The 57,671-nt window shown below is 54.5% G+C and carries 48 protein-coding genes (1 of these 48 running past the window's edge); 21 read left to right on the forward strand and 27 right to left on the reverse strand.

From position 1 onward, the window contains the following. Positions 1-78 precede the first annotated feature (78 nt). From rarA to lrp, 4 genes are all read right to left on the reverse strand, one after another. A complete protein-coding gene (gene rarA, locus VSR74_RS05315; protein ID WP_347793746.1) occupies positions 79-1,422 on the reverse strand; it encodes a replication-associated recombination protein RarA in 1,344 nt (447 codons plus the stop codon). 9 nt (positions 1,423-1,431) lie between these two features. Further along, positions 1,432-2,043, reverse strand: coding sequence for an outer membrane lipoprotein chaperone LolA (gene lolA / locus VSR74_RS05320; RefSeq protein WP_347793747.1), 612 nt, complete (start codon positions 2,041-2,043; stop codon positions 1,432-1,434). 121 nt (positions 2,044-2,164) lie between these two features. Beyond that, on the reverse strand, positions 2,165-6,184 hold the full coding sequence (ftsK, locus tag VSR74_RS05325; protein WP_347793748.1) for a DNA translocase FtsK: 4,020 nt from the start codon (positions 6,182-6,184) through the stop codon (positions 2,165-2,167). A gap of 120 nt (positions 6,185-6,304) precedes the next feature. Then, entirely contained in the window at positions 6,305-6,799 is a 495-nt protein-coding gene (lrp, locus tag VSR74_RS05330; protein WP_000228469.1) for a leucine-responsive transcriptional regulator Lrp, read from the reverse strand. Between the two features lie 549 nt (positions 6,800-7,348). Between lrp and trxB the strand changes: the two genes are divergently transcribed. The 5 genes from trxB (at position 7,349) to infA (ending at position 13,154) form a co-directional block, all read left to right on the forward strand. Next, positions 7,349-8,317, forward strand: a complete 969-nt coding sequence (gene trxB / locus VSR74_RS05335) for a thioredoxin-disulfide reductase (RefSeq protein WP_347793749.1) — start codon at positions 7,349-7,351, stop codon at positions 8,315-8,317. Between the two features lie 115 nt (positions 8,318-8,432). After that, on the forward strand, positions 8,433-10,199 hold the full coding sequence (cydD, locus tag VSR74_RS05340) for a heme ABC transporter permease/ATP-binding protein CydD (protein ID WP_347793750.1): 1,767 nt from the start codon (positions 8,433-8,435) through the stop codon (positions 10,197-10,199). Beyond that, positions 10,200-11,921 (forward strand): heme ABC transporter ATP-binding protein/permease CydC, encoded by a 1,722-nt coding sequence (gene cydC / locus VSR74_RS05345; RefSeq protein WP_347793751.1) that lies wholly within the window; start codon positions 10,200-10,202, stop codon positions 11,919-11,921. 38 nt (positions 11,922-11,959) lie between these two features. Continuing rightward, positions 11,960-12,664 carry a leucyl/phenylalanyl-tRNA--protein transferase gene (aat, locus tag VSR74_RS05350; RefSeq protein ID WP_347793752.1) on the forward strand — a complete coding sequence of 235 codons (705 nt, stop codon included), beginning with the start codon at positions 11,960-11,962 and terminating at the stop codon, positions 12,662-12,664. Positions 12,665-12,935: 271 nt separating this feature from the next. After that, entirely contained in the window at positions 12,936-13,154 is a 219-nt protein-coding gene (infA, locus tag VSR74_RS05355) for a translation initiation factor IF-1 (protein WP_002211347.1), read from the forward strand. Positions 13,155-13,243: 89 nt separating this feature from the next. Here infA and cas6f read toward each other — a convergent pair whose 3' ends face one another. The 8 genes from cas6f to clpS form a co-directional block, all read right to left on the reverse strand. Then, the gene (cas6f, locus tag VSR74_RS05360) at positions 13,244-13,798 is read right to left on the reverse strand and encodes a type I-F CRISPR-associated endoribonuclease Cas6/Csy4 (RefSeq protein ID WP_347793753.1); all 555 of its coding nucleotides are present in this window, start codon (positions 13,796-13,798) and stop codon (positions 13,244-13,246) included. A gap of 10 nt (positions 13,799-13,808) precedes the next feature. Then, positions 13,809-14,810: a type I-F CRISPR-associated protein Csy3 gene (gene csy3, locus VSR74_RS05365; RefSeq protein WP_347793754.1), complete on the reverse strand. Its 1,002-nt coding sequence runs from the start codon at positions 14,808-14,810 to the stop codon at positions 13,809-13,811. Positions 14,811-14,820: 10 nt separating this feature from the next. After that, positions 14,821-15,744 (reverse strand): type I-F CRISPR-associated protein Csy2, encoded by a 924-nt coding sequence (gene csy2 / locus VSR74_RS05370; RefSeq protein ID WP_347793755.1) that lies wholly within the window; start codon positions 15,742-15,744, stop codon positions 14,821-14,823. Continuing rightward, positions 15,741-17,051, reverse strand: a complete 1,311-nt coding sequence (gene csy1, locus VSR74_RS05375; protein WP_347793756.1) for a type I-F CRISPR-associated protein Csy1 — start codon at positions 17,049-17,051, stop codon at positions 15,741-15,743. The genes csy2 and csy1 overlap by 4 nt, the downstream gene beginning before the upstream one ends. A gap of 24 nt (positions 17,052-17,075) precedes the next feature. Next, entirely contained in the window at positions 17,076-20,315 is a 3,240-nt protein-coding gene (cas3f, locus tag VSR74_RS05380) for a type I-F CRISPR-associated helicase Cas3f (RefSeq protein ID WP_347793757.1), read from the reverse strand. Then, on the reverse strand, positions 20,312-21,295 hold the full coding sequence (gene cas1f, locus VSR74_RS05385) for a type I-F CRISPR-associated endonuclease Cas1f (RefSeq protein WP_347793758.1): 984 nt from the start codon (positions 21,293-21,295) through the stop codon (positions 20,312-20,314). Before cas1f ends, cas3f begins: the two co-directional genes overlap by 4 nt. Positions 21,296-22,301: 1,006 nt before the next feature. Then, the gene (gene clpA, locus VSR74_RS05390) at positions 22,302-24,581 is read right to left on the reverse strand and encodes an ATP-dependent Clp protease ATP-binding subunit ClpA (RefSeq protein ID WP_347793759.1); all 2,280 of its coding nucleotides are present in this window, start codon (positions 24,579-24,581) and stop codon (positions 22,302-22,304) included. A 30-nt stretch (positions 24,582-24,611) separates the two neighbouring features. Beyond that, entirely contained in the window at positions 24,612-24,932 is a 321-nt protein-coding gene (gene clpS / locus VSR74_RS05395; protein ID WP_347793760.1) for an ATP-dependent Clp protease adapter ClpS, read from the reverse strand. 309 nt (positions 24,933-25,241) lie between these two features. On the opposite strand from clpS, the gene cspD reads away from it, so the two are divergent. Further along, positions 25,242-25,466, forward strand: a complete 225-nt coding sequence (gene cspD, locus VSR74_RS05400; protein ID WP_347793761.1) for a cold shock-like protein CspD — start codon at positions 25,242-25,244, stop codon at positions 25,464-25,466. 65 nt (positions 25,467-25,531) lie between these two features. On the opposite strand, the gene macB is transcribed toward cspD, so the two are convergent. Continuing rightward, positions 25,532-27,472, reverse strand: coding sequence for a macrolide ABC transporter ATP-binding protein/permease MacB (gene macB, locus VSR74_RS05405; protein ID WP_347793762.1), 1,941 nt, complete (start codon positions 27,470-27,472; stop codon positions 25,532-25,534). Beyond that, a complete protein-coding gene (macA, locus tag VSR74_RS05410; RefSeq protein ID WP_347793763.1) occupies positions 27,469-28,584 on the reverse strand; it encodes a macrolide transporter subunit MacA in 1,116 nt (371 codons plus the stop codon). Before macA ends, macB begins: the two co-directional genes overlap by 4 nt. Positions 28,585-28,746: 162 nt before the next feature. Between macA and VSR74_RS05415 the strand changes: the two genes are divergently transcribed. Further along, on the forward strand, positions 28,747-29,697 hold the full coding sequence (locus tag VSR74_RS05415) for a VirK/YbjX family protein (protein WP_347793764.1): 951 nt from the start codon (positions 28,747-28,749) through the stop codon (positions 29,695-29,697). On the opposite strand, the gene VSR74_RS05420 is transcribed toward VSR74_RS05415, so the two are convergent. Continuing rightward, entirely contained in the window at positions 29,694-31,352 is a 1,659-nt protein-coding gene (locus VSR74_RS05420) for an ATP-dependent endonuclease (RefSeq protein WP_347793765.1), read from the reverse strand. The genes VSR74_RS05415 and VSR74_RS05420 overlap by 4 nt on opposite strands. Before the next feature lie 473 nt (positions 31,353-31,825). Here VSR74_RS05420 and aqpZ point away from each other — a divergent pair, with 473 nt between their 5' ends. From aqpZ to hcr, 4 genes are all read left to right on the forward strand, one after another. After that, positions 31,826-32,521, forward strand: a complete 696-nt coding sequence (gene aqpZ / locus VSR74_RS05425) for an aquaporin Z (protein ID WP_347793766.1) — start codon at positions 31,826-31,828, stop codon at positions 32,519-32,521. 122 nt (positions 32,522-32,643) lie between these two features. Next, the gene (locus VSR74_RS05430; protein ID WP_347793767.1) at positions 32,644-33,543 is read left to right on the forward strand and encodes a LysO family transporter; all 900 of its coding nucleotides are present in this window, start codon (positions 32,644-32,646) and stop codon (positions 33,541-33,543) included. Positions 33,544-33,689: 146 nt separating this feature from the next. Next, positions 33,690-35,342, forward strand: a complete 1,653-nt coding sequence (hcp, locus tag VSR74_RS05435; protein ID WP_347793768.1) for a hydroxylamine reductase — start codon at positions 33,690-33,692, stop codon at positions 35,340-35,342. Between the two features lie 10 nt (positions 35,343-35,352). Next, positions 35,353-36,321 (forward strand): NADH oxidoreductase, encoded by a 969-nt coding sequence (hcr, locus tag VSR74_RS05440; RefSeq protein ID WP_347793769.1) that lies wholly within the window; start codon positions 35,353-35,355, stop codon positions 36,319-36,321. Positions 36,322-36,370: 49 nt separating this feature from the next. Here hcr and VSR74_RS05445 read toward each other — a convergent pair whose 3' ends face one another. Beyond that, positions 36,371-36,805, reverse strand: coding sequence for a DoxX family protein (locus VSR74_RS05445; protein ID WP_347793770.1), 435 nt, complete (start codon positions 36,803-36,805; stop codon positions 36,371-36,373). A gap of 143 nt (positions 36,806-36,948) precedes the next feature. Between VSR74_RS05445 and poxB the strand changes: the two genes are divergently transcribed. The 4 genes from poxB to VSR74_RS05465 all read left to right on the forward strand — a co-directional run bounded on the left by poxB (position 36,949) and on the right by VSR74_RS05465 (position 42,259). After that, complete coding sequence (gene poxB, locus VSR74_RS05450; protein WP_347793771.1) at positions 36,949-38,667, forward strand: ubiquinone-dependent pyruvate dehydrogenase; 1,719 nt, start codon at positions 36,949-36,951, stop codon at positions 38,665-38,667. A 36-nt stretch (positions 38,668-38,703) separates the two neighbouring features. Then, positions 38,704-39,705: a low-specificity L-threonine aldolase gene (gene ltaE, locus VSR74_RS05455; RefSeq protein ID WP_347793772.1), complete on the forward strand. Its 1,002-nt coding sequence runs from the start codon at positions 38,704-38,706 to the stop codon at positions 39,703-39,705. A gap of 10 nt (positions 39,706-39,715) precedes the next feature. After that, complete coding sequence (locus tag VSR74_RS05460) at positions 39,716-41,158, forward strand: SDR family oxidoreductase (protein ID WP_347793773.1); 1,443 nt, start codon at positions 39,716-39,718, stop codon at positions 41,156-41,158. An 87-nt stretch (positions 41,159-41,245) separates the two neighbouring features. Then, positions 41,246-42,259, forward strand: a complete 1,014-nt coding sequence (locus VSR74_RS05465; RefSeq protein ID WP_347793774.1) for an NAD-dependent epimerase/dehydratase family protein — start codon at positions 41,246-41,248, stop codon at positions 42,257-42,259. 69 nt (positions 42,260-42,328) lie between these two features. Here the strand turns inward: VSR74_RS05465 and VSR74_RS05470 are convergent, their stop codons facing one another. Both VSR74_RS05470 and VSR74_RS05475 read right to left on the reverse strand, forming a co-directional pair. After that, a complete protein-coding gene (locus tag VSR74_RS05470; RefSeq protein ID WP_347793775.1) occupies positions 42,329-43,159 on the reverse strand; it encodes an N-acetylmuramoyl-L-alanine amidase in 831 nt (276 codons plus the stop codon). Then, positions 43,156-43,479 (reverse strand): heavy metal-binding domain-containing protein, encoded by a 324-nt coding sequence (locus VSR74_RS05475; protein ID WP_015965136.1) that lies wholly within the window; start codon positions 43,477-43,479, stop codon positions 43,156-43,158. Before VSR74_RS05475 ends, VSR74_RS05470 begins: the two co-directional genes overlap by 4 nt. Positions 43,480-43,660: 181 nt before the next feature. Here VSR74_RS05475 and VSR74_RS05480 point away from each other — a divergent pair, with 181 nt between their 5' ends. The 6 genes from VSR74_RS05480 (at position 43,661) to artJ (ending at position 48,322) form a co-directional block, all read left to right on the forward strand. Further along, positions 43,661-44,176: a lipoprotein gene (locus tag VSR74_RS05480; RefSeq protein WP_347793776.1), complete on the forward strand. Its 516-nt coding sequence runs from the start codon at positions 43,661-43,663 to the stop codon at positions 44,174-44,176. 362 nt (positions 44,177-44,538) lie between these two features. Beyond that, entirely contained in the window at positions 44,539-45,267 is a 729-nt protein-coding gene (gene artP, locus VSR74_RS05485; RefSeq protein WP_347793777.1) for an arginine ABC transporter ATP-binding protein ArtP, read from the forward strand. 20 nt (positions 45,268-45,287) lie between these two features. Continuing rightward, positions 45,288-46,019, forward strand: a complete 732-nt coding sequence (gene artI, locus VSR74_RS05490) for an arginine ABC transporter substrate-binding protein ArtI (protein WP_347793778.1) — start codon at positions 45,288-45,290, stop codon at positions 46,017-46,019. 6 nt (positions 46,020-46,025) lie between these two features. Next, positions 46,026-46,742 (forward strand): arginine ABC transporter permease ArtQ, encoded by a 717-nt coding sequence (gene artQ, locus VSR74_RS05495; RefSeq protein WP_347793779.1) that lies wholly within the window; start codon positions 46,026-46,028, stop codon positions 46,740-46,742. Next, a complete protein-coding gene (gene artM / locus VSR74_RS05500) occupies positions 46,742-47,410 on the forward strand; it encodes an arginine ABC transporter permease ArtM (RefSeq protein WP_347793780.1) in 669 nt (222 codons plus the stop codon). The genes artQ and artM overlap by 1 nt, the downstream gene beginning before the upstream one ends. 180 nt (positions 47,411-47,590) lie before the next feature. After that, the gene (gene artJ, locus VSR74_RS05505; protein WP_347793781.1) at positions 47,591-48,322 is read left to right on the forward strand and encodes an arginine ABC transporter substrate-binding protein ArtJ; all 732 of its coding nucleotides are present in this window, start codon (positions 47,591-47,593) and stop codon (positions 48,320-48,322) included. A gap of 39 nt (positions 48,323-48,361) precedes the next feature. Here artJ and VSR74_RS05510 read toward each other — a convergent pair whose 3' ends face one another. From VSR74_RS05510 to potH, 9 genes are all read right to left on the reverse strand, one after another. Next, positions 48,362-49,840, reverse strand: a complete 1,479-nt coding sequence (locus tag VSR74_RS05510; protein ID WP_347793782.1) for a sensor histidine kinase — start codon at positions 49,838-49,840, stop codon at positions 48,362-48,364. Then, on the reverse strand, positions 49,837-50,544 hold the full coding sequence (locus tag VSR74_RS05515) for a response regulator transcription factor (RefSeq protein WP_347793783.1): 708 nt from the start codon (positions 50,542-50,544) through the stop codon (positions 49,837-49,839). Before VSR74_RS05515 ends, VSR74_RS05510 begins: the two co-directional genes overlap by 4 nt. Before the next feature lie 154 nt (positions 50,545-50,698). Next, on the reverse strand, positions 50,699-52,186 hold the full coding sequence (locus VSR74_RS05520; protein ID WP_347793784.1) for a sulfatase: 1,488 nt from the start codon (positions 52,184-52,186) through the stop codon (positions 50,699-50,701). Between the two features lie 9 nt (positions 52,187-52,195). Then, a complete protein-coding gene (locus tag VSR74_RS05525) occupies positions 52,196-52,519 on the reverse strand; it encodes a PTS sugar transporter subunit IIB (RefSeq protein WP_347793785.1) in 324 nt (107 codons plus the stop codon). Positions 52,520-52,546: 27 nt separating this feature from the next. Continuing rightward, positions 52,547-53,890 carry a PTS sugar transporter subunit IIC gene (locus tag VSR74_RS05530; RefSeq protein WP_347793786.1) on the reverse strand — a complete coding sequence of 448 codons (1,344 nt, stop codon included), beginning with the start codon at positions 53,888-53,890 and terminating at the stop codon, positions 52,547-52,549. A 282-nt stretch (positions 53,891-54,172) separates the two neighbouring features. Continuing rightward, complete coding sequence (gene rlmC / locus VSR74_RS05535) at positions 54,173-55,300, reverse strand: 23S rRNA (uracil(747)-C(5))-methyltransferase RlmC (RefSeq protein WP_347793787.1); 1,128 nt, start codon at positions 55,298-55,300, stop codon at positions 54,173-54,175. Between the two features lie 42 nt (positions 55,301-55,342). Beyond that, entirely contained in the window at positions 55,343-55,879 is a 537-nt protein-coding gene (locus VSR74_RS05540) for a YbjO family protein (RefSeq protein WP_347794358.1), read from the reverse strand. Between the two features lie 10 nt (positions 55,880-55,889). Next, positions 55,890-56,735 (reverse strand): putrescine ABC transporter permease PotI, encoded by an 846-nt coding sequence (gene potI, locus VSR74_RS05545; RefSeq protein WP_347793788.1) that lies wholly within the window; start codon positions 56,733-56,735, stop codon positions 55,890-55,892. Beyond that, a protein-coding gene (gene potH / locus VSR74_RS05550) for a putrescine ABC transporter permease PotH (RefSeq protein ID WP_347793789.1) crosses the window boundary here: on the reverse strand, positions 56,732-57,671 show its 3' portion. Its footprint extends 14 nt past the window's final position; only the last 940 of its 954 coding nucleotides appear in the window; its start codon lies beyond the right edge, outside the window; the stop codon is at positions 56,732-56,734. The genes potI and potH overlap by 4 nt, the downstream gene beginning before the upstream one ends.

Raw genomic sequence — 57,671 nt, forward strand, 5'->3', positions numbered from 1 at the left:
TTATCGAATTATAAAAGGGAATGCAACCGCAGCCTGCGGTTGCAAAGATACATTGCCAACATTACCGCAACGCCTGCGCTAGCGGTAGCGTTTTGTGCGGCTATTTTGATCCTGTTCAGCGAGCCAGGCGAGCTTTTCGCCAATCTTGCCTTCGAGGCCACGGTTAGTTGGACGATAATAGCGCGTTTGTGCCATTTCAGCCGGGAAATACTCCTCACCCGCGGCATACGCATTCGGTTCATCATGGGCGTAGCGATACTCTTGCCCATAGCCCATCTCTTTCATCAACTTAGTTGGCGCATTACGCAGATGAACCGGGACGTCGTAGTCCGGACGCTCACGCGCATCGGCCATTGCCGCTTTAAAGGCGGTATAGACAGCATTGCTTTTTGGCGCACAGGCCAGGTACACAATCGCCTGCGCAATCGCGCGCTCACCTTCCGCCGGGCCGACGCGAGTGAAGCAATCCCATGCGGAGATAGCGACCTGCATGGCGCGCGGATCGGCATTACCCACATCTTCAGAGGCAATAGCCAGACAGCGCCGGGCGACATAAAGCGGATCGCCGCCCGCAGAGATGATCCGCGCATACCAGTAAAGCGCCGCATCCGGTGCGCTACCGCGTACCGATTTATGCAGCGCGGAAATCAAATCGTAAAAGCGATCGCCTTTATTATCAAAACGCGCGCTGCGCTCACCGGCGATTTCAGTCAACAGTTCAGACTTCAGGGTACGCTTGCCGGAGTCGTCCACCTCAGCCATATCGGCCATCATCTCAAGCGTATTCAGGGCTCGCCGCGCATCGCCGTTAACCAGTTCAGCAATCGCCCGGCGTGTGTCATCAGGCAAAACGATATCCTGACCACCGTAGCCGCGGGTTTTATCTTCCATCGCCTGACTCAGCACCTGCTCAATATCCTCGGTCGTGAGCGATTTCAGCAGATAAACTCGCGCCCGTGAAAGCAGTGCGGAATTGAGTTCAAACGACGGGTTTTCGGTCGTGGCGCCGATAAAGGTGATAGTGCCGTCTTCAATATGCGGCAGGAAAGCATCCTGCTGGCTTTTGTTGAAACGGTGTACTTCATCCACGAACAGAATGGTGCGGCGACCGGCATTACGGTTCTGCCTGGCGCGTTCGATCGCTTCGCGGATCTCTTTTACCCCGGAAGTGACGGCAGAAATGCGTTCCACATCGGCGCTGGCGTAACGAGCAATCACTTCAGCGAGCGTGGTTTTGCCCGTCCCCGGCGGCCCCCATAAAATCATGGAGTGCAAGTGCCCCGCTTCGATGGCGCGCGGCAGCGGCTTGCCTGCGGCCAGCAGATGTTGCTGGCCGATATACTGCGCTAAATTTTCTGGCCGCATGCGAGCGGCCAGAGGTTGAAAGGTATTATCTGAAAAGTCGAGCGACATGTTGCTCACGACTTACCTCTACTTACGTTGATCATCCACCGTCACCCCGGCAGGCGGCGTAAAGGTAAACTTAGACGCATCTACCGCGCCATTTTGCTGCGATTTCAACTGATAGCTACTGCGCTGGTCGTCCTGCTCAATCGCACTGAACTGATGGATGGTGCCGTCACGGCCAACGTTGATGGTGAACTGTTTCAGGTTGCCGTTGCTGCCTTTCGGGGTCAGCATGAAGTCATCACCGCTTTGCTTAATGTTGTACTGCGCCCAATCGCTGGACTGGTTACGGGCAATCAGCATAAACGGCGTATTGCCTGTCGCATCGCTCAGACGTGTCGCAGTCGCCTGCTCAACAAACGGGTTATAGAACCACAGGGTTTTACCGTCAGACACCAGGATGCTTTCATCCGGCTGCGTCATGTGCCAGTTAAACAGGTTCGGGCGTTTCACCCACAGATCGCCCTGACCTTCCTGTACCGCATTGCCGCTACCGTCAGTCACTTTCTGGGTGAAGCTGGCATGGAAGCTACTTACTTTGTCCAGACGACTCTTCAGGTCGCCGGCAGCATCTGCCCAGACGCTACTGACAACAAAGCTGGAAAGTAATGCACACGTGATTGCTGCCTTTTTCATCGTTAATCCTTAATAGCATCATGCTCCCGACGGGGAGTCTTCTGCCGCTCACTTTAGGCCTAAGCCCGGCGAGGCGACAGAAGAAAATACTGAATTTTGACTAATTTACCTGGTTTTACGATCACTCAAACGGTGGTGGCGCAAGCACTTCGCGGTTGCCGTTGTGCCCCTGCTCACTCACGATCCCCTGAGCTTCCATCTGTTCGATGATGCGCGCCGCACGGTTATAACCAATACGGAACTGGCGCTGCACGCCGGAGATCGACGCTTTACGTTTTTGTGTCACAAAGTTCACAGCCTGATCGAATAACGGATCGAGTTCTTCGCCGCCGTCCAGGCCGCCACCGCCACCTTCGCTTTCGCTGTCGGAGGTAATGCCGTCGATATACTGCGGACGACCTCGCGCTTTCCAGTCCTGTACCACGGCATGAACTTCTTCATCGCGAACAAACGCGCCATGCACACGCACTGGCGTGCTGGAGTTCGGGCCGGAGTAGAGCATATCCCCCATTCCCAGCAGCGATTCAGCACCGCCTTGATCAAGAATGGTACGGGAGTCAATTTTACTCGACACGGTAAACGCGATACGCGTCGGAATGTTTGCTTTAATCAGACCGGTGATGACATCGACTGATGGACGCTGCGTCGCCAGAACCAGGTGGATACCTGCAGCACGCGCTTTCTGCGCCAGACGCGCGATCAGCTCTTCCACTTTTTTACCGACCGTCATCATCAGGTCAGCAAATTCGTCTACCAGCACAACGATATACGGCAGTTTTTCCAGCACCGGATGCGTGGCATCCATGCTGTCGCCCGGTTTCCAGTATGGGTCAGGAATCGGGCGCCCCATGCGTTTCGCTTCGGCGATTTTCTCGTTGTAGCCTGCCAGGTTACGCACACCCAGCGCTGACATCAGCTTGTAGCGACGCTCCATCTCGTTGACGCTCCAGCGCAGGGCATTGGCGGCGTCTTTCATGTCGGTGACCACTTCCGTTAACAGATGCGGAATCCCTTCATAAACGGAAAGCTCCAGCATTTTCGGGTCAATCATGATGAAACGCACATCTTCAGGCTGCGCTTTGTAGAGCATGCTGAGGATCATGGCGTTAACCCCGACAGACTTACCGGAGCCAGTGGTACCGGCAACCAGCAGGTGCGGCATTTTCGCCAGGTCAGCGACCACCGGATCGCCGGCAATATCTTTACCCAGCACCACGGAAAGCGGTGACGGGTTATCGCGGAATTTAACGCAATCAAGCACTTCCCGCAGGTAGACGGTTTGACGTTTTTTGTTCGGCAGTTCCAGGCCCACATAAGGTTTACCCGGAATAACTTCCACCACACGCACAGCGACGGTCGAGAGCGAGCGGGCAAGGTCGCGCGACAGGTTAGAGATACGCGCCGCTTTTACCCCCGGAGCCAGATTCAGCTCAAAGCGGGTGATAACCGGCCCTGGGGAGTAGTTCACCACATCCGCTTTGATGCGGAAATCAGCCAGACGGGCTTCAACCAGACGCGCCATTTGCTCCAGCGCGAAGGTATCAACCGGCTCGACTTCCGTCGGCGGCGGCGTCAACAGATCTAATGACGGCAGCGGTGTCGTCGGCTTGAGCGCCGGACGATCGTCTCCGTTACGCATCAGCAGTGGGTGAATCAGGCTCTCTTTCGGCTGCGCAGCCGCTTGCTGCGGCTGATACGCTTGTTGATGCTGAGGCGCCTGTTGCACCGGCGGCTGCTGGTATTGTGGCTGTTGTACCTGCGGCTGATATGCCTGTTGATGCTGCGGTGCCTGTTGCACCGGCGGCTGCTGGTATTGCGGCTGCTGTACCTGCGGCTGATATGCCTGTTGATGCTGCGGCGGCTGTTGCACCGGCGGCTGCTGGTATTGCGGCTGCTGTACCTGCGGCTGATATGCCTGTTGATGCTGCGGCGGCTGTTGCACCGGCGGCTGCTGGTATTGCGGCTGCGGCTCCGGCGTTACGCTCGGCGTGAACAGCGGGGCTTTCGGGGTGTCATCAACCAGCGCTTTGGTGGGCGAAAAATCGAAGTCATCCAGCGAGAATGGATGCGCGCCTTCGGGCTGCTCGCTGGCATAACGCGATTGCTGGCTGGCGGCGAACTGGCGCGCCAGCTCCGCTTCCGCAGCATCATCCGCGTCGTCTTCATCGTTTCCGATATCCGCATCAACGCCATATCGCTGCTGTTGGGTCGCAGCAAACTGGCGCGCTAACGCATCCTGTTGCAGTGCATCGGCTTCGTCGTCGGTCAGGTTATCGATATGGCCATCGTGTTGATCGCGTTCGGCGTCACGAGCCCGTTCTTCAGCCATACGCTGGGATGGCAACTTAATGCCATAAGAGGCCAGTTCACGGCGGGTAGGTACGCGCACACGGTTAGGCGGCGGCAGTTTAGGGCCGATGCCCTCTTTCACCTGCGGACGCGGGCCATCAACCGGGCTAAAGAGCGGCGCGGTGGCAGCCACTGTCCCCGCAGCAGCCGCAACGGTAGACGATGCCTCTTTTACACTTGCGGCAATCGGCGCTACGGCAGGCGTCGGATCGGCGGCTGGCGTGACTGCCGGGGTGATATGCTGTTCCACCGGAGCCAGAGGCTCAGGAATCGGTTGATACCAGGCTGCCAGTTGTTCACGCTCACGCGCGCGTTTTTCTTCCACTTCTTCAAAATAGTAAAGTGGCGGACGCTGATGCGGTTTCGGCTCTTCTTCCGCTATCGGCTCGGCATGAACAGGCTCTGAGTAAGGTTGCTGATGAGCGATTTCCGCCGGGTATGGCTGTTGAAGCGGTTCTTCGAATGCCGGCTCCTGCACATATTGCTGCGGCTGTTGATACGGCTGTTCAGGCTGATACTGCTGCGGTTGTTGATAGGCCGGTTCAGGCTGTTGCGGCTGCGTATAAGCCGGTTCCGGCTCATACGCCTGATACTGCTGCGGTTGTGCCGGTGGCCAGCCTTCTGGTGCAGGCGCAATGGTCGGTTCAACCGGATTCGCGGCGGAAACGGTTTGCCACTCAACCCCCGGTTGTGCAACGCCATCGACCGCGGTCGGCGCTGTCGTTACCGGGTCAGCAGGCGCCGCCCAGGCCTGGGTTGCCGTTGTTGCGGCAGCAGCAGCGGCAACAGGTTCAGCTACAGAATGGCCGTTCAGCAGCGGATCGTATTCATCGAACTCGCTACGTACCGCGCTGGAGCCAGAAAAGAGTACGTCATCGGCATCAGGGCGTAACGCCGTACTGCCTGAAAACAGCACATCATCAGGATCGGCCTGAACGCCACGGGCGCTGTACTGTACAGCGTCTTCCGGGTCATCCATGCGCCTGCCCGAGAAAAGCGCAGCATCGGTCTTGCGCCCCATCGGGTTAGAGAATTTTTCTGCAATGCGCTGGCGACGCGCCAGAGCGCCACGCAGAATGCGCGCGCGACGTGATTCACGCGATGCAACAGGGGCATCGTCTTCATATTCATCGTCATCTTCGTACTCTTCTTCGTCCACCCAGGTGTCATCCCGGCGTGTGCGATTGCTGGCGAAGGTGAGAATATTGAGGATCCAGCTACCCAGTTTTTCGGCAATGCTGACCCAGGACCAGCCCGTGAACAGAGTTAAACCCGCGGCCCAAATGCACAACAGTGCAATAGTACCGCCACTGCTGTGCAGCATCGGTTGAAGTGCCGTACTCAGGAGGCTACCAATGACGCCGCCGGAGGCAAAGTACCAGATATCATCTGCGTTGATCGCCGCCAGACCACAGGCAGTGAGGATCATCGCTAATACGCCAATCAGGCGCAGCGAGACGGCAAAATAGTCGATGTATTCGTCGCTGGCGCGATGTCGCCAGGCAAACCAGCAGCCGCCGACAATAATCACCGGAATGGTGTAAGCCATCACGCCGAAAATGAAGAACAGCGTATCAGCCAGCCACGCGCCGGATGCACCGCACAGATTATGGATAGGTTCATGCCAGGCTGTTTGCGACCAACTGGGATCGGAAGGATTGAAGCTCAGTAGTGCCGCCATCAACCAGATGGCAAAAAGGGAACATAAGAGAAGCAACGCCTCAAAGAGTCGGCGTCCACTGCTCAGTTTTGTCAGTTTGACTTCTTTGTCTTCTGTGTATTCCTGGCTCAAGAAAGGCTCTCCAGGTGCCAAATGCTAAAACGGACAACAGCGCCGGGTCTCCCCGGCACTGTTGCTGTATGGATTAACAGGAGTGTAATCAAACTGAGCTGATTTTGCACCTGTTCCGTATTAGCGAGTCTTAATTACCAGACGATTACTCTGCTTAACTTCTTCCATAACAACATAGGTACGGGTGTCGTTTACGCCTGGCAGGCGCAGCAGGGTTTCGCCCAGGAGTTTACGGTATGCCGACATATCCGGTACGCGGGTTTTCAACAAATAGTCGAAATCACCGGAAACCAGATGACACTCTTGAATTTCTTCAAGTTTTTGTACAGCGGCGTTAAATTGCTCAAACACATCCGGCGCGCCACGATTCAGAGTAATCTCAACAAAGACCAGCAGTGAAGCATCCAGATAATGCGGGTTCAACAGTGCAGTATAGCCCTGAATGAAGCCCTGTCGCTCCAGTCGACGCACACGCTCAAGGCACGGCGTCGGAGAAAGCCCTACTCGTTTTGAAAGCTCGACGTTGGAAATACGCCCATCTTTTTGCAGTTCGTTCAGAATATTACGATCGATGCGGTCGAGATCTTTGCCGGGGCGTTTCTTACTATCTACCATTATTATTGTCTCTCTGTATTCCTTCCCTACTCCTGTCTTGACTCTGTGCACTTCACTGTTCAGAGCCTGAACCCGTTGCCCATGCGTCGTTTATTCATCTACGCCGCATAACCCAGGGGTACGTGTATGAGAAGCCCGGTGCCGCAAGGCGACCGCAGACATCACGTATGATGTCTGTCCACACCATACGTAGATTTCAGCAAACCGGGTAAAAATGGTGTTTCAGTGCATGAAAATTCGTAACACTGCCAACACTGCTTTTCTTCTTCCTTGAATGTTTTCGCAAAAGCACAGGGGATTGTCAAAGCAAAACATCTTTTTTTAGTACAACATGCCGGATATTCATCATCACTACCGTCATATTCATAGTAAATCGTCTTATAATTGCGCGCTTCACAACAGGAATAGTTATATTCGCGGGTGATAAAATCCCCTATTCATCGGCGGTTGCTATTGCACATATCGTTAACAAAATCGTTCTGCCCTTTTTTTACGACAACAAATTCCCTACAATCCTGCCCAATGTCTGCCAACAATTATGGGGATCTCATGGGCACGGCCAAACACAGTAAACTGCTTATCCTTGGTTCTGGACCTGCGGGATACACCGCAGCGGTCTACGCCGCACGCGCAAACCTGCATCCGGTTCTGATTACCGGCATGGAAAAAGGCGGTCAACTGACCACCACCACTGAAGTGGAAAACTGGCCTGGCGATCCAAACGACCTGACCGGGCCGCTGCTGATGGAACGTATGCACGAGCATGCGACAAAATTTGAGACCGAAATTGTTTTCGATCACATCACCCGCGTCGATTTACAGAATCGTCCCTTCCGCCTCATCGGCGACAGCGGCGAATACACCTGCGATGCATTAATCATCGCAACAGGCGCATCCGCACGTTACCTGGGGCTGCCTTCAGAAGAGGCGTTTAAAGGCCGCGGCGTTTCAGCTTGCGCGACCTGTGACGGTTTCTTCTATCGCAACCAGAAAGTCGCGGTCATCGGCGGCGGTAACACGGCGGTTGAAGAAGCGCTTTATCTGTCTAACATTGCGGCTGAAGTGCATCTTATCCACCGTCGTGACAGCTTCCGCGCGGAAAAAATCCTTATCAAACGCCTGATGGATAAAGTGGAAAGTGGCAACATCGTGCTGCACACCCATCGCACGCTGGAAGAAGTGACTGGCGATCAAATGGGCGTCAGTGGTCTGCGTCTGCGTGACACGCAGAACAGCGATAACGTTGAATCACTGGACGTCGCGGGCCTGTTCGTGGCTATCGGCCACAGCCCGAATACCGCTATTTTCGAAGGTCAGTTAGCACTTGAAAACGGCTATATCAAAGTGCAGTCAGGTATTCACGGTAACGCCACGCAAACCAGCATCCCTGGCGTGTTCGCCGCAGGCGACGTGATGGATCACATCTACCGTCAGGCGATCACCTCTGCGGGTACCGGCTGTATGGCTGCGCTGGATGCCGAGCGTTATCTCGACGGTTTGGCTGACGCATGTAAATAATCTTTACAAGTCAGTAACAAAGGTAAATAAGGCGACTATAAGTCGCCTTTATTTTTGCCGCGATGTAACATTGCCGTGCCTAAAAATTCTCATTACAGCACCTGCGAAGCACGCAATGAATAAAAGCCGTCAACAAGAACTCACCCGCTGGTTAAAACAGCAAAGTTTGATCTCCCGTCGCTGGTTGATGATCTCCCGCCTGCTGGGCTTTGTCAGCGGTGTGTTAATCATCGCGCAAGCCTGGCTTCTGGCCCGCATCCTGCACCATATGATCATGGAAAATATCCCGCGCGAGGCATTACTGCTGCCCTTTGTGCTGCTGGTGCTGGTCTTTATTCTGCGCGCATGGGTGGTGTGGTTACGCGAACGCGTGGGTTTCCACGCGGGTCAGCATATTCGTTTTGAGATACGCAAACAGGTGCTCGACCGCCTGCAACAAGCCGGCCCGGCCTGGATCCAGGGTAAGCCCGCGGGGAGTTGGGCGACGCTGATCCTTGAACAGATTGACGATATGCATGACTACTATGCGCGTTACCTGCCGCAGATGGCGCTGGCCGTTTGCGTACCGCTGCTGATTGTGATCGCCATCTTCCCGTCCAACTGGGCGGCGGCGTTGATTCTGCTCTTTACCGCTCCACTCATTCCGCTGTTTATGGCGCTGGTGGGCATGGGCGCCGCGGACGCCAACCGCCGCAACTTCCTGGCGCTGGCACGTCTGAGCGGCCATTTCCTTGACCGCCTGCGCGGTATGGAAACGCTGCGTATTTTTGGCCGCGGCGCAGCCGAAACAGAAAGTATTCGTGAAGCTTCAGAGGATTTCCGCCAGCGCACCATGGAAGTGCTACGCATGGCGTTCCTCTCCTCTGGCGTTTTAGAGTTCTTTACCTCCCTCTCCATCGCCCTTGTCGCCGTCTATTTTGGCTTCTCCTACCTTGGTGAACTCAATTTTGGCAGCTACGGCATGGCCGTGACGCTCTCCTCCGGTTTTCTGGCGCTGATCCTCGCGCCGGAATTTTTCCAGCCGCTGCGTGATTTAGGTACTTTTTATCATGCCAAAGCGCAAGCCGTTGGCGCAGCGGACAGTTTAAAAACATTTATGGAGACCCCGCTGGCGCACCCGGAACAGGGTGAGCGGGAAATCAACGATAAAGAGCCCGTCACCCTTACCGCGCAGGATCTCTTTATCACCTCACCGGAAGGCAAGATTCTCGCCGGGCCGCTGAATTTCAGCATGCAGGCCGGGCAACGGGTGGTGATGGTCGGCCAGAGCGGCTCGGGTAAAAGTTCGCTGCTGAACACGCTGGCAGGTTTTCTGCCTTATACCGGTTCGTTGCAGGTCAACGGTGTAGAGCTTAGCCAACTTCAGGCTGAGAGCTGGCGGCGCATGATTAGCTGGGTCGGGCAGAACCCACAGCTTCCGGCAACGACGCTGCGCGATAACGTGTTGCTTGCCGATCCACAAGCCAGTGAACAGCAGTTGCAGGCCGCGCTGGATAACGCCTGGGTAAGCGAGTTTTTACCGCAGCTTCCGCAGGGAATCGATACGGTTGTCGGTGATCAGGCCGCTCGTCTCTCCGTTGGACAAGCGCAGCGTGTTGCCGTTGCCCGTGCGCTGCTCGTCCCCTGCCGGTTATTGCTGCTTGATGAGCCGACAGCCAGCCTGGATGCCCACAGCGAACAGCGCGTGATGCAGGCGCTCACCCGCGCCTCGGTACAACAAACAACACTGATGGTCACCCATCAACTGGAAGAGATTACCGACTGGGATGCCATCTGGGTGATGGATAACGGTCAGATTGTCGAGCAAGGCAGCTATCAGCAACTGGCCGCCGCGCAGGGGCCATTCGCGCGCCTGCTTGCCAACCGTCAGGAGGAGATTTAAATGCGCGCGTTATTACCCTACCTGGCATTGTATAAACGTCACAAATGGTTGCTGACACTTGGCATAGTGCTGGCAATTGTTACTCTGCTGGCAAGCATCGGGCTTCTGACGCTCTCAGGCTGGTTCTTATCGGCTTCGGCGGTCGTCGGCGTGGCAGGCATATACAGCTTTAACTATATGCTGCCCGCGGCCGGCGTGCGCGGGTCGGCGATTATTCGCACTGCCGGGCGTTACTTCGAGCGCCTGGTCAGCCATGATGCCACCTTCCGCGTGTTACAGCACCTGCGCGTGTTCACGTTCAGCAAACTCCTCCCCCTCTCCCCTGCCGGGTTAGCGCGTTTTCGCCAGGGCGAGTTACTTAACCGAATGGTCGCGGACGTCGATACGCTGGATCACCTCTACCTGCGCGTCATTTCACCGTTAGTCGGTGCCCTGGTGATCATTCTGGTCGTTACCTTTGGCCTCAGTTTCCTGGATGGTATGCTGGCGTTGACGCTCGGCGGCATTATGCTACTGACGCTGTTACTGCTGCCGCCGCTGTTTTATCGAGCCGGGAGACCTACCGGCGAGCAGTTAACGCAACTGCGTGGGCGCTATCGCCAACAACTTACCCGCTGGTTGCAGGGGCAGGCCGAGCTGACGATTTTTAACGCCAGCACACGCTACCGTGAGCAGATGGAACAGACGGAAGTAAACTGGCATGACGCCCAGCGTCGTCAGTCAGAGTTAACGGCACTTTCTCAGGCGCTGATGCTGCTGATTGGCGGCTTCGCCGTCATCGCCATGCTCTGGCTGGCCGCGGGTGGCGTGGGCGGCAATACTCAGCCTGGCGCGCTGATTGCGCTATTTGTTTTCTGTGCGCTCGCAGCCTTCGAAGCGCTGGCCCCGGTGACGGGTGCGTTCCAGCATCTCGGCCAGGTAATTGCCTCGGCATTGCGCCTGACGCAGGTTATCGAACAAAAACCGGAAGTAGAGTTCTCGCAGACGCCATCTCTCGTCCCGGAACAGGTCGCGTTGCGTTTCGAGCAGGTTGCCTTCAGCTACCCTGAACAGACGCAAATGGCGCTGAACGACATTACCTTACAGATTCATGCTGGCGAACATATCGCGATACTGGGGCGCACAGGCTGCGGTAAATCGACGCTGCTTCAGCTTATCACTCGCGCGTGGGATCCACAGCAGGGGGTGATCCTGCTTAACGGCCAGCCACTCCGCGAGATGGCTGAACCCACACTGCGCCGCACCATGAGCGTCGTGCCGCAGCGTGTTCACCTCTTCAGCGCCACGCTACGCGATAACCTGCTGCTGGCCTGCCCTGAAGCGACTGACGACGCGCTGAGCAGCGTTCTGCAAAAAACCGGGCTCGGCAAACTGCTGGAAGATGGCGGGCTCAACAGTTGGTTAGGTGAAGGCGGACGCCAGCTCTCCGGCGGCGAACTTCGTCGTCTGGCCATTGCCCGGGCGTTGTTGCACGATGCGCCTCTGATGCTACTGGATGAACCCACCGAAGGGCTCGATGCCACGACGGAGAGCCAGATCCTCGATTTGCTGGCCGATTTAATGCGTAATAAAACCCTGTTGATGGTCACGCATCGCCTACGCGGGCTGGCGCGTTTTAATCGCATTATTGTGATGGACAACGGGCAAATTATTGAGCAAGGTAATCATGCAGAATTGCTGTCGCAACAAGGTCGCTATTATCAGTTTAAGCAGCGTCTGTAAGCTATTATTTAGCGATCCGTCTGTGGAGTGATAACGACATGCGCCTTGTTCAGCTCTCTCGCCACTCGATAGCGTTTCCTTCTCCTGAAGGAGCGCTTCGCGAGCCGAATGGTTTACTGGCCTTAGGGGGTGATCTGAGCCCCGCTCGCCTGCTGATGGCCTATCAGCGCGGCATTTTCCCCTGGTTCTCGCCGGGCGATCCTATTTTATGGTGGTCGCCCGATCCACGAGCCGTACTGTGGCCTGAGACTTTTCACATCAGCCGCAGCATGAAACGCTTTCATAGCCGCTCCCCCTATCGCATCACCCTCAACTATGCATTTGGTCGAGTGATAGAAGGCTGCGCGGAAGAGAGACATGAAGGCACCTGGATAACCACCGGAATCGTGCAGGCCTATCATCGCCTACATGAACTGGGGCACGCACACTCCATCGAGGTGTGGAAAGAGGATGAACTGGTCGGCGGCATGTACGGCGTTTCGCTGGGCGCGCTCTTTTGTGGAGAATCCATGTTCAGCCGTGCGGAAAACGCCTCAAAAACGGCATTACTGGTATTTTGCGAGACATTTAAACAAAGCGGTGGAAAATTAATCGACTGCCAGGTACTGAATAGCCATACCGCATCATTAGGCGCGGTGGAAATAGCACGTCGCGACTATCTGGAACAGCTTGATATATTACGTATGCACCGCCTGCCGGAAAATTTCTGGGTACCACGAACACTCTTTTCACCGGAAGCGTAAATGTTTTCAGCACAATTTTTGTCAGGATGATATAATTGTGCCCTGAGAGTCGCTTCTGCCTTTTGCCCCGCCGCCTTTTGGGAATCATTCGAGCCAGATCTCCCGCAGCATCCAATCCGATCTGCGTCAATCGCACGGTTCCATCGTGTGGCGAAGGGGTAATGCGCAAAAACGACTTTCGGCGATTTAATCGCTAAATCTTTACTTACATGATGAAGTTCGGCATTATCTTGCCGGTTAAAAACTATGGTAGTGATACCCCGAGGACTAGATGGCCAAAGAAGACAATATTGAAATGCAGGGTACCGTACTTGATACGTTACCTAACACTATGTTCCGCGTAGAACTGGAAAACGGTCACGTGGTAACTGCGCACATCTCCGGTAAAATGCGCAAAAACTACATCCGCATTCTGACGGGCGACAAAGTGACTGTTGAGTTGACCCCGTACGACCTGAGCAAAGGCCGCATTGTCTTCCGTAGTCGCTGATCGTTCCTGAGCCCCCAGAGGCAACCAGATGCTGAAAGGCCGGGTAAATCCCCGGCCTTTTCCGTTTGTGAGGCGCGGTAGCGTCGAACTTAAAACCAGGGAACGGTGGCAACGGCGCTCAAACCATAACTACTAAATTTACCGCTAACAGGCGCATTCAGTAATTCCCCATGAGACACAAAAAGCCTGAACTGCTGCCCGCTGGATAAGCTTTTTATGTGCAGGTATGGCAAAGATGTCCGGGCCTCCGGCAACGTTTGCAACCGCGCCAGCGCCTCTTCTTCTGTCAACCACCCTTTACGTACTGAGCGCCGCAGCAGTCGCTGCGGGCTGCTTTTCACCTGAATACGGTTCACCGTCCTCCATGCTTTAACGTCCGGCACGGGCGTAACCGCGCCGCACTGGCAATAGTCGCTTAGCCCCTTGCGCCAGCTTGTCGCTTCCAGTTCATTAAGGGCAGAAGCGCTGCCGTGCAGACGCAGGCAATCCCCTAAGGTTGTGCCATGGTGAGGAAAACTGATACCGATATCCCCTTTCCCTCTGCCCCCCAACGCCCGGTGAAGTTTGGCGAAAAGCGCCGCCATCAGCATCCCGGCGTTGAACTCGGGGTCAGGAAGAACACGGATCTCCATGTAGTGATCCATAACCGATTCCTTATTCACTTTTCTCGCCAAATACGCCGCCGCGAATCAGGACTGCCATCACGTAGTGCTGCTGATCGACATCGGGTGTGGCCCCTTTCGTCACCCAGTTATCGAGTAAGGTGTAAAAATCCATTTTCTCTTTTGGCTGACGGCAGGCAACGCCGCGGCTGGTCACTGAACCATAGGGTTCCACGGCAATCGCCCCGAGTTCATCAACGCGGGGATGCCAGGAATCGATAGTACGCACCGCGTTGCCGATTTTTTGTGAGTGAATACCGGCAACACCCGCAACCTGATACAGCACCCGGCTTTTTGTGCTGTTGCTGTCCAGAACCAGTTCCTGAGAGGGGAACACTTCCTGACCCGCCCCAAGTCGAACCTGCGCTTCCACACTCAGCATCACCCATTGCTGGCCGCTTAATCCCTGTTCAATCACTGCGGCCAGTGAGTTAAGTGAATCATCAGCGTGGGCAAACTCACGCAGCGAATAGTCATGGCCGTTAAACGTCCAGGTCTGGTCGCCTGCCGTCACTTTCACCTCGATTTGCTCTGCGCCAATGCGGTTACGCCACAGAAAACGGCCATTCGCCAGATTGGTTGCATAGCGACGCGCCAGTTCCTGGAAGCCATGTTCACTGATATAACCTTCAATCACCTTCGTCAGCGCGTCCTGATAGGCCATATCATTACATACTGACGGAGCAGAGAGATTGCCCAATACGCGCAGGGTAAACATCACTTTTAACGTGTCAGCATCTGCCGGTAGCGCGGCAACATCCACACGTTGCAGATTCGCTTTCTGGATTTCAGCATCCAGTTTTACCGGATCGCTGGAAATCGCATTTTTCAGACGGTTGGAGATAGTACCGCGAACGGCTTTCTCCTGAATTTCAATTGGTTGCCAGCAATCGCTTTGCCAGTTTCCGGCATACATCACCGCATCAGAGGTCGCCAGTTTGCGCTCGAATGCCAGTACGGAGGCCGTTTTTACAGAGACAGGTGCCTTTGCCATAGTTATATCCTTATTCAAAATCGTCATCGTCGTTAATTGTGAAATCATCGGCCACCGGCATAGCGGAGCAGTAGTAGCCAGTCTCAGTTGTCCGGTAGCGCCAGAGAAGCGGTTCGATATCGGTGACGCGGTGCAGGCCGCGCCATTCGCCAACGCCATAAACCGCCTCTGCGAAGGCAAACGGTGTCGTACTGTCGCGCGCGTTGGCCACTTCGCCGGCAGGGTAGAGTTGAGAGATGCGTTGATAGCCGCACATCAGCGGCACCAGATAGCCCGGCATAGGTTTGGGCTGATACTCCCAGGTCGCCTTCCCCTCTTCGTCAGGGTCTGTGGCCTGGTATTTGATCGCGGCGAAATCCAGCCAGGCATCCAGCACAGAGGTATCGGGCTGCTGTTGATGATGTTCCGCCAACCACTCGCTGCGATCGTACAGAGCAAAACCGGGCATCAGCCGCCAGAGGATCTGCCGAAGCTGTTGCTCATTTTCAGGGGTCTGAAAAAGCTGAGGATCGCGCATGCTGACAATCGCTCCGCCCGCCAGTTTGTGGCTCTGACAGAGCATTTTCAGACGATCGCAGAATGCCTCTTTGCCATACTCGCCGTTGGTGATTTCGCCCTCACATTCAATCACCAGCGAAACCGTCAGATGCATGCGCCCTTCTTCATTAAAGGAGGCGGTGTTGCCCTCTTTGGTCAGCGGATTGCGGGTCAGCGCAAACTGAAAATCGCGCCCGGAACTGTAAGCCTGCACCTGATGCTCATGGCTAATCACCGCACAGCCCTCGAAGCGGACGCCGTACTCCGTGCAAACTTTGCGGGAGAGCGCATGCGCGTAGCCCAGGAAATGGGTGATGGCGGGGAATCCCCACGTCAGCCCGGCGACAGCATTGGCGTTTTCAATACGCAGGTGGGGTAATAACAGCAGATAGCTCATTTCAGCGCCTCCTGCACAATGGCTTCCATTTCACGCATCCGGCGGCGGAACAAGGGTTGTGTGCGCCACTCTCGCCACTCGACAGCCCCCACCTCCAGGCTCGCTTTTTTCAGACGATAGTTCAGCCAGCGCGCAAAATCGTCCGCCACGGCAACCTGCCAGTCGTCTTTATCGCGTTCACGCCAGAACGATTCTTCTGTCTTGCCACGCCCGGGATCGAGCCAGAGCTGCTGATGAAGCGGAAGTTCGGGACAATTCTGCGTCCAGCCCTGCCACTTTTCCTGCTGGAAGGCGGACGCCTGCATAAACAGCAAATCGATAAGTTCATCGACGTATTTCGCCCGGGCTTTGCGTATATGGACATTATTCCTGTCTACGCTCACTTTCAGTAAGAAAGTCATGCGGGCGATAATCCCTGATGCCGCCCGGTTGAATGCCTCGCGTGGCGAAAAAAGGTTACGCATATTTTGCGGCGCGCGTTGCAGATTCACCCAGGCGGGTGGCTTCGACGGTAACAACCAGACGCGCCCGCCGCGCGCACTGTTGAGTGCGGAGATATTCTGCGGCTTGGTGCCGCCAAAATGCATTTCGGCAAGCCCGGGGTAACGGATATCGGGTTTTGCATGCCACATCCCCGCCCGGTGGGCATCGCGTATGGCTTTCGCCTCTTCGCCAAACCGGGCCGCGACCATTTTTTCATGCATCGCCTGCGCAAGCGAAGTGGCGAACAGCGGGCACAGCAGGTGGTAATCGTCGCCGACGGGGAAATAGATCTGTTTGGCGAGCTTGTGCGAGGCGGGCTGAGCCGATGTTAATGCCTGATTAAACCCGGCCACCCACTGCGCCAGTTGCGCATCGTCCTCTGCAAAGGCCTTCAATGGCCGCTCGTCGCCCCGTTTAAGGCAGGCGAGCAAAGTGTCGCCGTTAACTTCAGTTTGCAGCAATTTTGCGACATCCAGTGCTGCCGCGTTGCCCACGGCATCGGTGGCGATATTCGCGAGTGAAGAGGTGCTGAGATAACCCTCATCCTCCCTGGTTTCACAATAGATACTGCTGCTTTTCGAATCACCATGCGTGAACTTCGCCGCATGCGTGACCAGGCTAATCTGCCCCGCCCGCCTTGCCGCATCCGTTAGCCAGTTTCGCGGCTGATAGCGCGCTTCCATTTCCTGACGTTCCAGGGCGATGGCGCTGGCATCTTCGCCCTGCGCCAGACGCTTTGCCGCCTCTTTTTCGAAGGCATCGAGTTTGGTCTGCCTTCGGGAGGCGATGTAATCTGCAATAAAACCTGCCAATTTTTCGTTCAAAAGATTCCCTCCTTGAACAGGTCATCAGGGGGCGCGAAACACGCCCAACCATGGGTTGTAATACCAGTCGCTAACCGCATCCTCCTCATTAGCCGTCACTCGAATCTCGCCAAAAATCGCCCCAACCCGACGGATGTCGAGATGGTGTTGCTCGGCCTGCTCCAGCAAAATCCGTTTGTAATCCACTTCGCCCCAGCGAGCGACGCCACTGGCACACTCCACCTTCTGTAACCTGAAATTCCCGCTCTCTTTGCCACCGTTATCGTCAGTACGGGAATAAAAGCGCGGCTCGCTCTCCTCATCCTCCATATGCAGATAAAACACCGCCTCCGGCTGCGAGCGGCGAAACGGCGTCCGGCGCTGCATCCAGCCGTTCCAGGTCAGCGGCTGTCGCCACCACTGGGCGGCAACCACCTGCTTATCCGGGCTGTTCATCAGTTCCGTCTTTAAACGCAGATGTTCCAGTTCCGCCAGTTTGTTCTTACCGTCCGGCGGCAGAATGCGCGGCAGCGCGTTGATGGTGCGAAAATCCTCAATCGGCAGCAGTTCACGCAGATCGTGGCTGGGGAGAAGATGATTTTTCGTTTCGAATCCCGGCTTACAGAACGCCGGGGCTTTTTGCTGCAGCGCCCTGATATTACGACTGAGGATCGCCAGATTTTCACTTTCCGGCGCCTGGCGACGATGGCGCTGTATGCGCCCGGCAAACTGAATAATGGAACGCATTGAGCTGGGCTCTATTATCCCCCAGTCCGCATCCCAGTCGCGCCCCACCTCGATGACGGAGGTTCCCAGCACCACAAACAGATGGTGTTTTTCCGGCCGCTTATGGAGCGCCGTCGCAATTTCCGCATTCTGCCAGAGGGCATCCGGCTGATGGCGGGTAAAGGCGCGGTCGAGACGCTTTTCGATCTCTGAACGCACCGCCAGCGGATGGCGGGCATGGTAGACGCAATAGTGAATGCAGACATCCTCCGGCGACGGCATCGCCATTAGCGCTTTCGCCACGGCCACCAGGGGGTTGATATTGGCGAATCTCACCAGCCCCAGCGAGACGGTTTTTCCGCTGTCGTGAACCTGGTTATGCGCCCGATGCAAAGCCATCATCTGGCCGTGTACGGTTTGAGCAACGCTTGCTATCGCATTACCCGTTGCGTCAGAGGCTGGCTGAACCGGCGCAATACGCCCGAAATGGAGCCGTGGTTTTGCCGCCAGCATCAGCGCACGTTGTTCAACAAAGGCTTTATGCGCTTCGCTAAAGGCGCGGCCATCGGCAATCTGTTCCGCCCGTGACTGTTTCTCGTCAAACCAGGCGCAGCAGATATTGAGCGGCCTGCCGCTTACCCCGCACGACGCCTGCCAGACTCTGCGCCCCGCCAGATAGGCGGCAAACAGCGCCTGAATCAGCCCCGGCGGCAGCGTTGCGGATGAGAGCAACACCCGCGTCCCCAGCATCCCCGCCCAGTTCATCAGGCGACAGACGGCATAAAGATCGGCAATATCAAAATCATCCGGCTCATCCAGCACCAAGTCGCTGGTCAGCAGCCGTAAGACAGGCGGGAGCTGCGCGCCGCCGCGCACCCCTTCCGTCGCCGGGATCAGGTGATCAATGGTCGCCACCAGTATCGGCGCGCTGACCAGCTCGTTTAACCGGGTGTCATTCTGCAACCATTTTCCCAGCAAGCCGGTATGCGTACTGCCCTCATAATGAACATATTGCTGTTCATCGTAGAGCGCTTCTGCCGACGCGCTACCGCGATCGGCTTCAGGCTGCTCATCTTCCTTCTGTTTCCAGAGCCGTTTTACCGCCGCCGAGCCGATCATGACGGCCAGATCGTCCTCATCCAGCCCCAGCCGTTCACGCAACGCCTCACCCGTTTGCAGTGTCAGCGTGCGCAGCCCCAGCGCCACGGTGAAGCGGCAGCCCTCCTGTTCATCCGCCAGCGCATACATAATCCGGGCGTTGGCAAAGGTTTTTCCACACCCCGTCGACGCCATATTGACGCCAAAAAAGCCCTCTTCCCGGCTGCGCTCCCGCATAGCGAGGGCAACATCCCAGGCTTTGTTTTGCCAGTGAAGCAGCGAGTTAGCAGCCCGTTGACGAAACCCTTTATGCCGGGCAATCGCCGGCAGCGACGCCCGGACGTGCATCAGTTGTCGCCCCAGCAGCAGCGCATGGTGCGCCACGCCGACAAGATGTTCATCCACCCGCTGTTTCAGCGCGCCGTTGTTTCTGTCGCTGTTTGCCCAGGCGATGTAGTCGCTATCCTGCCACTTCACTTGTGGCGCGCCGGAGGAGTAGCAGTGATCGGCCAGCATCAGGCAAAAACGCGCCATATGCAGGGTGAACAGTTGATCCATCCGCCCCCATGTCGGCAGGGCGATGGCGTTTTGCGCCCTGCGGGCGATTTGCCGCGCCTTTTCTCGCCAGGTGCGGCTTTGCAGCGGCGTCCCCGCTGGGAATGTCCAGACCTGACGAAAATCGCGCGCCATCCACTCGCCATTTTTATGATTCAGCGCGTTCCAGTCGGCGTTAAGCTGGTTCTCCAGCCAGCGTTCACAGCCCTCTGACGGCTCTTTGCTCTGAGTGGGTAAATTTTCCGGTAGCCGGTGATGCGACAAAATCAGCCACGCCACCGTTTTCGCCAGCGGCGGCAGCGTGCAAAACGGGCTGTCCGAGAAGTCGAGGTCATCCATACGCAGACGCGCCAGGATCGCCGCTTCATCCTCAGGCGCCAGCGCGCCCAGTTTCGCCAGCCATTCATCATCCGTTTGTTCACCGACGAACGCCTGAAACAGCCGCACAGAGATCCATTCATGCCGGTACGGCTGATAACTTTTCGCGCCTTTTTTCGTCAGACTCTCCTGAAAAGCCCGCCCTGCCTTGCCGAAGTCGTGAAATAGCCCGGCGATAGCGGCCAGCAGCGCAGTGCTCTCCGCACATTGCCAGCGCTGCTCTTCCCGGCCGGAGGGTAAACTTCGGGTGCTCCGATTGGTCGGCACACGTCCCTGGGCATTAAAGCGGCGAAGGTTGCCGACAATCCACATCAACTCCATCTGCCCGTTTTTCTTCAACCAGTGGCAGGCCACCGCCGTATTGCGTCTGGCCGTTTTGCGTAACAGGCGGCGCAGCGTATTGACGCCTTCGAGGGTGATAACGGTCTGCCAGGCGGCATCGCCCGTGCGTTCGGCAAACTGGTCGATTATCCGGCAACTCTCCTCACGGGCGCGTTTGGTGCAGCGGGAAATAATCAGCACGTTCATTGCGCATCCTCAGCCTGCGATTGCGCGGTTTCCTGAAGAGAGGTAATCATGATATCCAGCGCATCGGATTGCTGGAAAACGTTGATGCAGCGCTGACGAAACGTCTGAGCGCCGTCTCCCGCCATCGCCGCAATAAATGCCTGCGGCATCACCAGCGCATCTTTAATCAGATCGGCGAGATCAAAAACCAGCCCGCCGCGACGCGTTTTCCCATGCATCACCGCCAGCCCGTGCGGCACACCGGTCACCCATGCCGCCACCGCCGCCAGGCCATAGGCCAGATAATTCCCCTGGTCGAGAAAACGGTTGGCAGAATCAATACCACCGCCACGCTTCGCCCGCGTGAAGTCGCCATACCCCACCGTCTGACTCACCATTTTGTACAGTGCTTTGGTCAGCTTCGCTTCCGCCAGCATCAGCAGCGTATGATCTTCCGCCTGCGCCATTTCATCGCTAGCGCGATTAAGTAACGTCTGTAGTGCCGCAGGATCGGGTTGAAAAGCGGATTCACGCTGCATCTGAGAACTGAGCCAGCGTTTTTCAATTTGCGCCAGACGGATCTGCTGAAAACCTTTTGCCGCCTGCAACCGTTTATTTTCATCAAACCAGAACGACACCCACTTCTGAAGGTATTCTGTCGGGCGATATTCACTTTGCGGGCTGAGCCAGGAGACATCCACATCCACTTCATTCGCCGAGTACAGCGGCGTTCCATCGGTGCCGCAAAAACCCACCATCACGCCAGCATGAGCAAACTCCCGCATCGCCGCCTGAGTAACCGATGTGCCCATCCCCAATAACAGCGCGGTTGTGTTGGCGATAGGGATGTTCCAGTAGAACGACTCCTTCCCTTCGCTGGTGACATATTCAACGCGCCCGCCGTTGACCTGCACTCGGCACTTTTCCAGATAGTAGATGTTGGCGCGTTTGGAATGGAGAATGGTTTTGAGATCGGAGGGCGTGAGGTAGTTGGCTGACATAAGAACACATCGTTATAATCACTCTGGTTATTATTCCAGATAATAGAACACGTTATCCTGGCAATTAGATTGATTCTTATCCCACTTTTGGACTTTCTTATTGAAAAGAAGGAGGTAGGGGCAGAGCTGGTTGAGCGTGTTTTAAGCTGCTTGTACGGCAGTGAACCGCTAATGCCACCATTAGCTCAAATTGCACCATTTTCCAGGCTGGCTGTACGGCAGTGAAGGCATAGCTATCTCCCGATATGGCTTGCATAGTTTCTAAGCTGCCTGCACGGCAGTGAACTTCAGGTTTGCATGCCCGGTTCCACCCATTCCTTTCTAAGCTGCCTGTACGGCAGTGAACGTGTAGGAACGGTCGGCGGCCGACTTACCATCTTTCTAAGCTGCCTATACGGCAGTGAACTCCCTCCTTTGCGGCCAGCATTCTCACTGAGCTTTCTAAGCTGCCTATACGGCAGTGAACAACCACTGGCAGATTCGGCGGGCTGAGTTACTTTTCTAAGCTGCCTGTACGGCAGTGAACGCAAATACACTGCGATATCGTCGTAGGCGTTTTTTCTAAGCTGCCTGTACGGCAGTGAACTAGTTTTGCGGCTGGGGGATTATATTGCGATTTTTCTAAGCTGCCTGTACGGCAGTGAACGCTCTCGAATACGATGAATATAGAATGTTACATTTCTAAGCTGCCTGTACGGCAGTGAACGTGAAATCTGCGATTTTGCGGGAGACATTGGATTTCTAAGCTGCCTGTACGGCAGTGAACTCAAATACTACACGCCCAACCTCTTGTTGATAAAGTAAAATATCCACAATCCCCGGCAAAACCCTTTTTTACCTCTTTCATAATGTACGGCCGAAAATCAATTAGTTACGTCAAGGTGAAAAAAAAGGGTCTACCAACCGCGCCTGCCGTGGCGAAAAAAAATCCGTAACCTCATCAGAGATTACGGATTTTGATTTATCACGCACCGGGCTATCAGCCCGCGGCGCTATCGCTCAGAAATTAATGCGCTGCTTCCGGTTTGTGCTTCTGCGCACTCTGGAACCCGTAGGTCAGCTCATTTTTCTCTTTATCCAGCGCCACCGTCACCTGACCGCCGTCGACCAGGGAACCAAACAACAGCTCGTTAGCCAGTGGTTTCTTCAGGTTGTCCTGAATCACGCGAGCCATTGGACGCGCGCCCATTGCACGGTCGTAGCCTTTCTCCGCCAGCCAGTTACGGGCTTCCTGAGAAACTTCCAGCGACACGCCTTTCTGATCCAGTTGCACCTGCAGTTCGACGATAAACTTATCAACAACCTGATGGATAACCTCAGTGGAGAGGTGATCGAACCAGATAATGTTGTCCAGACGGTTACGGAACTCCGGCGTGAAGATCTTTTTGATCTCTTCCATCGCATCGGTGCTGTTATCCTGCTGGATAAGGCCGATAGATTTACGCTCGGTTTCACGTACCCCGGCGTTGGTGGTCATCACCAGCACCACGTTGCGGAAGTCGGCTTTGCGGCCGTTGTTATCGGTCAGCGTACCATTATCCATCACCTGCAACAGCAGGTTAAAGACGTCCGGGTGCGCTTTCTCGATTTCATCGAGCAGCAGTACCGCATGCGGATGCTTGATAACTGCGTCGGTCAGCAGGCCGCCCTGGTCAAAGCCAACGTATCCCGGAGGTGCGCCAATCAGGCGGCTCACCGTGTGACGTTCCATATATTCGGACATATCAAAGCGCAGCAGTTCAATGCCCATCGCTTTTGCCAGTTGAACCGTCACTTCAGTTTTCCCCACCCCGGTTGGCCCGGCGAACAGGAATGACCCGACAGGGCGATGATCGTGACCGAGACCGGCACGGCTCATTTTGATCGCCTCGGTTAACGCATCGATGGCTTTATCCTGCCCAAACACCAGCATTTTCAGGCGATTGCCCAGTGTTTTCAGCGTATCGCGATCGCTCTGGGAGACGCTTTTCTCCGGGATACGCGCGATGCGCGCCACCACAGATTCAATATCCGCCACGTTGATCGTTTTCTTGCGCTTACTCACCGGCATCAGGCGCGCACGCGCGCCCGCTTCATCAATCACATCAATCGCTTTATCCGGCAAATGACGGTCGTTGATGTATTTCACCGCCAGCTCCACCGCCGCACGTACCGCTTTCGCGGTGTAGCGCACGTCGTGGTGAGCTTCATACTTCGGTTTCAGGCCGTTGATGATCTGCACCGTTTCCTCGACAGAAGGTTCGGTAATGTCGATTTTCTGGAAACGACGCGCCAGCGCACGATCTTTTTCGAAGATGTTGCTGAACTCCTGGTAGGTGGTTGAGCCCATCACCCGGATTTTACCGCTGGAAAGCAGCGGTTTAATCAGGTTAGCGGCATCCACCTGGCCGCCCGACGCGGCACCCGCACCAATAATGGTGTGGATTTCGTCGATAAACAGGATGCTGTTGTCATCCTGCTCGAGTTGCTTAAGCAACGCTTTGAAGCGTTTTTCAAAGTCACCGCGATATTTGGTGCCCGCCAGCAGCGAACCGATATCGAGTGAGTAAATCGTACAATCGGCCATGATTTCCGGCACGTCACCGCGCACAATACGCCATGCCAGACCTTCGGCAATCGCGGTTTTGCCCACGCCGGATTCACCCACCAGCAGCGGGTTATTTTTACGACGACGGCAAAGCACCTGAATGGCGCGCTCCAGCTCTTTGTCGCGGCCAATCAGCGGGTCGATACCGCCGACGCGAGCAAGCTGGTTAAGGTTGGTGGTGAAGTTTTCCATACGTTCCTCCCCGCCTGCTTGCTCTTCATTGTTCGGGGCCTGGCTTCCGGAGTCGGAAGACTGGCTCGGTTCGTCTTTACGCGTACCGTGAGAAATAAAGTTAACCACATCAAGGCGGCTGACTTCATGTTTACGCAGAAGATACGCAGCCTGCGACTCCTGCTCGCTGAAAATGGCCACCAGGACGTTCGCGCCGGTCACTTCGCTACGCCCGGAAGACTGAACGTGGAAAACCGCACGTTGCAGGACACGCTGGAAGCTAAGCGTCGGCTGTGTGTCGCGCTCTTCTTCACTGGCGGGCAGAACCGGCGTGGTTTGTTCGATGAAGGCTTCGAGTTCCTGACGCAGCGCCACCAGATCCACAGAACACGCTTCCAGCGCTTCGCGGGCCGATGGGTTGCTGAGCAGTGCCAGCAACAAGTGCTCGACGGTCATAAACTCATGACGGTGCTCGCGCGCTCTGGCGAAAGCCATGTTTAAACTGAGTTCCAGTTCTTGATTGAGCATAGGCACCTCCCCCAATTTTCATGCCTGATTTCAGGCTTTTTCCAGCGTACACAACAATGGATGCTCGTTCTCCCTCGCATATTTGTTCACCATCACTACTTTGGTTTCTGCCACCTCGGCAGTAAAAACACCACAAATAGCTTTACCTTGATAGTGAACCGTGAGCATCAGTTGTGTGGCACGTTCTACATCATAAGAAAAGAATTTTTGTAACACGTCAATAACAAACTCCATTGGCGTGTAGTCATCATTGACTAAAATCACTTTATACATCGATGGGGGTTTCAGCCCATCCTGTAGTTTATCTTCCGTTAGCTGGTCGAAATCCAGCCAGTCTCTGCTCTTACTCATTGTCAGTCATCATCTTCGGTGGCAAGTACGCAGTCGCTGACCTCTGTTTATACAGGTACTAAATCTACTGTAGATCATAGATAACTATCACCTATAGCTGTCATTAGCGAACTCTGTCACATTACCGTCAATAGCGTTAACTGCTTCAAATTTTGATTCATTTTCCGCCCATCTGGCCCTTCAAACCCTTGACGCTTTGCGCGAAAACTCTAAATTGTACTGGCGAGAGTTGGCGAGGTTTTAAACAGCTCCTGACTCAACCACCGGTTCATTCCATCTACATATAAGCGTTACGAAGGATGTCGAAGTATGGAAATGGGTACTGTTAAGTGGTTCAACAATGCCAAAGGGTTTGGTTTCATCTGCCCGGAAGGCGGTGGCGATGACATATTCGCCCATTACTCCACCATCCAGATGGATGGTTACAGAACGCTAAAAGCCGGGCAATCCGTCCAGTTTGATGTTCACGAAGGCCCGAAGGGGAATCACGCCAGCGTGATTATTCCCGTCATCGAGACAGAAACTGCCGCATAGCCTTCAGGTTTCATTGTGTACACCCCGCCGTCAAAATGCCAGTCCTTCCGACTGGCATTTTTATTTTACTCTCGCGCTAACGCATCCACCGGGTCAAGCCTTGCCGCATTCCGAGCGGGCAACCAGCCAAACAGTACGCCAGTCAGCGTCGAACAGATAAACGCCGTTAACAGCGCGACGGGTGAAAAACCGATCTCCCAGCCGGGCAGGATAAGTTGCAGCGCCAGCGCTATCATTAAGGATAGCGTGACACCTAACGCCCCGCCCACCAGACACACCAGAACAGCCTCAATCAAAAATTGTTGCAGCACATTGCTGGCCCGCGCGCCCACCGCCATACGAATGCCGATTTCACGGGTTCGCTCCGTCACCGACACCAGCATGATATTCATCACGCCAATACCGCCAACCACCAGCGAGATCACCGCCACCAATGTCAGAAACAACTGTAATGTATGTGTGGTGCGTTCCGCCGTTTTCAAGACGCTGTCCATGTTCCAGACGAAGAAATCTTTTTTACCGTGGCGAAGATTCAGCAAACGCGTCAGTTGCTGCTCGGCAAAACTGCTGTCGTAGCCCTCTTTGACGCGGACAGTGATCGAGTTGAGCCACGATTGCCCCATTACCCGCCCCGCCATCGTTGAGTAAGGCAACCAGACGCGCAGAATAGTGCTGCTGCCAAACATCGACTGTTTCTCATCAGCAACACCGATCACCGTCGCTGGCATGTTGCCCACCAGAATCACCTCGCCCACCACCTGCGTTTTATTGGGAAAAAGCTGACGGCGGGTATTGTTATCCAGCACCACCACCTGCGCTCTTTCCGCAGCCTGGATGGCGTTAAAGGTATTACCCTCGCTGAAGGTCATACCGTAGACGTTAAAGTATTGCTGCCCGATGCCCTGTACGCTGGCCGCGACGTCCACGCTCCCCGCCCGCAAGCGCAGGCTTTTTGAAACGGCGGGCGTAACGGAACTTACCCACGACTGTTTTTCGATAGCCAGCAGATCGTCATATTTCAATGACTGCTGATACTGCGGGTCGTCGTCGCCAAAATCTTTGCCGGGATACACATCGATGGTGTTTGTACCAATGGAACGGATATCCGCCAACACCATTTGTTTGGCGGCGTCGCCTACCACCACAATCGATACCACCGAGGCGATGCCGATAATAATCCCGAGCATCGTCAACAGGGTGCGCATTTTGTTCGCCGCCAGTGCGCGCCAGGCCATCGACAGCGCTTCGCGGAAGTTATTGCTGAATTGCCGCCAGCCGGGAACACTTTCGCCCGCCAGCCGACGCGGCTCGCCGGTGGCGGGTTTGGCTGGCGGGTTACGTAAAATTTCGCCGTCATGAATTTCAATCACCCGCTCCGCCTGAGCGGCCACCTGCGGGTCGTGAGTGACGATGATAATCGTGTGCCCCTGCTCTTTGAGCTGATGCAGGATAGCCATCACCTCCTCGCCAGAGCTGCTATCCAGCGCGCCGGTCGGTTCGTCCGCGAGGATCACCTGGCCGCCGTTCATCAGCGCGCGGGCAATACTCACACGCTGCTGCTGCCCACCGGAAAGCTGCGAAGGCGCGTAATCCACACGCTCGTCCAGCCCCAGGCGCTTGAGCAATTCCGCCGCGCGCACCAGGCGGGCTTTGCGCTCCATTCCGGCGTACACCGCCGGGACTTCCACATTCTGCACCGCCGTCAGGTGCGACAAAAGATGATAGCGCTGAAAGATAAAACCAAAGTGCTCGCGACGCAGTTGCGCCAGCGCGTCGCCATCCAGGGTGGCGACATCGACGCCCGCCACGCGGTAGGTTCCGCTGGTGGGTTTATCCAGGCAACCAATGATGTTCATTAGCGTGGATTTACCCGACCCCGACGCCCCGACAATCGCCACCATCTCCCCGGCGTTAATCTCAAGGGTGATCCCTTTAAGAACTTCTACGCTGCCGTCACCGGATGGGTAGCTACGGCGAATGTCCGTGAGTTGCAGCAACGCCGTCATTGCGCGGCTCCGGTTTTGCCCTCGCCGATAATCACTTCGTCACCCGCTTCCAGCCCTCTTGCGATTTCCACTTCCGTATCATTACGCGAGCCAATAGAGACTTCACGCGGTTTCACTTCGCCGTTACGCAGCAGCCGCACGGTATAGCGGTTATCGCCCACGCTATCGCCCAGCGCTGAAAGCGGGATCGTTAATACGTCTTTCACACCAGCCAACTGGATATGCACCTGGGCGGTCATATCCAGCCGCAGCACACCCTGTGGGTTCGGTACTTCAAAGCGCGCGTGATAGAAGATGGCATCGTTCACCTTTTCTGGCGTCGGCAAAATATCTTTCAGCGTACCTTCGTAGCGCGTCAGCGGATCGCCGAGAACGGTAAACCAGGCTTTTTGCCCCGGCTTCAGATAAATCACGTCGGCTTCGGAAACCTGTGCCTTCACCAGCATAGTGCTGAGATCCGCCAGCGTCAGAATATTTGGCGCCTGCTGCGCGGCGATAACCGTCTGCCCTTGCAGGGTGGTGATTTGCGTGACTTCCCCGGCCATCGGCGCCACGATTCGCGTATAATCGAGGTTGGTTTTCGCCGTGTCGAGCGACGCCTGGTTGCGCTTAATTTGCGCATCAATCGTGCCAATTTGCGCCTGTTTTACCGCCAGTTCGGTGGCGGCTGTGTCGAGATCCTGACGAGAGATCGCCTGCGTTTTTGCCAGTTGCTGCTGACGCGCCAGCGTCACCTGCGCCAGTTTGCGTTCCGCTTCTGCCTGGCTACGCTGCGCCCTCAACTCCATAAGCGTGGCTTCTACTTCCTTAATCTGGTTTTCTGCCTGTTCCGGGTCGATGACCCCCAGCAGTTGCCCTTTTTTCACTTTGTCGCCAATCTCAACCGACAGGGTTTTCAACTGCCCGCTTACCTGCGCACCGACGTCCACTTTACGTAAGGCATCAAGCTTGCCGGTCGCCAGCACGCTTTGTTGCAGCTCGCCAGGGCGAACAATCAGCGTTTGATACTGCGGCACCGGCGCATTCAGCGTTCGCCAGAGGGCGATAAACGCAACAAGAATCACGACCGCGAGCAGCAGATAACGTTTTTTTATTTTTCCCTTAATGCGCATAGCTATCCTGATAATTTTCGTTGTTTCAGCCAGAGTGAGAGCATCAACATCAACCGTTACTAAACAACATGGTAAAGGTGAACAGGGTAACAGAGTTATTGAGAATTGGTTAAGCTTGCCAGTGGTGAAATCAGCCCATCATCCATTACGCGGATAGCTGATATGTTGCATACCACCGAAAATCCCCCTTTCCCCACCCTCCCTGGATCAAGCCTGGGGCTTTTTCTCTGTCTGTGGAGCGGGCTGTGGCGCCCTGGTAAATTCTGGCACCAACGCAGCTTTCGCAGAAAGTTTATGCTGCGTTCGCTGTTTATGCCGCGTTTAACCCGCCAGTGGATGGCAGAAATGGCGAGATGGCCGGACATCGAACGCCTGCTGTTGATTCAACCACGTTTGCCGGTTCGTCTGCATCGCCCCTACCTGGCGGTGAATTTCGATCGACAGCAATTGCTGGATGCATTGCGTTACCATTACGCCACGCTGCGCAATACGTTGACCGACGAAGAGTTGCAGCACTACTTCGCCTATGCCGGGATCCCGCTTGCAGACATTGAAGGCAAAGGGGGCGAAATCTACACTCTGCATTTTGCCTCGGTCATCTCGCTGGATAAAGAGGGCGAAAGCACCATTCTGTTGCGTAACGCACGTAATGAAATGCTGGCGGAAATCACCTTCACCATTTGCGAGTACGAAGGCAAACGCACGCTGTTTATCGGCGGTTTACAGGGTGGTAAAACCGAACAGTCGCAGGAAGATATTCATCAGGCGACAAAAGCCTGCCACGGGCTTTTCCCCAAAAGAGTGGTGATGGAAGCAGTATGTAGTTTCGCCAGGCGCTGGCAGATTACGCAGATCCTCGCTGTCAGCAATCAGGCGCATATCTACCGCAGCCTGCGCTATCGCGATAAAGAGAACAAAATTCACGCGGATTATGACGACTTCTGGCAAGCCGTTGGCGGCGTGAGTGACAACCAAGGCTATTATCATTTACCGCTGACGATCGCCCGCAAAGATGAAACGGAGATCGCCAGTAAAAAACGGGCGGAGTACCGCCGACGTTACGCGCTGCTGGATGGCATCGATAGCCAAATCCGGCAGCGTTTTAATCGTTAGTCGGCTTTGCCACGCGCCAGCCAGATAACCCGGGAGAACATTTTACGCAGCAGCGTCGGTACAGCTTCCACCCCGCGTCGCCCGGCCTCCATCGCCACCTCAATGGCCAGATCCGGTTTTGAGGAGCGGTGGATAGCTTTGGTGATCACCCGGCGCATATTCATTGGGATATTTTCCGGCAGTTGCGCCACCCGATGATAGACATCGGAGAAGCCCTGCCGGTACATAAAGTGTTCCATATCCAACGCCGGCAGCGCCGTCAGGTAGTGGCGCTCCTGCTCTTTGTCGTTATTGAGCAGGCTGCGCACGGTGGCGGCGTATTTCTTCCCGGCCTCATCGCCGTCAACCAGCACATGCCATTCAATGCCCATCCGGCGGGCAAATTTGATCAGGGGCTTCAGGCCAGACTGCGCAAATTCAATCACCTTCACCCCTTCGGCATCAAAGTGATGACCGCACTGACGCGCCAGTTCATTAATCACCCAGGTCTCGGTTTCGCCTTCTACCAACAGCCAGCAGCGGGCAAACAGCGAAGAGGCGCGATTAAAACGAATATGGAACGAGATCCGTCGGCTGTCATCGGCATTCATACCGCCGGGGCCTAACCGCCACGCCGCTACGCGCGAAGATTCCCGAACCAGGCGGCACACATGCTCCATCGGCGTAAGCGACAACAGTTCGCCGGAGTTGGTGGTGGTGACACGCTGAAGCGGCAGCAGATTGAGTAAATTCCACGCCACCGACAGCATGATCGGGTGCAAACGCGTTTCGGGATCTTCAATAAGCAGCAGCGGGCGGGCGTCTTTATCCAGTCGCACCGTCCCTTTCGCCTGCAACAACGTCGAGAACAGCGCGAGAAGGATCATCCGATGACTGCGTGCGCCGGGCTTATCGATCATCCGGTTGATGATATCGAGATAGCGCCAGCTACGCTGTTCATCGTGCGAGCGCTGACGCATCAAACGATGGCGCGCGACTTCAGAGCCCTGTTCTGAAAAATAGTGCTCCAGCAGTTGTACCATCGCCGAAAGCCCCTGGCGGATCTGCGCATCACTCAGGTTTTGCGGGCTGGTAACCAGTTCGCGGGAGAGATAGTCAAGCTGGCGGGCGGTGACTTCCACATCCGGCGCATTGGGTACGGTGCCATTACGGATGCGACGCATAAAACGCGCATCGCGCAGTCGCAGTACTGGCATCAGGCGGATCAGGTGATGCGCCATCGCGTCGATATCGTCTAACTCCAGCGCCTGGCCGTTGCTGTCGATAAAACTGCGCAGGGTCATGACGCTCCCCTCTTCGCCCAGTTCCCCTTCCAGACGATAAAAGAGGCGATGAAAACCGTCATCACAGCGCGACCAGCAATCCGCCAGCGGTCGATAACGGCGTCCGTGATAACGACCGGGCTCCGACTCGCGAAAGGTCAGAATGATGTGTAAATGGTGTTCGCGACCATTAACGTCACCCGGCGGGAACCAAAAGTCATTGCGAACAAAGTGATAGAGTTCCTCATTCGGGGATAACAGCAGCGTTAACGCGTCCAGCAGGCTCGATTTGCCCCAGGCGTTTTCGCCAATCAGGACGTTGTTCTGCTCGAGCATTAATGACAAACGATTAATGCCGCGAAAACCGACAATTTCTACGCGTTCAAGAAGCATGTCCCCTCCGTTTAGCTACTGCCTTTTCCATCTGTTATCAGCAGTATATACGCACAATCCTTCAGGAAGCGTCAAGCGGGGGACGAGAGCGTGAGCCATCGCTGCAAATTTGAACTGTTCAGGTGGGGCTTCTCTGCTATCACATAAATGCCATGATAAACAGACATTACTAACAATGAATATTCTCAAAATAATGCACTACACTCTATTCAACCAAACAAATTGTTTAAGGAATAACATCGCATTGCCTTACATCAAATTTAATGTACAAATTTAACTGGTGAAGGGATGGCATCGTTTTTAAAATAACGACTTCTTATACTCGTCTTTATTCTTCCGGCATTGAGATGATTCCATTCATCTACCATGTCGGGGTTATGCTGTGAGTATAAATTGTGTCGTCACCCCTTTCTGACGATAAATAATGTACAGCGAGATTTATCGCCTGTGCTTGCTTTTTTATTGAGGTGGTTATGTTTAGAAAATTAGCTGCAGAGTTCTTCGGTACTTTCTGGCTGGTGTTTGGTGGCTGCGGTAGCGCCGTTCTGGCGGCAGCATTCCCGGAACTGGGTATCGGTTTCGCAGGTGTAGCACTGGCGTTCGGTCTGACCGTGCTGACCATGGCGTATGCCGTCGGCCATATCTCCGGTGGTCACTTTAACCCGGCAGTTACCCTGGGCCTGTGGGCTGGCGGTCGCTTCCCGGCGAAAGACGTTATCGGCTACATCGTGGCACAGGTTATCGGCGGTATCGTCGCTGCAGCCATTCTGTATCTGATTGCCAGCGGTAAAGCGGGCTTCGATGCGGCGGCAAGCGGCTTCGCATCTAACGGCTATGGCGAGCATTCACCGGGCGGCTTCTCTATGCTTTCCGCTATCGTGATTGAAATCGTTCTGACCTGCGGCTTCCTGCTGGTTATTCACGGCGCCACTGACAAACACGCACCGGCGGGCTTTGCGCCGATCGCAATCGGCCTGGCGCTGACGCTTATCCACCTGATCAGCATCCCGGTAACCAACACGTCTGTAAACCCGGCGCGTAGCACCGCGGTTGCCATCTTCCAGGGCGGTTGGGCACTGCAACAACTGTGGCTTTTCTGGGTTATGCCGATCATCGGCGGTATCCTCGGCGGCCTCATCTACCGTACTCTGCTGGAAAAACGCGACTAACGGCGTTTTCTCCTGTTAAGGGCCCGCAGTGCGGGCCCTTTCTTTTTTAGTGGCTTTACTCCGCAGGGCGATTTCGGTAGTGTCATTGCCGCTTAATCCACACTGCAAGGAATAGACCGCTCATGTTGTCGGGACTGCTGATAATCCTGGTACCCCTGATTCTGGGTTACCTGATCCCTCTTACCCATCGCCCCACGCTCCAGCTTATTAATCGCCTGCTTAGCTGGATTGTTTATGTGATCCTCTTTTTGATGGGGGTAAGTCTGGCGTTTCTCGATAACCTGGCAAACAACCTGCTGGCTATTTTTTACTACTCTTCGATCAGCGTGGTGGTTATTTTACTGTGCAATATTGCCGCCCTGCTATGGCTGGAAAAATCACTGCCCTGGCGTCATCACCATCAACAGGAAAAATTACCTTCACGCCTGGCAATGGCGCTGGAATCGTTAAAACTGTGCTTTGTGGTCGTTGGCGGTTTTGTGATTGGCTTAAGCGGCCTCTCTTTTTTACAACACGCCACAGCGGCCAGTGAATATACGTTGATATTCCTTTTATTCCTTGTGGGTATTCAACTACGCAACAGCGGTATGACCCTGAAACAGATCGTCCTTAATCGTCGCGGGATGATTATTTCCGTGGTGGTCATGGTGAGTTCTTTAGCAGGCGGCGCCATTAATTCCCTGATCCTCGGTTTGCCATTAAAAACCGGTCTGGCAATGGCCTCCGGATTTGGCTGGTACTCCCTTTCCGGCATTATGACCACCGATGCTTTTGGCCCGGTGATTGGCAGCGCCACTTTCTTTAACGATCTGGCGCGCGAATTGATTGCCATTATGCTGATCCCGGCACTGGTACAGCGCAGTCGCTCGACGGCGCTTGGCCTGTGCGGCGCAACGTCGATGGACTTCACCCTTCCCGTGCTTCAGCGCTCCGGCGGCGTGGAGATGGTTCCGCCCGCTATCGTTCACGGTTTTGTTCTGAGCCTGCTCGTCCCACTGCTGATGGCCTTTTTCAGCGCCTGATTACCCCTATGGCGGTAGTCTTTGCTGCCGCCAAAATTGCGCTAAATCAACCTCCCTTTAACTAGCGACAAAAACCACTTTTCAAGCACCTGGCACAGGCTTACCCTTAAACATGTATATTAAATATAACTTTAAAAGGTGTGACCATGTTTTGTGTGCAATGTGAACAAACAATCCGTACTCCCGCAGGGAACGGCTGTGCTTACTCGCAGGGTATGTGCGGTAAAACAGCCGAAACGTCCGATCTTCAGGACTTGCTGATTGCTGCTCTGCAGGGCCTCTCCGCATGGGCGATAAAAGCGCGTGAATACGGCATTATCAACCATGACGTTGATAGCTTTGCCCCCCGCGCTTTCTTCTCCACGCTGACCAACGTTAACTTCGACTCACCGCGCATCGTAGCTTATGCTCGCGAAGCGATTGCCAAACGCGAAGCGCTGAAAGAACAGGTTCTGAGCGTTGACCCGAAGGCGACCGTCAATAATCCGATGGCGGATCTGCAACTGGTGAGCGACGACCTGGGCGCCCTGCAACAGCAGGCGGCTGAATTTACCCCGAACAAAGACAAAGCAGCCATTGGCGAGAACATTCTCGGCCTGCGTCTGCTGTGCCTGTACGGCCTGAAAGGCGCAGCGGCTTACATGGAGCATGCGCATGTCCTCGGCCAGTACGACAACGATATCTACGCGCAATACCACAAAATTATGGCGTGGCTGGGCACCTGGCCTACCGATATGAATGCTCTGCTGGAGTGTTCAATGGAAATCGGCCAGATGAACTTTAAAGTGATGAGCATTCTGGATGCCGGTGAAACCACCAAATACGGCCATCCAACGCCGACTCAGGTCAACGTTAAAGCGACCGAAGGCAAATGCATCCTGATCTCCGGTCATGATCTGAAAGATCTCTATAACCTGCTGGAACAAACCGAAGGCACCGGCGTTAACGTCTATACCCACGGTGAAATGCTGCCGGCACACGGCTACCCGGAACTGCGTAAATTTAAGCACCTGATCGGTAACTACGGCAGCGGTTGGCAGAATCAGCAGGTGGAATTTGCCCGCTTCCCTGGCCCTATCGTAATGACCTCCAACTGCATCATCGACCCAACCGTTGGTGCTTATGATGACCGTATCTGGACTCGCAGCATCGTTGGCTGGCCGGGCGTGAGCCACCTCGAAGGCGATAACTTCGGCCCGGTTATTGCTCAGGCACAGCAGATGGCTGGCTTCCCGTACAGCGAAATCCCGCATCTGATCACCGTTGGCTTTGGTCGTCAGACCCTGCTCGGCGCCGCCGATACGCTGATTGACCTGGTGAGCCGTGAAAAACTGCGTCACATCTTCCTTGTTGGCGGCTGTGACGGCGCGCGCGGTGAACGTAACTACTTCACTGATTTCGCCACCAGCGTCCCGGATGATTGCCTGATCCTGACTCTGGCCTGCGGTAAATACCGCTTCAACAAACTGGACTTCGGCGATATCGAAGGCCTGCCGCGTCTGGTGGATGCCGGTCAATGTAACGACGCCTACTCTGCGATCATCCTGGCGGTGACGCTGGCGGAAAAACTGGGCTGTGGCGTAAACGACCTGCCGCTCTCTCTGGTGCTCTCCTGGTTCGAACAGAAAGCGATTGTGATTCTGCTGACCCTGCTTTCACTGGGCGTGAAAAATATTGTCACCGGGCCGACCGCGCCGGGCTTCTTTACGCCAGACCTGCTGGCCATCCTCAACGAGAAATTTGGTCTGCGTTCTGTGACAACCGTTGAAGAAGATATGAAGCAGTTGCTGAGCGCGTAAGGAGTAAACGATGACCATGCCAACCCCTCAATGTCCATGGCGGATGCAGGTGCATCACATCCACCAGGAAACACCGGATGTGTGGACGCTTTCGCTGCTATGCCACGACTACTATCCTTATCGTCCGGGCCAGCATGCGCTGGTGAGCGTGCGTAACTCCGCCGACACCCTGCGCGCGTATACGATTTCGTCTACGCCTGGCGTAAGCGAATACATCACGCTGACCATTCGTCAAATCGACGATGGCGCAGGCTCTCAGTGGCTAACCCACGATGTAAAACGCGGCGACTATATTTGGTTGTCCGATGCGATGGGCGAGTTTACCTGTGACAATGAGCCGAACGACCGTTTCCTGCTACTGGCAGCCGGTTGCGGAGTGACGCCCATTATGTCAATGCGTCGCTGGTTGGCAAAATATCGTCCGCAGGCTGACGTGCAGGTGATCTTCAACGTCCGTTCGCCACAGGATGTGATTTTCGCTGACGAATGGCACCACTACCCGGTGACGCTGGTGGCGGAAAATAATGCCACGCACGGCTTTGTTTCTGGTCGCCTGAGCCGGGAGTTGCTGCAAAGCGTGCCGGATCTCGCCTCACGCACCGTGATGACCTGCGGCCCGGCGCCGTACATGGAGATGGTCGAGAAAGAGGTAAAAGCCCTCGGCGTTACCCGCTTCTTTAGCGAGAAGTTCTTCACCCCTGTCGCCGATGCCGTCACCAGCGGCCTGAAGTTCACCAAACTGCAACCTGCGCAGACGTTCTATGGCCCGGTTGGCACCACCTTGCTCGACGCGATGGAAAGCAACAAGGTGCCGGTTCAGGCAGCCTGTCGCGCAGGCGTCTGCGGTTGCTGCAAAACCAAAGTGCTTTCCGGCGACTACACCGTCACCAGCACGATGACGCTGAGCGAACAAGAGATCGCCGACGGCTATGTGCTGGCGTGCTCCTGCCATCCTCAGGGCGATTTAGTACTCGCCTGATGCAAAATGCCCGGCTAATCAGCCGGGCATTTTTATACTGTCAGAAGGTTTAGCGCCAGGCTGAATTTCCGGCGACAGAAAAACGCCCCGCCCCAATAAAAGCGATAGCCAGCGCGCCAACAAAGAAATAGACCAGGCTCTCAATCGCCCACGCACCGGTTTTATCCAGCATCCAGGTTTTCCCCATCGCGACCATTAGCCAGGCAACGACCATTGTTGCCGCCACAATCAACGCCGACGTCCGCGTTAATATCCCCAGTATAATCAGTACCGGCGCAACCACTTCTCCTGCCAACACCCCATAAGCAATAAAACCGGGAATACCTTTGGCAATCAACATTGCGCTAATACCGTCAATACCCGCAAAGAGCTTATGCAGGCCATGAAAAAGCATCAGCCCACCCACGGCAAGACGCAATAATAACTTGCCAAAATCCTCATGCATCAACATCCTGTTCACGGCATTTAACAATGGATTAACCATCTGATTTAACTCCTGTTTATGATTTTCCGCCAGATTTTGCTATTCCCCTAAAAAAAGCAATGGAAAGATGGGGTACTGGACAGCGAAACGAGCAGCATCGACTAAACTTGTTACCGTTATCACATTTCAGGAGATGGAAAACCATGAAGCAAACCGTTGCCGCTTACATTGCTAAAACCCTTGAACAGGCTGGCGTTAAACGTATCTGGGGCGTCACAGGAGACTCATTAAATGGCCTGAGTGACAGCCTCAACAGGATGGGCACCATCGATTGGATGCCCACGCGACACGAAGAGGTCGCCGCTTTTGCCGCAGGCGCAGAAGCGCAACTCACCGGCGAACTCGCCGTCTGCGCGGGTTCATGCGGGCCAGGCAACCTGCACTTAATCAACGGATTATTTGATTGTCACCGCAACCACGTTCCGGTGCTGGCGATTGCCGCCCATATTCCGTCAAGCGAAATCGGTAGCGGCTATTTTCAGGAGACGCATCCGCAGGAACTGTTCCGCGAGTGCAGCCACTATTGCGAACTGGTCTCTTCACCCGAGCAAATTCCGCAGGTGCTGGCTATCGCCATGCGCAAGGCGGTACTCAATCGCGGCGTGTCGGTCGTTGTACTACCGGGCGACGTAGCGCTGAAAGCCGCGCCAGAAAGCGCCAGCAGCCACTGGTATCACGCCCCGCTTCCGGTGGTAACGCCTGCTGAAGAAGAGCTCGATAAACTGGCGCAACTGCTGCGTTATTCCAGTAATATCGCCTTCCTGTGCGGCAGCGGTTGCGCCGGGGCGCATAAAGAACTGGTGGAATTTGCCGCCAAATTAAAAGCGCCGATTGTTCACGCCCTGCGCGGCAAAGAACATGTCGAGTATGACAACCCTTACGATGTCGGCATGACGGGGCTGATCGGTTTCTCGTCGGGCTTCCACGCGATGATGAACGCCGACACGCTGATCCTGCTCGGCACCCAATTCCCTTATCGCCCGTTCTATCCAACGGATGCCAAAATCATCCAGATTGATATCAACCCCGCCAGCATCGGCGCGCACAGTAAGGTCGATATGGCATTGGTCGGCGATATCAAATCGACATTACGCGCCCTGCTGCCGAAGCTCGAAGAAAAAACCGATCGTCGCTTCCTCGATAAAGCGCTGGAGCACTATCGCGATGCGCGCAAAGGGCTCGACGATCTTGCTAAACCCAGCGATAAAGCGATTCACCCGCAATATCTGGCACAGCAAATCAGCCATTTTGCCGCCGATGATGCCATCTTCACCTGCGATGTCGGCACGCCGACCGTCTGGGCCGCGCGATATCTGAAAATGAACGGTAAACGCCGACTGCTCGGCTCCTTTAACCATGGTTCTATGGCCAACGCCATGCCGCAGGCGCTGGGCGCACAGGCCACTCACCCTGGCCGCCAGGTGGTGGCGATGTGCGGCGATGGCGGTTTCAGCATGCTGATGGGTGATTTCCTGTCGGTGGTGCAAATGAAGCTGCCAGTGAAAATTTTCGTCTTCAATAACAGCGTACTGGGCTTTGTCGCAATGGAGATGAAAGCGGGCGGTTACCTTACCGACGGTACCGAACTGCATGACACCAACTTTGCCCGCATCGCCGAAGCCTGCGGTATTCCGGGGATCCGTGTGGAAAAATCAGCGGACGTCGATGAAGCAATTCAAAAAGCGTTCAGTATCGATGGCCCGGTGCTGGTCGATGTGGTGGTCGCAAAAGAAGAACTGGCAATGCCCCCACAGGTCAAACTGGAACAGGCCAAAGGGTTTAGCCTCTACATGCTGCGCGCCATTATCAACGGACGCGGCGACGAAGTGATCGAACTGGCGAAAACCAACTGGCTCAGGTAAAACTATCGACATTCTCCTCAGTTACAAGGAAATGTCATGATCGATTTACGCAGTGATACCGTTACCCGGCCGAGCCGCGCCATGCTCGAAGAGATGATGGCCGCCCCGGTCGGGGATGACGTGTATGGCGACGACCCTACCGTCAATGAACTCCAGCGCTATGCGGCGAGCCTCGCCGGGAAGGAAGCCGCCCTCTTTTTACCCACCGGCACCCAGGCGAACCTGGTGGCGCTGTTAAGCCACTGCGAGCGCGGCGAGGAGTATATCGTCGGGCAAGGTGCGCACAACTATCTCTATGAAGCCGGCGGCGCGGCGGTGCTGGGCAGTATCCAGCCACAGCCTATCGACGCGGCTGCGGACGGTACTCTGCCGCTCGATAAAGTCGCCGCTAAAATTAAAGCCGACGATATCCACTTTGCGCGCACCAGACTGCTGAGTATTGAAAACACCCATAACGGCAAAGTGTTGCCGCGCGACTATCTGCGCCAGGCATGGGAATTTACCCGCGAACGCGGGCTGGGGTTACACGTCGATGGGGCGCGGATCTTTAACGCCGTGGTGGAGTACGGCTGTGAACTCAAAGAGATAACGCAATATTGCGACTCGTTCACCATTTGCCTCTCTAAAGGGCTGGGAACACCAGTGGGCTCACTGCTGGTTGGCAATAACGATTACATCAGGCGCGCAATACGCTGGCGCAAAATGACCGGCGGTGGTATGCGTCAGGCGGGGATCCTGGCCGCAGCCGGGCTGTATGCACTGAAAAACAACGTCACGCGGTTGCAGGACGACCATGACAACGCCGCCTGGCTCGCCAGTCAACTGCGCGAAGCGGGGGCGGACGTCATGCGCCACGATACCAACATGCTGTTTGTCCGCGTTGGTGAGGCACAGGCAGCGACGTTGGGCGAATTTATGCGCGAACGTAATGTGCTGATTAACGCATCGCCGATTGTTCGCCTGGTGACGCATCTTGACGTCAGCCGCGAACAACTCATTGAGGTTGTCAGCCACTGGAAAGCTTTTTTAGCAAAATAAGGAGTCATACGTGCCGCAAACTGTTTTAGTCCTTGGCGCCAGTGGATATATCGGCCAGCATCTGGTTGCGGAATTGAGTGCCCGTAGGTATTTGGTGCGGGCTGCGGCACGTCATATTGAACGCCTGGAGAAACAACACCTTCCCGGCGTTACCTGTCACACGCTCGATCTTGAGTGGCCGGTGTCATTACCTGCCCTGCTTGAGGGCGTTGATACGCTCTACTATCTGGTGCACGGCATGGGCGAAAGCCGCGATTTTTTCGCCCATGAGCGCCAGGTCGCGCTTAACGTGCGCGATGCGCTGCGCCAGGTTCCGGTCAAGCAGATCATCTTTTTAAGTTCGCTACAGGCGCCTGCGCATGAACAGTCTGAACATTTGCGGGCTCGCCAGGCTACCGGCGATATTCTACGCGAAGCGGGCATTCCACTGACCGAACTGCGCGCCGGGATCATCGTCGGCGCGGGCTCTGCCGCTTTCGAAGTGATGCGCGATATGGTCTATAACCTGCCGGTGCTGACGCCGCCGCGCTGGGTGCGCTCGCGCACCACGCCGATTGCGCTGGAAAATTTGCTGGTCTATCTGGCGGGGTTGCTGGAGCATCCAGCCTCAGAGCATCGCGTGCTGGAGGCGGCAGGCCCGGAAGAACTCACCTATCAGCAGCAGTTTGAGCGTTTTATGGTGGTCAGCGGGCGTCATCGTCTCTTAATTCCCATTCCTTTCCCGACAAGCTGGATCTCGGTGTGGTTCTTAAATGTGATCACCTCTGTGCCGCCGACGATTGCGAAAGCGCTGATCCAGGGTTTAAAGCACGATCTTCTGGCAGACGATCGTGAACTCCGCGCGTTGATCCCGCAGAAATTGACCACGTTTGATGACGCAGTACGCCAGACGCTGGAAGAAGAAAAGAAGCTGGTGAACTCCAGCGACTGGGGCTACGACGAACACGCGTTTGCCCGCTGGCGGCCCGAGTACGGCTATTTCGCCAAACAGGCGGGTTATACGGTAAAAACCCCGGCAAGCCTGGCGGCATTGTGGCAAGTGGTGAATCGGCTGGGCGGTCGCGAAGGCTATTTCTTTGGCAATATTCTGTGGAAAACGCGCGCAGCGATGGATTTACTGGTGGGGCATAAACTGGCGAAAGGCCGCCCCGCACACGCGCGGCTGAAAACGGGGGACAGTGTCGATAGCTGGAAGGTGATTATCGTCGAGCCGGAGAAACAATTGTCACTGCTGTTCGGCATGAAAGCGCCGGGTTTGGGGCGGCTCAGTTTTACACTGGCGGATAAAGGCGACCATCGTGAACTTGACGTTCGCGCCTGGTGGCATCCGCACGGTATGCCAGGATTACTCTACTGGCTGTTGATGATCCCGGCGCATCTGTTCATTTTCCGTGGCATGGCGCGGCGAATTGCCAGGCTTGCTGAGGAGATCACAGGCAAAAAAGAGCCTTAATCCGAATTCTTCTTAGTTTCCCATTGCATGAGAGCGAAAATCACGGAAAAATGCGCACGAAATTCTTTTTTTACACAGTGGATTGATATGAAGGTACTGGTTACCGGCGCCACCAGCGGGCTTGGCAGAAACGCAGTCGAGTATTTGCGCAACAAGGGCATCAGCGTCAGAGCGACGGGTCGCAATGAGGCGATGGGCAAGCTGCTGGAAAAAATGGGCGCAGAGTTCGTTCACGCCGATTTAACGGAACTGGTCTCTTCTCAGGCGAAAGTCATGCTCGCCGGTGTCGATACGCTGTGGCACTGCTCCAGCTTCACCTCACCGTGGGGAACCCAGGAGGCGTTTGACCTCGCTAACGTGCGCGCCACTCGCCGCCTTGGTGAATGGGCCGTGGCCTGGGGGGTGCGTAACTTTATCCATATCTCTTCACCCTCGCTCTACTTCGATTATCACCATCACCGCGATATCAAAGAAGATTTTCGTCCGCACCGCTTTGCCTGCGAATTTGCCCGCAGTAAAGCGGCAGGTGAAGAAGTCGTGCAGTTACTGGCGCAGGCCAATCCCAACACGCGCTTTACCATTTTGCGCCCGCAAAGTATTTTCGGGCCGCACGATAAAGTGTTCATTCCACGTCTGGCGCAGATGATGCACCACTACGGCAGCGTGCTGCTCCCGCGCGGCGGCCACGCGATGGTCGATATGACCTATTACGAAAACGTCGTGCATGCCATGTGGCTGGCGAGCCAGCCACAGTGCGATAGCCTGCCTTCTGGCCGTGCCTATAACATCACCAACGATGAACCCCGCACATTGCGCAGCATCGTCGAACGGTTGATTGATGAACTGGAAATTAAGTGCCGCATCCGCTCCGTACCGTATCCCATGCTGGATATGGTCGCGCGCAGCATGGAGCGCTTTGGCAATAAATCGGCCAAAGAGCCTGCACTCACCCACTACGGCGTCTCAAAACTGAACTTTGATTTCACGCTGGATATTACACGCGCGAAAGAGGAACTGGGTTACGCGCCAATTGTGACGCTGAATGAAGGTATCGTGCGCACCGCCGAGTGGCTGGAAGACCACGGGAAGCTGCACCGCTAACGCCAGCATCGCCCGATAGCATCTCGCTTATCGGGCCTCCATTTTATGCCCACTCCAGGCTGCCCCCTCTCAACCCTGCCCGTATTTCTCCAGCAACGCTTCGGCAATGGCCTGCGTTTGCGCATCCGCAACACCGTTCCATAGCGCCGGGCGGAAGTGCATCTGAAACGCCATAATCACCCGCTTTTGCTGCGCGGGTGTCATCTCCGGCGTCACGTCATAACCATAGCGCGATAGCAGATCGAGCAACCCGGCGGTATCAACACTCTGGTACGGAGAACGACCATTAAGGTAAAACGCGACGCTCCCGGCATCCGGCCAGGCGCCAATGCCCTGTGCGGCAAGTTGTTGCCATGGAAACAGTGGGCCGGGGTCATCTTTCCGCTGCGGGGCGATATCCGCATGCGCGACAACATTCTGCGGTTGAATGTCATAGCGGGCGATAATCTCTTTCGCCAGTGGGATCAGCGCATTGATTTGTGACGGCGAGAAGGGAACAAAGTGCTTCACACCCGCCGTTTTCTGCCAGCCACGGTTTTCGAGTTCGATACCAATAGAAGTGTCGTTAATACGCGTCGCCCCGCGCCAGAAGCTGATACCGGCATGCCAGGCAAGTTTATCTTCCGGCACTAATTGCCAGATGCGCGGTTTCCCGTTGTGCATGGGCGGCACGTCAGGAATGAGATAATGCGAACTGACATGCTTATCGGTGAGCGTCGCCAGCGAGACATCGAAATCGTCCGCCGTGTAGTGAATAACCAGCACTTTTACGCGCGGGTATGCCGCCTGCGCCGGATGGCGGGTATCAAGCTGATACCCGTTTTTATCTATCACGCCCTTCTCACCCGCACAGCCCACCAGAAGGCTCGCGAGTAGAGCCAGCGTCAGGAAACGTTTCATCGGCGCGTTTTCACCGCCGTACCGCTAACGCTGACCATCAGCATGCTGCTGTCTTTACCGACAGTTTCATAATCGATATCAATACCGACGATAGCGTCTGCACCCAACGCTTTCGCCTGCTCGCCCAGTTCCTGGAAGGCGATTTCGCGCGCTTTACGCAGTTCTTTCTCGTAAGCGCCAGAACGACCGCCAACGATATCACGAATGCCTGCGAAGAAATCGCGGAAGATATTGGCGCCGAGAATCGCCTCACCAGTGACCACGCCGCAATATTCTACAATGGTCTGGCCTTCCAGCGTCGGGGTGGTTGAGAATTGCATCGTTGTACTCCTTCTTTTAACGTTCAATGCCTTAGCGTCAATCGCGCACTGCTATTATCGGGCTGATACGCTATGCTTGGAAAGGGATTCCATCATAATCGTATACACAAATCCTTCAGACTGCATCGCATAAACGACACGTTTGAAGGAGGATGTGTTGAGCTGCTTAAAAGGAAAAATTATGCGCTACTCCACTCTTGCACTCCTCCTGCCTGGCGCCCTGCTGCTTAGCGCCTGTACCACAGTGACACCCGCGTTTAAAGATATTGGTACGCGTAGCGGGCCGTGCGTGGAAGGCGGGCCGGACGCCGTGGCACAAAAGTTTTACGATTATCGTATTCAGCACCGTAATAATGACCTCTCGGCGCTTCGCCCTTATCTGAGCGACGATCTGGCGAAAGTGCTTAACGAAAGCCGTAGCGATACCAGCCATAGCGAGCTGTTGCAGTCCGATCCGTTCTCCAGTTGCACCACGCCTGCGGACAGCGCCACGGTCGCCAGCGCATCGACCATCCCTAACACCGATGCGCGGAATATTCCGCTGCGTGTCACCCTGAAGCAAGGTACACAAAGCTGGCAGGATGAGGTGCTGATGATCCGTGAAGGCCAGTGCTGGGCAATTGATGACGTGCGCTATCTCGGCGGCAGCGTCCATGCGCCAGCAGGCACCCTGCGCCAGTCTCTGGAAAAACGTTAATCTTCCCACGTATCAATCATCACATGGGTAAATTGTCTGGCATTCCGTGAGGAATGCCGACATTTCTGCCTCCCGCCTCGCCCACCCAACATTTTGTGCTAACTTTAAGAGTAACGCTGGTTTATATTTAAGTTTTAACGCACAAATATTGCATAACTATTCTGTCAAAGGTACTATTTGCGGCCTCAATTGCTGAAAACCTTCGAGAATTTAGCAACATTTTCGTTACATAATGAGCGGGCAAAGCCGGGTTAAGCAGAAGCTTATTCTGCCGAAACGACCGGATACCGCAGCAACTGAGTGAGCCGCTGAACGCGAGTTCGGGGTAAGTACCTACAGCTAACGCATCTTGACGAGTATCGATGAGCATTAAATTAAACGGCATTAACTGCTTCTACGGCGCACACCAGGCGCTGTTCGACATCACGCTTGAGTGCCCGCAGGGTGAAACACTGGTACTGCTGGGGCCAAGCGGCGCGGGTAAGAGTTCGCTGCTGCGCGTGCTGAATCTCCTTGAGATGCCGCGCTCCGGCACGCTGAACATCGCCGGTAATCACTTTGATTTCGCCAAAGCGCCTTCAGACAAAGCGATTCGCGAATTGCGCCAGAACGTCGGCATGGTATTCCAGCAGTACAACCTCTGGCCGCATCTCACCGTGGTACAAAACCTGATTGAAGCGCCCTGCCGCGTGCTGGGCCTGAGCAAAGAAAACGCCATGGCGCGCGCTGAAAAGCTGCTTGAGCGTCTACGCCTGAAACCTTACAGCGATCGTTATCCGCTGCACCTTTCGGGTGGTCAGCAACAGCGTGTGGCGATTGCACGTGCGCTGATGATGGAACCGCAGGTTCTGCTGTTTGATGAACCTACCGCGGCTCTCGACCCGGAAATCACCGCCCAAATAGTGAGTATCATTCGCGAACTGGCGGAAACCAACATTACACAGGTAATCGTCACCCACGAAGTGGAAGTGGCGCGTAAAACCGCCAGCCGCGTGGTGTATATGGAAAACGGCCATATCGTCGAACAGGGCGATGGAAGCTGCTTTACCCAGCCACAGACTGAAGCGTTTAAGAATTACCTTTCTCACTGAAGAGACCCGGGACAATGACCATGAAAAAAGTACTGATTGCCGCACTTCTTGCAAGCGTAAGCCTCTCTGCTGGCGCCGCTCAGACCATTCGTTTCGCCACGGAAGCCTCCTATCCTCCGTTTGAATCCATGGATGCCAACAATAAGATCGTCGGCTTTGACGTTGATCTGGCGAACGCGCTGTGTAAAGAGATCGATGCCACCTGCACCTTCTCTAACCAGTCTTTCGACAGCCTGATCCCCAGCCTGAAATTCCGCCGCGTCGACGCGGTAATGGCCGGGATGGATATCACGCCTGAGCGTGAAAAACAGGTTCTCTTCTCCACTCCGTATTACGACAACTCTGCGCTGTTTATCGGCCAGCAGGGAAAAGTGGCCAGCATTGATGCGTTGAAAGGTAAAAAAGTCGGCGTGCAGAACGGCACCACTCACCAGAAATTCATCATGGATAAACATCCGGAAATCACCACCGTGCCTTACGACAGCTACCAGAATGCGAAACTGGATCTGCAAAATGGTCGTATCGACGCGGTCTTCGGTGACTCTGCGGTGGTGAACGAGTGGCTGAAAGCGAATGACAAACTGGCTGCCATCGGCGACAAAGTGACAGATAAAGACTACTTCGGCACCGGTCTGGGCATCGCGGTACGCCAGGGCAACACCGAGCTGCAGCAGAAATTCAACGCTGCGCTGGAAAAAGTGAAAAAAGATGGCACTTATCAAACCATCTACAGCAAATGGTTCCAGAAGTAAGAACTGATGAACGAATTTTTTCCATTAGCAAGCGCCGCCGGGATGACCGTCGGCCTTGCCGTTTGCGCCCTGGTCATCGGGCTGGCGCTGGCGATGTTCTTCGCGGTGTGGGAGTCGGCTAAATGGCGCCCCATTGCGTGGATAGGCTCCGCTATCGTGACCATACTGCGTGGGCTACCGGAAATTCTGGTGGTCTTGTTTATCTATTTCGGTTCCTCACAGCTTTTGCTGATGTTGTCGGATGGTTTCACGATAAATCTTGGCGTGGTACAGATTCCGTTGCAGATGCAAATCGAAAACTTCGACGTTAGCCCGTTCCTTTGCGGTGTGATTGCGCTGTCGCTGCTTTATGCCGCCTACGCGTCACAAACCCTGCGCGGCGCGCTCAAAGCGGTGCCACAAGGGCAATGGGAGTCCGGCCAGGCGCTGGGCCTATCGAAAGGCGCGATCTTTTTCCGTCTGGTGATGCCGCAAATGTGGCGTCATGCGTTACCGGGTCTCGGTAATCAGTGGCTGGTGCTGCTAAAAGATACTGCGCTGGTTTCCCTTATTAGCGTCAACGATTTAATGCTGCAAACCAAAAGCATCGCTACCCGCACTCAGGAGCCGTTTACCTGGTACATCGTGGCGGCGGCGATTTACCTGGTGATCACCCTGCTCAGTCAGTACATTCTCAAACGCATTGACCTGCATACCACTCGCTTCGAACGGAGACCAGGCTGATGCTTGAATATTTACCGGAACTGATGAAAGGGCTGCACACCAGCCTGACGCTGACCGTGGCCTCTATTGCGGTGGCGCTGATCCTGTCGCTGATTTTCACCATCATTCTGACGCTGAAAACGCCGGTGCTGGTCTGGCTGGTGCGTGGCTACATCACGCTATTTACCGGCACGCCGCTGCTGGTACAGATCTTCCTGATTTACTACGGCCCGGGCCAGTTCCCGTCGTTACAGGATTATCCGGCGCTGTGGCATTTGCTCTCTGAACCGTGGCTGTGCGCACTGATTGCGCTGTCGCTGAACAGTGCGGCCTATACCACTCAGTTGTTCTACGGGGCGATTCGCGCCATACCGGACGGGCAATGGCAGTCCTGTAGCGCGCTGGGAATGAGCAAGAAAGATACGCTGGCGATTCTGCTGCCCTACGCGCTGAAACGCGCGCTGTCTTCCTACTCGAACGAAGTGGTGCTGGTCTTCAAAAGTACCTCTCTGGCCTACACCATCACGCTGATGGAAGTTATGGGTCACGGGCAGTTGCTGTATGGTCGCACCTATGACGTGATGGTCTTTGGCGCGGCGGGCGTAGTCTATCTTATCGTCAACGGTCTGTTGACGTTGCTGATGCGCCTGATTGAGCGCAAAGCGCTGGCGTTCGAACGCAGAAATTAAGCACGGCATTGCATAAATGCAAATAAACACCGCGGGCAACCTTATAAGTTGTCCGCTTTTTTTTATATGCAATAAAATAAAAAATCATTTTTATTGCATATAAATTCAAAAGAAGGCAGGATATATCCATGCCACACGCAGGGCAGCATCTTAATGATTTGACAGACGGGAGCCTTACCGATGAAAAAGCTAGTTCTGGCCGCACTACTTGCCACCTTCGCCGCCGGCGTAAGCGCCGCGGATAAAATCAATTTTGGCGTTTCCGCAACCTACCCACCCTTTGAGTCGATGGATGCCAGCAACCAAATCGTCGGCTTTGATATCGACCTGGCGAAAGCACTGTGCAAACAGATGCAGGCAGAGTGCACCTTCACTAACCATGCATTTGATAGCCTGATCCCGGCGCTGAAGTTTAAAAAATATGATGCCGTTATTTCCGGTATGGATATTACCCCGGAACGGAGCAAGCAGGTTGCGTTTACCGAACCGTACTACGCCAACTCCGCGCTGGTGATTGCGAAGAAAGATACCTATAAAACCTTTGCTGACCTGAAAGGCAAACGCATCGGGATGGAAAACGGCACCACCCACCAGAAATACCTGATGGATAAACACCCGGAAGTCAAAACCGTTGCTTACGACAGCTATCAGAATGCGATTATCGACCTGAAAAATGGCCGTATTGATGGCGTGTTCGGCGACACCGCCGTGGTGAATGAGTGGCTGAAAACCAACCCGCAACTGGGTGCCGCAACCGAGAAAGTCACCGACCCGCAATATTTCGGTACCGGCCTTGGCATCGCGGTTCGCCCGGATAACAAAGCCCTGCTGGAAAAACTGAACGGTGCGCTGAAGGCGATCAAAGCTGACGGTACGTACCAAAAAATCAGCAACCAGTGGTTCCCTGAGTAATCGCTTTATGCCGGATAGCGGCTTCGCCTTATCCGGCAATTACCGTCCACACGGTAACCAGAAGCGGAAGCACGCCCCGCTCGTCGATTCCACCAACTCAATTCCTCCACCGTGCAGTTCCAGCATTCTTTTGACGATCAGCAAACCGAGCCCACCGCGTTTCTCGCGTGTCGCCTGCTGACTCAGCGCCGAAGGGCGTAAAAAAAGCTGTTCGCGAACCGCTTCATCGACGCCAGGCCCGCTATCGGCCACCTCCATCTGCAACTGCTCATCCTGCTGCCAGATCCTCAGACGAATGGTTCCCTCCGGCGGCGTATGACGAATGGCATTATCAAGCAGGTTGGTCACTACGCGCTCAACCATTGAGAGATCGGCATTAATCAGCGGCAGATGTGAAGGGATCTCCGTCTGCAATGTTATTTTCTGCGTCTCGAGCGGCAGGTCGAATTTCTGTACCACATCGGAAACCAGCTCACTCAGGGCAAAGCGCTCCCGCTGTGGTTTAATCGCTCCATGCTCCAATCGCGCCAGTTCAAATAACTGCTGCGAGAGATGGCGCACCTTGTGCCCCTGGCGCAGCGCGATCTCCAGATAGTGCCGTGACGCTTCCGGCGTTAGCGTTGCCGATTTCATCGACAACGTTTCCAGATAGCCCAGCAGCGAGGTGAGCGGCGTGCGCAAATCATGCGAGATATTGGCGATAAACTCACGTCTCTGGCGGTCGCTATCCGCCAGCGCATCCCACTGGGAGGCAATTTTGCGCGCCAGCTCAATAAATGTATTGCGCAACAGCGCCACTTCGTCGCCTGGCCGCTCAAGCGTCGGTTGTGCAGCCAGATGTTTAATTGCGCTGATACTGTCCCGATCGATACGACTGGCTTCACTGGTCAATGCATTAACCGGACGAGTGACCCAGTGGCGAACCAGCACCGCGACCACGGTTCCCACCACCGCAACCAGCAACAGCGCCCACAGCAGAGTACTCCACAAGGTTTTATACCCGGCATTTTCCGCCAGCGCGTTGAGCGCCTCCCCCTGCAAAATAATGTACAGATAACCACGCAATACCCCATCTGAACGAAGCGGCGCGGCGCTAAACACTTTCTGATTATCCAGGCTTCGCGGATCGTCACCATACACCGGCATCGTGGAGTGATTGAGGAAACGCTCGATCGGCGTAATGTCAACGCGCTGGCGCTTGATGTGCCCCGGCGGCGCGGCATCGGCCAGCAGTTCGCCTTCCGGTGAGATAACATAGAGTTCGACGCTCGGGTTAAAGGTCATCAGACGATCGAACAGCGGCTTCAGCATACGGCGGTCTACACTACCCTGCCCATCCACCAGCGGCTCGCTGAGAACAATCTGCTGCGCCAAATCTGCCGATAACTGCTGTACCATCGCATTACCGTACTGCTTACTGCTGTAAAGCTGCACCGCGCCGGCAATCGCTGCGCACAGCACCAGCAACAGAATAAACAGCAGCGTTAAGCGCTGACTCAGGCTAAGACGCGCGCTCATGCCGGGCCACCGACAAAGCGATAGCCCTTGCCCCAGACGGTGAGAATAATGTCCGGCTCGGCCGCATTGTGCTCAATTTTAACCCGTAAGCGGTTGATGTGAGTGTTAACGGTGTGCTCGTAACCTTCGTGCTGATAGCCCCAAACCTGTTCCAGCAGATCGAGACGCGAAAATATTTTCCCCGGGTGACGGGCGAAGAACCAGAGCAGGTCAAATTCACGCGGAGTGAGATCAATAAGATTTCCGCGCAGCCGAACGCTGCGCGCCAGCGGGTCGATCACCAGGCCGTGCGCGGCGATCGTGCCGCTGGTCTGCTGCACATCCTGCCCCATCGCCTGCTGGCGACGAAACAGCGCTTTAATGCGCGCCACCAGCTCCTGCACCGAAAAGGGTTTTGCCAGATAGTCATCAGCCCCGGTTTCGAGGCCCAGAATGCGTTCCGTTTCACTGCTGCGCGCGCTGATAATAATCACCGGAAGATAACGCCCACGCTCGCGAATGCGCTGGCAAATCGTCAACCCATCTACGCCAGGCAGCATTAAATCGAGGATAACCATATCCCACTGCGTCTGTTCAAGATGCTGTAATGCTCTGCCGCCGTCCTCTTCGTGAACGATAACGTAGCCTTCATCTTCAAGATTAAGTTGTAGCAGAGCGGCGATATCGCGATCGTCCTCCACCAGCAGGATCTGTTTTGCCGTCATCAATCAGTGCCTTTTCATCTGTTCTGAGATTAAGCTTACCTGATTTCCGTCCGGCAAAAGTTCACATTTTGTTTAACTTCCGCTTTTCAGCGCAATAGCACCAGCCGCGGTGATGGGAAAGTTCATCGCCTGCGGATGCAGGCGATTTTTTTCTTTAGTCTGCATTCAACCCTAAACGCCAAAACTGCTCTGCCGGCGCATCATTTTCTTTCATCAACTGAATCAATAATTGAACCATACGCGCTTCAATAATTTCATCGCTGATAGGATGGAGTTGTTGCGGATCGTTTTGTAAATCAAACAATAAATGACCAAAACTATTAATGCCCGCATATTTCTCCCTTGCCGGGATACGCAGCACCTGCAACCCTTTTGTGAAACGGAACGGAGGAGCCAGAGACAAATGCTTTAACTCTTCAACGCCGTAACGGGTATTCATTTTTATCGGCATTAACGTGTAGTTCGCAATATCATGTTCCCGACCGGGTAACGCCGCGCGCATATAAACATAGCGCCCATCAGTCACATTAACATGCCCACTAAACACGCCAAATAGCGCAGCCTGACGAACGGGTGCATCCTCCGTTAACGTTGCAGCCAACGGCTTTCCTTGCACATCGGCAGGAATCGGCTGCCGGAAGTAATCTAATAGCGTGGGAGCCCAGTCGATCATCTGAACCAACGCCTCACGCTTTTCGCCCTGGACTTTGCTGCGAGGATCCCAGATAAATAAAGGATTGTTCGCGACTTCGTTATAGTAGGGCATCTGATTTTTTGCCCACCAGCCGTGCTCACCCAATAAAAAACCATGATCGGTACCGACAATGAGCATCGTATCCTGCCAGAGATCGTGACTATCCATCAGATCAAGGATCCGCCCCAGATTGCGGTCACACATTGACACCAGCGCGCGATAGCGGCAACGGATGTGCTCAATAGCATCATCGCTTTCATTCACTTCTCCGCGCGGCCAGTCATAATGCGGGCCAGCCCAAGTATCTTCATAGAGCGACAGATACTGTTGTGTAACGTGAAACGGCTCATGAGGATCAAAGGTTTCTACCTGCAGTAGCCAGTTATCCTGCTGGCAGTTTTTATTGATAAACTCGCAACCCGCATCAAACACTTTTGTCTGCGGGAAATCAGCCTCACGCTGGATATATTCGCGATTCACCCAATCATGTCGCCACAGTCCTGAAACACCGCCCCCGGTTTGCTTTTGCGGAACCCGCAGTACCTCTGGAACAGAGGGTTCCGCCACGCTCGCTTTCCAGTGATCACCCTCCTGACCGCGAATAATTTCCCATGAGCTGTAGCGGTTATGATAATTTCCGCCACCATCTTCCCAGTAATGCAGGTGATCGCTAATAAGGTGAGTGTAAATTCCCCCTTTTTTGAGCAGTTCTGGCATTGAATCATCAAAGGGTTCCAGCGGCCCCCATTCACGATGCAAAAAATTGCAGCGCCCGGTATGTAATTCTCGCCGTGCTGGCATACAGGGCATGCTTCCCACATAGCTATTTTCAAATTTAGCGGTATGCGCCGCCAGACGCTGAAAATTAGGCGCATGTGTCAATAAATCACCATAAGGCGGCAAATAACGCTTATTCAGGCTATCAAACAGTAGAATAATAGCTTTCATCACCCATCCTTAGTTGTTATCCAGCAGATGCGGGAAATGTTTTTCGACCACTTCAAATATCTGCTTGCCAATAGTTTCACCATCCATAATGTTTTCAATAGGGATCAGGTATTGGCCGTTTTTAGGATCCAGGCTCACGACATCAATCAGTTTTTTGGAGATAGCGTAAATGTCAGTCCAGTCAGTAAAACCACCGACTTCGCCCGCGGCGGTATGTTCCATAGCGAACTTAAAGTTATATTTTGCGAGTGCCTTTCCGACAACAATTTGCAGCATCACACTGCTACCTACACCATAGCCACAAACAAACAGAATGTTGATTTTATCTTTCATTTTCGAGTCCTTGATAGTGATGATAAATTAAACTGAATACGGCCCAAGATGGAATGTTTCTGCAATAAACCGTAAGACTTCACAAATAGCAGGCCAGACCGTTGCCCAGTCAAATATTCCTGTCCAGCCAATACCCTCTTTTGCCAGCCCCGTCAATGGAATGGCCCAGACGGTACCGAATGTTTGGATAATGCCCAAAAGGAAAGTACATATAATGACTGAACGATAGCCCCCTAACCTGTTCGCTAATACACCAATCGGGCCACCGGAGAAAAAGAGCGGGACAAACCCGGGTAATACCATAATGGGGCTATGAACCAACAACAAAATTCCCATTGAAAAAATCGTGCCGAAAGTACAGAAAATGAACCCCAGGGTTGCGGCGTTTGGTGAGAATGGTAATAATGCGGCGACATCAACGGCGGGAATGGCATCGGGAATGAACTTGTCCTGCCAGCCTTTAAATGAACCATTAATTTCCCCAACCATCATACGGACACCTTGTAGCAAAATAACCATATACATGGAAAATTGCAGCCCAAGATTAATAATGTAGATATACCAGGGTTTCCCTTTAGCCATCATTTGCACGTTATCGATCCCCGTTGATAGCAAAAAGCCGCCAACGAACAGAGTCATAATGATAGCGATAGCCGTGACGTTATGGTTAAAAATGGCCAACCAGCCTGGAAGTTTTAAGTTTTCAGCATCGTGCTTTTCCGGGTCACCAAATTTATGTGCAAATTTCGAAAAAAACCATAAGCCCAACATTTGGTTGTGCGCAATCGTGAACCCGGCATTATTCGTGATTTTGGCGATTGGCTTAACGATAAGGGTTGTGGCGAATGCCCAAAATATCCCTGTTAAGACACCAGCGATGATAATTGACTGAACCCAGCCAAAGCCTAACCAAAAGACAATCAACCACAACACGGCCTGCGAGTGTGATACGCCAGTATTCCCGGTGAGAAAGATGCCCTTTGCTTTCGTAAATCGCCCGAACAGAACCAGTACCAGGTTTGTGAAAAAAGCCAGAACAAAAACATAACCGACATAACCGAAGTTATCCCCTAATGCAATTTGCGTCGCCGCTTTCATTGCATAGGAATCCATTAAGTATCCGTGGACGCCATAGGACTTACTCACTGCCTCAGCTACTGGTTTAAACGTTGCTGAAAATTGAAAACCACCGAAGAGAATCATCATCAGCCCGACCATTGAGCTAACCATGCCGGTGATAATTTTTATCGGCGATTTTTTATCAAGTGCATAACCGACACCGACTAATAAGCCGATTAATATTGCGGGTTCAGTTAAAAAGGTTTGGATAACATCTATAATTTTAGCAAGCATCGTCTGAACGCCCTCCATAAGCGTACATTTCCATTGTCAATAAATGACCTCTCTGCTGACATTGATAGTTGTTCCACTGATTTTTATATTTTCGATAAAGTCACATCCCGTTCTGATCACCTTACCTTGCACTCTAGTAATCAGATTAAATCATTTAAAGATCTTTCTTGATTATTTGTGATTTGATTTGCAAAAAATAAACAACACATAACCATGATCTATTGGAGGCACTCCCCAGGCGATCATAGTTATTATTTTTCGTGAATGTTTTTGATCTAATAATTAATTATTTAAATGTATTTAGCTTTTTATTAACAGCGTCAGGACTTCATAGTGGGCGGTATGGGGGAACATATCGTATAGCTGCACGCGAGCAATGCGATAACCCGGCAGACACGATATGTCTTTCGCCATGGTTTGTGCGTTGCAACTTGAGTAGATAATAAACTGCGGAGCCATCTGGCTTAAGTAATCACACAGCGCTTTACCGATACCACGACGCGGCGGATTAACCAGCACCAGTTCCGGCACTTCACCCTGCGCGGTGGCGAACTGCGTGGAATCGAGCGCCTGAAACTGAAGCTTTGTCAGCCCCAGCTCAGCGGCAGACTGTTTCGCGCAGGCGATGGCTTCTGGCGCAATTTCAATCCCGGTGAGAGTCATCTCAGGCGTCGCGCAGTGCAGGCCAAAGCCGCCGACACCGCAGAAGAGATCCCACATATGCGTCACGGGCAGCGCGCGCACCCAGTCACGCGCCGTGGCGTACAATGCGCTGGCAACGGCAGGATTGGTCTGGAAGAAGCTTTGTGGGCGGATCCACAGAGGAACGTGATTAAAGGTTTCCGCCAGCGCCTGCTGTTCGGTAAAGAAGATCTCCTGATCACCTTCCATTATCGCCATATGAACCGGCTGAATGTTCGCAGTAATCACCTTCAGTTGCGGTAATTGCGCCTGTAACCCGGGAAGCGCGGCGCGAAGCTGTTCAACTTTGGCTTCGGAACGCAGCACGAAGCGCAGCATCATGCCGCCATCGCGTTGGCTTTCCGTCAGCAGAAGATATTTCAGTTCACCACGTTTGCGGGCGACGTTATAGGGCGTTAACCCGGCGCGAGCGATAAAGGGCTTCAGCGCGGCGAAAACCGGCGCAAATGAAGCGGGATAGAGCGGGCAGTCCGTGAGGTCGACAGGCGTACCGTCGCGGTGCAGCATTCCAAGCAGCGGTTTTTCCACGCTGCCGCTGACTACCATTTTGGCTTTATTACGGAAACCCTGCTCCGGGCCGCTGACAGGTGCGCACCACGTCTCCACCGCCTGCCCGCCCAGTAGCACATGCAGATCGTCCATTTTGGCAGAGAGTTGTTCGGCTACCGGCTGCTCAATCCACTGGCATGAGCGACAGCGACCCGCGTCATAAAGTGCGCACTGCATACAAAGACCTTCAGAAATTCAGGGGCGGCGATTGTATCACCGTTATTGCAAGCGGAAAAACCGTCGACTGTTTTGTGGGACAAAAAGCAGGAACAACACCAGCAGGTCGGGCATTTTCTGCATCACCAGTGAGTGGAATATTTCACGCTTCGATTCGCCAGCGATACTGAAAAGTTCCGGGTAGCCGTAGCCCAGCGACGCCGCCCACAGATAGCTGGCCGCAATAATCTGCGTCAGTAAGTAGAGCCAGCGCGCCCAGTTACGCCCTTTCACCAGCGAAAACGCACAGCCGATCTCGATAAACACCAGGATCAGACTGGCCAGAAACACCAGCGTCAGGCTCCAGGTTTGTACGCTGCGGTGAATAAAATCGACAACACCGTTCACCCCCAGCAGATTAAAAATCATCAGCAGGTCGAGGCAGCGAATCATAATAATGGCGAGCGCCGCCACCTGCACCAGCGCAGGGACATTTAATCTGGCATGCGAACGCCCGGTTTTAGCAAAGAATCCCAAGATGTTGTCTTCCGTGAAAACGGCCCCCTGGCTGACAGGGAGCCGAGAACAATCTCTGCTGATTTTAAGAGGATTATCCTTGTCTTGCACGTTGGATATCGCGCACTCGCTGTTTTTCTGCGCGTGCCATCAGATACCAGGCGATAAATCCGACAATTCCTACCACCACAAGGATGAGTGTTGCCAGTGCATTGATTTCCGGGTTGACGCCCATGCGCACGTTTGAAAACACCAGCATCGGCAGCGTGGTTGCCCCCGGGCCGGAGACGAAACTGGCAATCACCAGGTCATCCAGCGAAAGCGTGAACGCCAGCAGCCAGCCGGAAATCACCGCCGGCATAATCATCGGCAACGTAATGATAAAAAACACTTTTAACGGTGTTGCGCCGAGATCCATCGCAGCCTCTTCAATCGAACGATCCAGCTCGCGCAGACGCGATGAGATAACCACGGCCACATACGCCGTACAGAACGTGACGTGCGCCAGCCAGATTGTCAGCATGCCGCGATCGGACGGCCAGCCAATGGCATGACCGAGCGAAACAAACAGCAGCAGCAACGATAAACCCGTTATTACGTCCGGCATCACCAATGGCGCGGTTATCATAAATGCAAAACCGTTTGAGCCGCGAAAACGGCCAAAGCGCACCAGCACCACCGCCGCTATGGTACCGAGGATCGCCGCCATCGTCGCCGCGCAGGCGGCAATGGTCAAACTAAGCCCCACAGCGCTCATCATCGCGTCGTCACGAAACAGTTCGCCATACCAGCGCGTCGACCAGCCCGCCCAGACGGTGACCAGTTTTGAGCTGTTGAACGAGTAGATAACCAACATCAACATTGGCGCATACAGGAAGGTAAAACCCAGCACCAGAATCAGAACGCGCCATGGCGAACGGACGACCGGTAAGTTATTCATCCGTGTTCTCCCATCTGTTTTTGCTGATGTTTGTGGAACCACATAATCGGCACAATCAACAGCAGCAACATGACAATCGCCACCGCCGACGCCACCGGCCAGTCGCGGTTGTTAAAGAACTCCTGCCACAGCACACGGCCAATCATGATGCTGTCCGGGCCACCGAGTAGTTCCGGGATCACAAACTCCCCCACCGCCGGAATAAACACCAGCATCGACCCGGCGATAATCCCGCCTTTGGTCAGCGGCACAATCACGCTGAAGAAGGTTTTCAGCGGCCTGGCGCCGAGATCGAGCGACGCCTCCACCAGCGAGTAGTCGATCCGCGTCAACGCCGTATAAATAGGCAGCACCATAAACGGCAGATAGGCATAGACGATCCCGATATAGACCGCGAGATTGGTGTGCAGGATCTCCAGCGGCTGATCAATTATGCCTGTCCATTGCAGGAAATTGCTTAGCACACCGTTGCCTTTCAGGATGCCCATCCACGCATAAACGCGAATCAGAAACGATGTCCATGACGGCAGGATCACCAACAATAACAAAATATTACGCGTTGAAGGTTTGCTGTGCGCTACGGCCCAGGCCAGTGGATATCCCAGCAGCAGGCAGAAAAGGGTCGAAATGGCCGCCACCTGTAATGACTGGAAATAGGCTTCGATATACAGCGGGTCGGCGGTCAGTTGCAGGAAGTTACCAAAATTGAGCGACAACGTAAGCTGCCCGTCCTCCCATGACATGAGATCGGTATAGGGCGGGATCGCGCGCGCCATCTCAGCGAGACTGATTTTGAATACCGTCAAAAATGGCAATAAAAACAGCAGAATAAGCCAGATAAATGGCAGCGCGATAACCAGCTTACGCCCATGAGCCAGATTCATACGCGCCAGCCACTGCGCAAGGCCGCCCGGTTTATTCACCGAGGCTGGCGAT

Origin of the sequence: Pseudocitrobacter cyperus, assembly GCF_039889165.1 — a bacterium.
Classification (GTDB): Bacteria; Pseudomonadota; Gammaproteobacteria; order Enterobacterales; family Enterobacteriaceae; genus Pseudocitrobacter; species Pseudocitrobacter cyperus.

What these genes read in the sequence shown, in the direction of transcription:
- VSR74_RS05525 (WP_347793785.1), bottom strand. Translation starts at nt 52,519, where the DNA reads ATGAAAGATAAAATCAACATTCTGTTTGTTTGTGGCTATGGTGTAGGT.
- trxB (WP_347793749.1), top strand. Translation starts at nt 7,349, where the DNA reads ATGGGCACGGCCAAACACAGTAAACTGCTTATCCTTGGTTCTGGACCT.
- lrp (WP_000228469.1), bottom strand. Translation starts at nt 6,799, where the DNA reads ATGGTAGATAGTAAGAAACGCCCCGGCAAAGATCTCGACCGCATCGAT.
- VSR74_RS05445 (WP_347793770.1), bottom strand. Translation starts at nt 36,805, where the DNA reads ATGGTTAATCCATTGTTAAATGCCGTGAACAGGATGTTGATGCATGAG.
- cspD (WP_347793761.1), top strand. Translation starts at nt 25,242, where the DNA reads ATGGAAATGGGTACTGTTAAGTGGTTCAACAATGCCAAAGGGTTTGGT.
- aqpZ (WP_347793766.1), top strand. Translation starts at nt 31,826, where the DNA reads ATGTTTAGAAAATTAGCTGCAGAGTTCTTCGGTACTTTCTGGCTGGTG.
- VSR74_RS05415 (WP_347793764.1), top strand. Translation starts at nt 28,747, where the DNA reads ATGTTGCATACCACCGAAAATCCCCCTTTCCCCACCCTCCCTGGATCA.
- cydD (WP_347793750.1), top strand. Translation starts at nt 8,433, where the DNA reads ATGAATAAAAGCCGTCAACAAGAACTCACCCGCTGGTTAAAACAGCAA.
- infA (WP_002211347.1), top strand. Translation starts at nt 12,936, where the DNA reads ATGGCCAAAGAAGACAATATTGAAATGCAGGGTACCGTACTTGATACG.
- VSR74_RS05510 (WP_347793782.1), bottom strand. Translation starts at nt 49,840, where the DNA reads ATGAGCGCGCGTCTTAGCCTGAGTCAGCGCTTAACGCTGCTGTTTATT.
- lolA (WP_347793747.1), bottom strand. Translation starts at nt 2,043, where the DNA reads ATGAAAAAGGCAGCAATCACGTGTGCATTACTTTCCAGCTTTGTTGTC.
- rlmC (WP_347793787.1), bottom strand. Translation starts at nt 55,300, where the DNA reads ATGCAGTGCGCACTTTATGACGCGGGTCGCTGTCGCTCATGCCAGTGG.
- artJ (WP_347793781.1), top strand. Translation starts at nt 47,591, where the DNA reads ATGAAAAAGCTAGTTCTGGCCGCACTACTTGCCACCTTCGCCGCCGGC.
- potI (WP_347793788.1), bottom strand. Translation starts at nt 56,735, where the DNA reads ATGAATAACTTACCGGTCGTCCGTTCGCCATGGCGCGTTCTGATTCTG.
- cydC (WP_347793751.1), top strand. Translation starts at nt 10,200, where the DNA reads ATGCGCGCGTTATTACCCTACCTGGCATTGTATAAACGTCACAAATGG.
- cas3f (WP_347793757.1), bottom strand. Translation starts at nt 20,315, where the DNA reads ATGAACGTGCTGATTATTTCCCGCTGCACCAAACGCGCCCGTGAGGAG.
- clpA (WP_347793759.1), bottom strand. Translation starts at nt 24,581, where the DNA reads ATGCTCAATCAAGAACTGGAACTCAGTTTAAACATGGCTTTCGCCAGA.
- clpS (WP_347793760.1), bottom strand. Translation starts at nt 24,932, where the DNA reads ATGAGTAAGAGCAGAGACTGGCTGGATTTCGACCAGCTAACGGAAGAT.
- artI (WP_347793778.1), top strand. Translation starts at nt 45,288, where the DNA reads ATGAAAAAAGTACTGATTGCCGCACTTCTTGCAAGCGTAAGCCTCTCT.
- macB (WP_347793762.1), bottom strand. Translation starts at nt 27,472, where the DNA reads ATGACGGCGTTGCTGCAACTCACGGACATTCGCCGTAGCTACCCATCC.
- artP (WP_347793777.1), top strand. Translation starts at nt 44,539, where the DNA reads ATGAGCATTAAATTAAACGGCATTAACTGCTTCTACGGCGCACACCAG.
- poxB (WP_347793771.1), top strand. Translation starts at nt 36,949, where the DNA reads ATGAAGCAAACCGTTGCCGCTTACATTGCTAAAACCCTTGAACAGGCT.
- aat (WP_347793752.1), top strand. Translation starts at nt 11,960, where the DNA reads ATGCGCCTTGTTCAGCTCTCTCGCCACTCGATAGCGTTTCCTTCTCCT.
- VSR74_RS05430 (WP_347793767.1), top strand. Translation starts at nt 32,644, where the DNA reads ATGTTGTCGGGACTGCTGATAATCCTGGTACCCCTGATTCTGGGTTAC.
- ltaE (WP_347793772.1), top strand. Translation starts at nt 38,704, where the DNA reads ATGATCGATTTACGCAGTGATACCGTTACCCGGCCGAGCCGCGCCATG.
- artQ (WP_347793779.1), top strand. Translation starts at nt 46,026, where the DNA reads ATGAACGAATTTTTTCCATTAGCAAGCGCCGCCGGGATGACCGTCGGC.
- hcr (WP_347793769.1), top strand. Translation starts at nt 35,353, where the DNA reads ATGACCATGCCAACCCCTCAATGTCCATGGCGGATGCAGGTGCATCAC.
- csy3 (WP_347793754.1), bottom strand. Translation starts at nt 14,810, where the DNA reads ATGGCAAAGGCACCTGTCTCTGTAAAAACGGCCTCCGTACTGGCATTC.
- VSR74_RS05420 (WP_347793765.1), bottom strand. Translation starts at nt 31,352, where the DNA reads ATGCTTCTTGAACGCGTAGAAATTGTCGGTTTTCGCGGCATTAATCGT.
- VSR74_RS05480 (WP_347793776.1), top strand. Translation starts at nt 43,661, where the DNA reads ATGCGCTACTCCACTCTTGCACTCCTCCTGCCTGGCGCCCTGCTGCTT.
- VSR74_RS05465 (WP_347793774.1), top strand. Translation starts at nt 41,246, where the DNA reads ATGAAGGTACTGGTTACCGGCGCCACCAGCGGGCTTGGCAGAAACGCA.
- macA (WP_347793763.1), bottom strand. Translation starts at nt 28,584, where the DNA reads ATGCGCATTAAGGGAAAAATAAAAAAACGTTATCTGCTGCTCGCGGTC.
- cas1f (WP_347793758.1), bottom strand. Translation starts at nt 21,295, where the DNA reads ATGTCAGCCAACTACCTCACGCCCTCCGATCTCAAAACCATTCTCCAT.
- VSR74_RS05515 (WP_347793783.1), bottom strand. Translation starts at nt 50,544, where the DNA reads ATGACGGCAAAACAGATCCTGCTGGTGGAGGACGATCGCGATATCGCC.
- csy2 (WP_347793755.1), bottom strand. Translation starts at nt 15,744, where the DNA reads ATGAGCTATCTGCTGTTATTACCCCACCTGCGTATTGAAAACGCCAAT.
- artM (WP_347793780.1), top strand. Translation starts at nt 46,742, where the DNA reads ATGCTTGAATATTTACCGGAACTGATGAAAGGGCTGCACACCAGCCTG.
- VSR74_RS05470 (WP_347793775.1), bottom strand. Translation starts at nt 43,159, where the DNA reads ATGAAACGTTTCCTGACGCTGGCTCTACTCGCGAGCCTTCTGGTGGGC.
- hcp (WP_347793768.1), top strand. Translation starts at nt 33,690, where the DNA reads ATGTTTTGTGTGCAATGTGAACAAACAATCCGTACTCCCGCAGGGAAC.
- VSR74_RS05530 (WP_347793786.1), bottom strand. Translation starts at nt 53,890, where the DNA reads ATGGAGGGCGTTCAGACGATGCTTGCTAAAATTATAGATGTTATCCAA.
- VSR74_RS05520 (WP_347793784.1), bottom strand. Translation starts at nt 52,186, where the DNA reads ATGAAAGCTATTATTCTACTGTTTGATAGCCTGAATAAGCGTTATTTG.
- VSR74_RS05475 (WP_015965136.1), bottom strand. Translation starts at nt 43,479, where the DNA reads ATGCAATTCTCAACCACCCCGACGCTGGAAGGCCAGACCATTGTAGAA.
- cas6f (WP_347793753.1), bottom strand. Translation starts at nt 13,798, where the DNA reads ATGGATCACTACATGGAGATCCGTGTTCTTCCTGACCCCGAGTTCAAC.